This window comes from Limnohabitans sp. TS-CS-82 (assembly GCF_002943475.1).
The window spans coordinates 57,672-115,342 of record NZ_PTQX01000003.1 but is presented as its reverse complement, the minus strand read 5'-3'; the positions used below and the strand labels follow the sequence as shown (position 1 = coordinate 115,342).

Below are 57,671 nucleotides of genomic sequence, written 5' to 3'. Positions count from 1 at the left end.
GAACACCGTGGACGAGCTGCAAACCTTGGCCAACGCCGTGGCCGCCACCGTCACCTACACCGGTGCCGCAGGCCAAACCGGCCCCGACGCCACCCAACTCAACAGCCTCACCGGCGGCACGGGTGCTGCACACACCGTTACCCCCGACAACTTGGCTGCTGTGCAGGCCGCCATCGCGGCAGGCAACACCGACGGCACGCCCATCGCCAGCGAGACCGAACTTCAAGGTTTGATCGATGCGGCCATCACCGGCTACAACAACGCGTTGAGCACCTTGCGTGGTTTTGCCCAAGCCCAAACAGGCGGGCTGGCCAACGCCCTCGCTCAGTCGGCCACGGCCCCCGCGCACACCGACTACGCCGCTGCCGGTGTCACTGGTGTCGATGCCAACAACGTCAACGCCATCAACGACGCCTTGGCCAGCTTGGTGATCGACAGCGCCAAAGCCGACACCGCCGCTGAAGTGCAAGCCATCGTCAACGCCTACAAAGCCGTGTTGACCGAGGCCAACGGCAACTTGGCCGATGCCAACCCAGCCAGCAACCCCACACCGGCGCATTACGCGCAAATCGGGGCCAGCATTGGTGCCGCTGCCAGCGATGCAGAAAACCTCAGCTTGCTCAACGACATCGTGGGCGCCAAAACCACGGCCGGTGTGGACACCATCGCCGAGATCGACGAACTGGCGCGCATCGCCAACGCCATTCAAACCTTGGCCGCAGGTGGCACACCTGCGCCCGCTTTGACCCAAGTCGATTTGGCGTTGTTGGGCTTGTCCGGCACCACGCCTGACAACTTGCGTGCCGTGCTCAACGCCATCGCCGCGCAGCCCGACAGTGGCGCGGCCACCGACTCGCTCAGCGCGTTGCAAGGCGTGATCGACACGGCAGTCACCGCTTACCAAAGCGCGCTGACGGCCATCCAATCGGCCGCACAAAACAACAACGCCACCGCCGCCAACCCCACCGTGGCTCAGTACGAAGCCTTGGGCATCAGCGGCGTGACGGCGCAAAACTTGGGCGCCATGAACAGCGCCTTGAACGACGCAGACATCAGCGGCACGCAGGCCAGCACGGCCGCCAAAGTACAAACCATCGTTGATGCGTACAACGTCATCTTGGGCACCGCCGACGGCGTGCCGGGCAACGCAGCCGACCCTGCGGCCACCGACTACACCGCCATCGGTGTGAACGGTGTAGACACCCCGCAAGAACTCAGCCTCTTGGGTGAAGTGCTCGACAGCAAAACCACCCCCGATGTGGACACCCTCACCAAACTGCAAGCGCTGGCCGACGCCGTGCAAGCCGTGATGACGGGCAACCCCACACAAGCCCAACTCGAAGCCCTGGGCATCAGCGGCGTGACACCCGCCAACTTGAGCACCGTGCAAGCCGCGCTCGCGGCCTCCACCGAGGCCAACGACGCCACGCACCTCAACACGCAGGCCGGTGTGCAGACTGTGGTGAGCAACGCCATCAACGCCTTGGCCGCCATCGAAGCCGCCGCGCAAAGCAACACCGCCACCGCCACGACCCCGAGCGATGCGCAATACCTCGCCATGGGCGTGACCGGCGTCAGCTCTGCCAATTTGGCCGCCATCAACAGCGCCCTGAACGACGCAGACGTCACCGGCACCCAAGCCAACACCGCCGCCAAAGTGCAAGCCATCGTGGACGGCTTCAACGCCATCTTGAACAACGCCGACGATGCGACCAAGGCCAACCCTACGCAAGCCAACTACGCCGCCATCGGCGTGAACGGTGTGGACACCGCCCAAGAAGTCACCTTGCTCGGTGACGTGATCGACGCCAAAGGCAGCACCGATGTGGACAGCGTGTCCAAAGTGCAAACCTTGGCCGACGCCGTGCAAGCCGTGATGAACGGCAACCCTACCCAAGGGCAGCTCGTGGCATTGGGCATCATTGGCGTGACCCCCGCCAACCTCAGCAGCGTGCAAGCCGCACTGGCTGCTGCTGTTGACGCTGTCGAACTCAACACCCTGAGCGGTGTGCAAACCGTGGTGACCGAGGCCCTCAACGCCTTGTCTGCCATCGAAGCCGCGGCGCGAGACAACACCGCCAGCGTCACCAGCCCCACCGCCGCGCAATACGACGCGCTCGGCGTGACGGGCGTGACCGACCAAAACTTGGCCGCCATCAATAGCGCCTTGAACGACGCAGACGTCACCGGCACTCAGGCCAATACCGCTGTCAAAGTGCAAGCCATCGTGGACGGTTACAACGCCATCCTCGGCAACGCCGATGGCGTGGCCAACAACGCCACCGACCCGTCGCAAGCCAACTACGCTGCCATCGGCGTCAATGGCGTGGACAGCGCCCAAGAAGTCACCTTGCTCGGCGATGTGATCGACGCCAAAGCGTTGGCCGATGTGAACACCGTGACCCAAGTGCAAGCCTTGGCCGACGCCGTGCAAGCCGTGATGACCGGCAACCCCACACAAGCGCAACTCGAAGCGCTGGGCATCAGCGGCGTGACCACTGCCAACCTCAGCACCTTGCAAGCGGCCTTGACTGCCGCTCCCGACGCCACGCAACTCAACACCTTGAGCGGCGTGCAAACGGTGGTGAGCAACGCCATCAACGCTCTGGCCGCCATCGAAGCTGCGGCGCAAGCCAACACCGCCAGCGCCACCAGCCCCAGCACAACCCAATACGAAGCCTTGGGCGTGACCGGTGTGACCGCTCAAAACTTGGCCGCCATCAACAGCGCTTTGAACGACGCAGACGTCACCGGCACGCAAGCCGACACCGCTGCCAAAGTGCAAGCCATCGTGGACGGCTACAACGCCATTCTCAACAACGCCACCGGCGGTGCCAACAATGCCACCCATCCGTCGCAAGCCAACTACGCCGCCATCGGCGTGAGTGGTGTGGACACCGCGCCAGAAGAAAGCCTGCTCGGTGATGTCATCGACGGCAAAGGCACCACCGACGTCAGCACCGTCGACCAAGTGCAAGCCCTGGCCGACGCTGTGCAAGCCGTGATGAACGGCACCCCCACCGAGGCGCAATTGGCCGCGTTGGGCATCACCGGCGTGACCTCTGCCAACCTCGGCACGGTGCAAGCCGCACTGACGGCTGCGGTAGATGTCACCGAACTCAACAGTCTGAGCGGCGTGCAAACGGTGGTGAACAATGCCATCAACGCCACCTCCGCCATCGAAGCGGCAGCCCAAGACAACACGGCAACGGCCACCACCCCCAGCGTCGCGCAGTACCTTGCTGCGGGCGTCACAGGCGTCACGGCCAACAACTTGGCCGCCATCAACGACGCCCTGAACGACACAGACGTCACCGGCGCGCAAGCCAACACCGCCGCCAAAGTGCAAGCCATCGTGGACGGCTTCAACGCCATCCTGAACAACGCCAACACGGCAGCCACAGCCAACCCCACCCAAGCCAACTACGCCGCCATCGGCGTGAGCGGTGTTGACAGCACGGCCAAAGCCAATTTGCTGGGCGACCGCATCGATGCGCTGGCCGCCGCCGATGTGGACCAAGTGTCCGAAGTGCAAACCCTGGCCGATGCCGTGTCTACGGTCATGGCCGCCGCGGCCTTGGGCGCGGGTGCCACCAGCACCCTCACCAAAGCGCAACTCGAAGCGCTGGGCATCACTGGCGTGACCGACGACAACCTGAGCGCTGTGCGTGCCGCCATCGTGGCCACCACAGACGACGGCAGTGCCGTCGACAGCGTGAGCGAACTGCAAGCCGTGGTGACTGCTGCTGCCACCGCCGCTGCCAGCGCTTTGACCGCACTCAGCGGTTTTGCACAAACCAACACCACGGGCTTGGTCAACGCCAGCACGGGCACAGCGCCTGTGTTGAGCGCTTACGTCAACGCCGGTGTGACCGGTGTGAACGACAACAACCTGAGCGCCATCAACGACGCGCTGGCCAGTCTGCCTGTGGGTCTTTCTGAGGCGGACACCACCGCCAAAGTGCAGGCCATCGTCAACGCCTACAACGCTGTTCTTGACGAGGCCAACGACGCCACCAACGCCGCAGGCAACACCACGCCCGACGCCACGCCGGGCACCAACCCCACTGCCGATCAATACGCCTTGATCGGTGCCAACATCGGCGGTGCTGCCACCGATGCAGAAAACCTCAACCTCTTGAACGACATCGTCGGCGGCTTGCAAGCCACCGACGTCAGCACCATCGCGGTCATCAACGACTTGGCACGCATCGCCAACGCCATCCAATTGGTTGCAGCCAACGGCACAGCCACGCCTGCGCTGACCGCAGCAGACTTTGCCAAAGCTGGTCTGTCCGGCGTGACCATCGACAACCTGCCTGCTGTGTTGGCCGCCATCGCCGCGCAAAACAACGACGGCAGCGCCACCGATTCCTTGAGCGAGTTGCAAGCCATTTTGAGCAGCACCGCCCAAGCCGCCGCCAGCGCACTGACCACCCTCAGCGCCTACGCCGAAACCAACGCCACCGGTTTGGCCAGCGCCACAGGCACCGCGCCTGTGCTGGCTGACTTCACCGCCGCTGGCGTGACCGGCGTCGATGCGACCAACCTCAACGCCATCAAAGACGCCTTGGCCAGTGCCAGCGTAAACGGCCAAGCCGCCAACACCAGCGCGCAAGTGCAGGCCATCGTCAACGCCTACAACACCGTCTTGGCGCAAGCCAACGACGTGGCCAACAGCGCAGGCAACACCACCGCCGACACCGCAGACAAAGCCACCGCCGATCAATACGCACTCATCGGTGCCGATATTGGCGCCGCCGCCAACGACATTGAAAACCTCGGCCTCTTGAACGATGCCGTCGCAGGCAAGCAAGCCGCTGACGTGGACACCGTCGCCGAGATCAACACTTTGGCCCGCATCGCCAACGCCATCCAGTTGACGGCGACCAACGGCACAGCCACGCCCGCACTGAGCGTGGCCGACTTCGTCACGTTGGGCCTGACCGGTGTGACCACCGACAACCTGCCCGCCGTGCTCGCTGCCATCGCGGCCAAAGCCGACGACGGCACGCAGACCGACACGCTGGGTGAGCTGCAAACGATCATCACGGCCTCAGCCGCTGCGCAAACCACCGCGATCAACCTGATTGCCACCTATGCCGAAACGGGTGCCACCGCACCGGCCACGACCGATTACGCCGCTGCAGGTGTGAAGGGTGTGAGTACCGCCAACCTCAGCGCCATCAACGACGCCATCAACAGCCAAAAGGGCAGCGACCTCGTCTTGGGCAATGCCAACGACAAAGACGGTGCGGACACCACTGCCGAAGTGCAAGCCATCGTCGATGCCTACAACACCATCCTGGCCCAAGCCAACGATGCGGACGCCACTGCAGGCGACAACACGGCGGCTACTACGCCCAACGCCACCGCTGCGCAATACGCGGCCATCGGTGCCGACATTGGCGCTGCCGCTACTGACGGTGAAAACTTCAACTTGTTGAGCGACATCATCGGCGGCCAACAAAGCAGCGGTGTCAACACCGTCGCCAAGATCGACAACTTGGCCCGCATTGCCAACGCCATCGAATTGATCGCCGCGGGTGGCACGTCCAACCCGGCATTGACCGCGACCGACTTCACCTCGGTGGGGTTGACGGGCGTGAGCACCGACAACCTGCCTGCCGTGCTGGCCGCCATCGCTGCCAAAGCCGACGACGGCACGCAGACCGACAGCTTGAGCGAGCTGCAAACCATCGTCACCGCCGCCGCCGCCGCCGCCGTGGTCGCCTTGGGCGACTTGAGCACCTTTGCCAACGCCAACGCAAGCGGTTTGGTTGACGCTACGGGCACCGTGCCTGCGCTCGGCACTTACGTGGCCGCCGGTGTGGTGGGCGTCAATGCCAACAACATCGACGCCATCAACGACGCTTTGGCCAGTGCCCCCGTCAACGGCGCAGCCGCTACCACTGCGCCCCAAGTGCAAGCCATCGTCGATGCCTACAAAGTCATCTTGGCTGAAGCCAACGATGTCGATGGCAGCGCCGGCAACAACACCGCTGACGCCACACCCGGGGTGAACCCGAGCGCCGCGCAATACGCGCTGGTCGGTGCCGACATCGGCGCTGCGGCCAGCGATATTGAAAACCTGGCCTTGCTCAACGACATCGTGGGTGGCTTGCAAGCTGCCAACGTCGACACCGTGGCCGAGATCAACGAACTCGCCCGCATTGCCAACGCCATCCAAACTGTGGCGGCCACAGGCACAAGCACGCCTGCACTGACCGAAGCCGACTTTGCCAAAGTCGGTCTGGTTGGCGTGACCGTGGACAACCTGCCCGCCGTGCTCGCTGCCATCGCGGCCAAAGCCGACGGTGGTGCAGACACCGACAGCCTGAGCAAGGTGCAAGCTGTCATCACCTCAACTGCCACCGCGCAAACAGCGGCGATCCACAAGATCGCGGCCTATGCCGAAGATGGCGTGAACAATCCCGCGCCTACCGCACAAGACTATGCCGACGCTGGTGTGGCCGGTGTGACGGGTGGGGCTTCGGGCAATTTGAATGCCGTCAACGACGCCATCAACAGCCAAAAGGGCAGCGATGCCATCTTGGGCAACGCCAACGACAAAGACGCGGCCGACACCACCGCCGAAGTGCAAGCCATCGTCAACGCCTACCAAGTCATCCTCGCCCAAGCCAATGACGCCGCCGACAGTGCAGGCAACAACCCCGCAGCCACCACCCCCAACGCCACCGCAGCGCAATACGCCGCGGTGGGCGCAGACATCGGTGCCGCCGCGAACGACGCTGAAAACTTCAGCTTGCTCAGCGACATCGTCGCGGGCAAGCAAGCTGCCGATGTGGACACCGTGGCCGAGATCAACGAACTCGCCCGCATTGCCAACGCCATCCAAACTTTGGCTGCCGGTGGCACACCTGCGCCTGCATTGACCGAAACCGACTTCGCCAAAGTGGGTCTGTCTGGCGTCACGCCCGACAACTTGCCGGCCGTGCTGGCCGCCATCGCCGCCAAAACCGACAGCGGCACAGACACCGACAGCTTGAGCAAGGTGCAAGCCGTCATCACCACTGCAGCGGCTGCGCAGACTGCAGCGATCAACAAGATCGCGGCTTATGCCGAAGACGGTGTGAACAACTCCGCGCCCACCGCGCAAGACTACGCCGACGCCGGTGTGGCTGGTGTGACGGGTGGTGCTTCGGCCAACTTGAGCGCCATCAACGACGCCATCGACCACCAGACAGGCTCCGACGCCACGCTGGGCAACGCCAACGACAAAGACGGCGCCAACACCACGGCCGAAGTGCAAGCCATCGTCAACGCTTACAACGCCATCTTGGGCGAAGCCAACGACACCACCAACACCACGGGCGACACCACAGCTGACGCAACGCCCACTGTCGATCCGACCGCAGCGCAATACGCCCTCATCGGCGCGAGCATCGGCAACGCGGCCACCGACGCCGACAACCTGGCCTTGCTCAACGACATCGTGGGCGGCCTGCAAACCGCTCAGGTGGACACCATTGCCAAGCTCAACGAGCTGGCCACCATTGCCAACGCCATCCAAAGCGTGGCCGCTACAGGCACCAGCACGCCTGCGCTCAATGCAACGCACTTTGCGCAAGCAGGCCTGAGCGGCGTCACGCCCGACAACCTGCCGGCCGTGCTGGCCGCCATCGCCGCCAAAACCGACAGCGGCAGCGATACCGACAGCCTGGCCAAAGTGCAGGCCGTCATCACCGCAGCAGCCAATGCGGCCAGCGACGCGCTGAATGTGATCAGCGCCTTTGCCGAAACCAACACCACGGGTTTGGTTGCCGCCACGGGCACCAGCCCGGCACTCAACCATTTCACGGCCGCCGCCGTCACCGGCGTCGATGCCAACAACCTCGCCGCCATTCAAGACGCGCTGGCCAGCGCCGCCGTCAATGGTGAACTCGCCAATACCCGCGTTGAAGTGCAAACCATCGTCGATGCCTACAACGCTGTTCTGAGCGAAGCCAACGGAGCCACCCCAGACGCGGGTGCAGACCCCACGGCAGCGCAATACACCGCCATCGGCGTGACCGGTGTCACCACCGGCGTCAAAGAAACCCTCTTGGGCGATGTGATCGGCAGCAAAGTCAGCACCGACGTGGACACCGTGGCCGAGGTGCAAACCCTGGCCAACGCCGTCACCACCGTCATGGCCAACGCGGCAGGCACGGGCACCGTGTCGGTGGCGCAGTTGCAAGCGCTAGGCCTCAGCGGCGTGACCGCAGAAAACTTGGCGGCTATTCAAGCTGCCATCGCCGCGACCAATGCGAACGGCACCGGTGTCGACAGCCAGTCTGAGCTGCAGACCTTGGTGACCACCATCAACACCGCTGTCACGGCCATCAGCACGTTTGCACAGGCCAACACCGCCGGTTTGAGCTCATCGACAGGCACACCGCCCACAGCCACCGATTACGCCAATGCCGGCGTCACCGGCTTTGTGTCCGGCAACCTCAACGCCATCAACGACGCCTTGGCTTCGGCCACCGTCACCGGTTTGTCGGTGGACACACCGGCTGAAATTCAAACCCTCGTCAACGCCTACAACACCATCCTCGCCAGCGCCGATGGCAGCGACGATAACGCCGCCGCACCCACCGCCGAGCAATACGCCGCCATTGGTGTGACCGGTGTGGACAGCGCCGCAGAAGTTAGCTTGTTGGCCGATGTGATCGACCTCAAGTCCGCAGGCGACGTGAACACCGTGGCCGGGGTGCAAGCCTTGGCAGATGCTGTGCAAACTGTGATGAACATCGCAGCGGGCATCACGCCCACCGCCCCGGCTGCTGACATCGTTGCCCAGCTCACGCTCTTGGGTGTCACCGGCGTCACCACTGCCAACTTGTCGCGCGTCATCACCGCTTTGGCCAGCACGCCAGACAACGGCAGTGCGCTCAGCACCTTGGCCGGTTTGCATGCCGTGGCCGATGTGCCGCAAGCGCACGTCACGCTCACGAGCGTCACTGACGACTTTGGCGTGGTCACCGGAGCCCTTGCTAATCCTGATTTCAGCGACGATGCCACCCCCACACTGGCAGGCACCTTCACGGGCACGCTGGCTGCAGGCGAAGTCATTGCCGTGTACGACACCGTCAGCGGCACCCGCTTGGGTGTGGCCACCGTCGATGCTGTTGCAGGCACTTGGACTTTCACACCCACGGCCATCAGCACCGTCAAAGCCGATTTCAGCTTCCAAGCTGTGGCCGAAAATGCCTACGGTTTGCGCGACGACACGCCCAGCGCCACCAGCTTGATGCACTTCGACAACACCCCGTTGATCGTGGTCACCAAGGTGAGTGATGCGATTGCATCAGTGGCTGATTTGAAAATCGTTTTCAACCAGGACGTGGTGGCGGTTGCAGGCAAGAAAATCAAACTTTATGACACCGTTGGCAACACCTTGGTTGCCTCCATTGACGCAGACAACGCGACCATCATCGACGGTGTGGTGACGATCAGCCAAGCCAGCGTCACCATCAACCCTGCGAACGACTTTGTCGTCGGCAAAACTTACTACGCCACGATCGATGACGGGGCCTTCCGTACGCTGAGTGGTATCAACTTTGCAGGCTACAGCAGCGTGTCCGACTGGACCTTCTACCCAGCCGATCCGGTGACCACTGTCAGCATCGGTGGCACCAACGTGAACGCCACCAACGGCATCAACGCCGCTGAGTTGGCAGCGATGACCATCGGCGGCACGGTGTCCAGCACCGCCTGGGGCTCGGTCAGCAATTTAGAGATTGCCAAAATCAGCTTTGTGCCCACCAACGGCACCACGGTTGAGTTGACCACCGGCCTGCCCGCCATCAGTCAAGGCAGCCCCAACTGGACGCTCGCCAACCACGCCGACTGGACCAGCCTGCTCGAGAGCGGTAAGTCCTACCAAGTTGTGGTTCAACTTGACAGCACCATTGGCACTGCGCCCAACGCGACCAACACCACATCAATCGCAAGCACGTCTTACACGCTGATCGACACCGTCGCACCCACCATCACCCTGGACGCCGTCTTGGCCGGCGACAACATCGTCAACGCCGCCGAAGACAACGACTTCGCCGTCAGCGGCACCACCACCGGTGCCGAAGACGGCCAGACCGTCACGGTGACCTTCACCGACAGCAGCACACCCACGCCTGTCAGCTTCACCAAAACGGCCACGGTGTTGAACAACGCTTGGGCGTTGAGCGTCGCGCAAAAGGCCGACATCAGCGCCTTTGCCAACGGCAGCGTGTCCGTCAGCGCGAGCGTGAGCGACCGCGTGGGCAACGCGGCAACAGCGGCCAGCACCACCGTGCAGCTCGACAACGCGCTGCCCACCATCAGCGGCGCACCAGCCATCACGGCCAACACCGGTATCAGCGGCACCACGCTGAACGAGGGTGACACCGTCACCTTCACCGTCACCTTCACCGAAGCCGTCACGGTCAACACCGTGGGTGGATCGCCCAAGTTGGCTTTGAACATCGGTGGTACCACCGTGCAAGCCAACTACGCAGGGGGCACCGGCACCGCGGCGCTCACTTTCACGGCCACCATCGCAGCCGGTTTGAACGATGCCAACGGCATCAGCGTCGCAGCCAACGCTTTGACGCTCAACGGCAGCACCCTCAAAGATGCCGCTGGCAACCCGGCCGTGTTGACCCACATCACGATGGGCGACAACGCCAGCTACGTGGTTGACACCACGGCTCCCGTGGCCCCCGTGCTGACCTTGGGCACCGGCGTGGCTAACGGTGCCACCGTGGCCGAAGCTACCGTCAACACCGTCAGCGACGGCGTGGTGCTGGTCACCGCAGAGGCGGGTGCCACCGTGGTGGTCACGTTTACCAACGGCTCGCACAGCGTGCCCGTCACGGTGACGGGCAACGGCAGCACGCCTGTGCCAGTCCACCTCAGCAACGGCGATCTCACCACACTGACCGATGGCACCATCAGCGTCAGCGCCATCGCCACCGATGCAGGCGGCAACGCCAGCCCCGCAGGCACGGCCAATTTCACCCTCGACACATCTGCCCCCAACGCGCCTGTGTTTGCCTTGGGCACCGGCGTAGCAGGCGGCGCAACAGCCGCAGAAGCCACCGCCAGCAACGGCGTGGTCAGCGTCACGGCAGAGCAGGGCGCGACCGTGGTCGTGACCTTCACTGACGGCGCAGCCACACCGCACACCTTCACCAAAACCGTCATCGGCAACGGCAGCACGCCGGTGGCCGTGGTTTTGACCAGCGCAGAGCGCGACAGCCTGAGCGAAGGCAGCATCAGTGTTAGCGCTGTGGCCACCGACGCAGCGGGCAATACCAGCAACGCGGGCACCACCAGCTTCACGCTGGACACCCAAGCGCCGTCGGCCCCATCGGCTGCAACGTCGTACCAAGACAACGTGGGCAACACCACGGGCAACGCCAGCTCAGCGGCCACCACCGACGACACCACGCCTGGCATGCAAGTGGGCACCGGCCTTGTCGACGCGCCCAAGCTCTATGTCAACGGCGTGCTGACCGCTGCCACCTACAACATCAGCACCGGTTACTTGACGCCTGACAGCGCGCTCACCACCGGTGCCAAGGCCCTGACCTTCACGCTCACCGATGCTGCAGGCAACGAGAGCGCGCCAAGCGCCGCGTTGAACGTCAACATCTTGGCGGCCCCCGTGTTCACCAGTGCGGCCACAGCTACTTTCGCTGAAAACACAGCCACATCCACTGTGGTCTACACCGCGCAAGCCACCCAATCGGACAGCACCTTGAGCTACAGCTTGAGCGGCACCGATGCGAGCAAGTTCAGCATCAACGCCAGCACGGGCGCGCTGACCTTTGTGGCCTCGCCCAACTTTGAGGCCCCCACCGATGCGGGTGCCAACAACGTGTACGACGTCACCGTGCGCGCCATCAACAGCGCGGGCGGCTTCACCGATCAGTCGGTGGCCATCAGCGTGACCAACGTGAACGACCCTGCTGTGATGGGCGGCACCGCCACCCAATCGCTGACCGAGACCAACGCGGCACAAACTGCCACCGGCACGCTCAGCATCACCGACCAAGATGGCGTTGGCCAAGAGGTTTTCACCGCACAGACCAACACCGCAGGCTCCAGCGGCTGGGGCAAGTTCAGCCTCACCAGCGCAGGCGTGTGGACCTACGTCATGAACTCGGCCCAAGACCAGTTCGTCGTTGGCCAAACTTACGCTGACAGTTTCACGGCCGTATCGGCAGACGGTACGACACAGCTCGTCACTGTGACGATCACCGGCACCAACGATGCGGCAGTCATTGGCGGCGTCACCACCGCCACCTTGACCGAGACCAACGCAGCGCAAAGCGCCAGCGGCACATTGACCATCAGCGACGTCGACAGCACCGCCACCTTTGCGGCCCAAGCGGGCACGGCGGGCAACAATGCCTACGGCACCTTCACGTTGACTACCAGCGGCGCGTGGACCTACACCATGAACGCCGCGCACAACGCGCTGGTGGCTGGGCAAACCTACACCGACAGCTTCACCGCCGTCTCGGCCGACGGCACCACGCAGACCGTCACGGTCACCATCAACGGCACCAACGACGCCGCTGTCATCACCGGTGTGAGCACCGCTGCATTGAGCGAGACCAACGCTGCGCAGACCGCCACCGGCACGCTGAGCATCAGCGACGTGGACAGCGCGCAGACCTTCCAGGTAGAGAGCAATATCGCTGGCAACAACAACTTCGGTGTGTTCAGCATCGACAGCGCGGGCGTGTGGACTTACACCATGAACTCGGCGCACAACGAGTTTGTGGCGGGCCAAACCTACACAGACAGCTACACCGCCAAAGCCGCTGACGGCACGACCCAACTCATCACCGTCACGCTCACCGGCACCAACGACGCGGCCGTGATCGGTGGCACCAACACCGCCAGCTTGACCGAAACCAATGCGGCCCTGACCGCCAGCGGCACGCTGACGATCACCGACGCGGACAGCGCCGCCACTTTCAGTGCGCAAACGGACACCGCAGGCAGCAACGGCTATGGCAAATTCAGCCTGACCTCGGCGGGTGTGTGGAGCTACACCATGAACTCGGCGCAAAACCAGTTCGTGGCGGGCACCGACTACACCGACAGCTTCACCGCCGTCAGTGCCGACGGCACCTCCCAAACGATCACCGTCACCATCACGGGCTCCAACGACGCTGCCGTCATCGGCGGCGTGAGCACGGCCAGCCTGACCGAAAGCGACACCGCCCAGACGGCAGGGGGAACGCTGACCCTGACCGACGTGGACAGCGCTGCGACTTTCACTGCACAGACCAACACCGCAGGGACCAACGGCTGGGGCAAGTTCAGCATCGACACCGCTGGTGTCTGGAGCTACACCATGAACTCGGCGCAAAACCAGTTCGTGGCAGGTCAAACCTACACCGACAGCTTCACCGCCGTCAGTGCCGACGGCACCTCCAAGCCCGTCACCGTCACCATCACCGGCACCAACGATGCCCCCGTGTTGGCAGACACCACACTCACCCTGACTGGCCTGAGCGAAGACGCTGCCACGCCAGTTGGCTTGGTGGGCAACCTGGTCAGCACCCTGGTGGGCGGCATCACCGATGCCGACACCGGCGCGACGCAAGGCATCGCCATCACCGGCACCAACAGCGCCAACGGCACGCTTTACTACAGCACCGACTCGGGCACCACTTGGACGGCCGTGGGCACCGTCAGCAGCATCAGCGCCTTGCTGCTGGCGTCTGACGCGGCCACACGCCTGTACTACAAGCCCTTGGCTAACACCAACGGCACCACAGCAGACGCGCTCACCTTTGTCGCTTGGGACAAAACCAGCGGCACCACAGGCAACAAAGTCGACACCACCGTCAACGGCGGCACCAGCGCTTTCTCCAGCGCCTCCGACACCGTGGCCATCAGCATCAGCGCCGTCAACGACGCGCCGGTCAACACCGTGCCTGCCGCGCAAATCACGGCCGAAGACACGGCTTTGGTCATCACTGGCCTGAGCATTGCTGACCTGGACGCAGGCACCGGCAGCATGAGCGTCACCCTCAGCGTGGGGCAGGGCACCGTGACGGTGCTCGCCAGCGCTGCAACCACGGCGGGTGTGACGATCACCACCAACGGCACCAGCAGCGTGCAGCTGAGCGGCACCGTCAGCGCCATCAACACCTTGTTGGCCACCACCAACGTGGTGACTTACACCCCGGCGCTCAACTACAACGGCGCAGACACGCTGACCCTGCTCACCAACGACGGTGGCAACACCGGCAGCGGCGGTGCATTGGCCGACACCGACACCGTGGCCATCACCGTCACCGCCGTCAACGACGCACCGGTCAACACCGTGCCCACCGCGCAAACCACAACCGAAGACACGGCGTTGGTCATCACCGGCCTGAGCGTGGCCGATGCCGATGCCGCCACCGGCAGCATGACCGTCACCTTGAGCGTGACGCAAGGCACCTTGGCCGTGACCGGCGGCAGCGCCGCCATCGCAGGCAGCGGCACCGCCAGCGTGACCTTGACCGGCACCGCAGCGCAAATCAACGCCACACTGAGTGCCAACAACGCCGTCACCTACACCCCAACTGCCAATTACAACGGTGCCGACACGCTGAGCATGAGCACCAGCGACGCAGGCAACACGGGCAGCGGCGGCGCATTGACCGACACCGACACGGTCGCCATCACTGTCACCGCCGTCAACGACGCACCTGTCAACACCGTGCCTGCCGCGCAAACCACGGCCGAAGACACCGCAAAAGTCATCACCGGCCTGAGCATTGCGGACGTCGATGCAGCCACCGGCAGCATGACCGTCACCCTCAGCGTGGTGCAGGGCACCGTGACGGTGCTCGCCAGCGCTGCAACCACGGCGGGTGTGACGATCACCACCAACGGCACCAGCAGCGTGCAGCTGAGCGGCACCGTCAGCGCCATCAACACCTTGCTGGCCACCACCAACGCCGTCACCTACACCCCAACTGCCAATTACAACGGTGCCGACACGCTGAGCATGAGCACCAGCGACGCAGGCAACACCGGCAGCGGCGGCGCATTGACCGACACCGACACCGCGGCCATCACCGTCACCGCCGTCAACGACGCACCGACCGTGGTTGTGCCCGTGGCACAAAGCACCAACGAAGACACCAATTTGGCCATTGCAGGCCTGAGCATTGCCGACGTCGATGCAGGCACCGGCACCATGACCGTCACCTTGGCTGTGGCGCACGGCACCGTGACCGTGCTCGCAGGCACGGGCGTCACCCTTGCCACCAACGGCACCGCCAGCGTGCAGCTCAGCGGCACCGTCAGCGCCATCAACGCCTTGTTGGCCACGACCAACGCCGTCACCTACAGCCCCACGCTCAACTACAACGGCAGCGACAGCTTGAGCATGGTCGTCAGTGACGGTGGCAACACCGGCGCAGGCGGCACTAAATCGGCCACAGGCAACGTGGCCTTGACGGTCAATGCCGTCAACGACGCGCCGGTCAACACCGTGCCCGCCGCGCAAGCCACGGCCGAAGACACCGCCAAAGTGATCTCGGGTTTGAGCATTGCTGACGTTGACGGTGCCAGCGGCAGCTTCACCGTCACCCTGGCCGTGGGCCATGGCACCGTCTCCGTGCTGGCAGGCACGGGTGTCACGATCAGCAACAACGGCACGACTAGCGTGCAACTGAGCGGCACCGCCAGCGCCATCAACACCTTGCTGGCGACCGCCAGTGCGGTCACCTACACCCCAGCGCTCAATTACAACGGCGCAGACACCCTGAGCCTGACCACCAGCGACGGTGGCAACACCGGCTCGGGCGGCCCGCAAAGCGACATCGACACCGTGGCCATCAACGTCACGGCCGTCAACGACGCACCGGTCAACACCTTGCCCGCCACGCTGGTGACCAACGAAGACACCGTCACCGCCCTCAACGGCTTGAGCGTGACCGATGTCGATGCAGGCACCGCCAGCATCACCGTCACCTTGAGCGTGACCCACGGCGTGCTCAACGCCCAAGCGGCCACCGGCGTGACCATCGCCACCAACGGCACGGCCAGCGTGCAGCTGAGCGGCACCGCCAGCGCCATCAACGCCTTGTTGGCCACAGCCAGCGGCGTGAGCTACACCCCCGCCGCCAACTACAACGGCGCAGACACGCTCACCATGTTCACCAGCGACGGTGGCAACACCGGCAGTGGCGGCACCTTGACCGACACCGACACCATGGCCATCACGGTCAGCCCTGTCAACGACGCGCCGGTTAACACCGTGCCTTTGACCACGCTCACCACCAACGAAGACACGTCTAAAGTCATCACCGGTCTGGTCATTGCTGACACCGATGCAGGCACCGGCAACCTGACCGTCACCCTGTCGGTGGCGCACGGCACCGTGGCTGTTTCGGGTGGCACAGCCACCATCGCTAATAGCGGCACCGCCAGCGTCACCCTCACCGGTACCTTGGCGCAAATCAACGCCACCTTGAGCGCGTTGAATGCCGTCACCTACACCCCAGCGGCCAACTACAACGGCGCCGACGTGTTGACCATGGCCACCAACGACGGTGGCAACACCGGCGGCGCAGCGCAAATCACCACCAGCACCGTGGTGCTCAGCGTCACCGCCGTCAACGACGCGCCTGTGTTGGCCGACACCATCCTCAGCCTGCCCGCTGTGGCGCAGAACTCGGCTGCACCTTCGGGTGCGGTGGGCAATGCCGTCAGCACTTGGCTGGCCGGTATGAGCGATGTGGACGCCAGCGCTGTGCAAGGCATGGCCATCACGGGCGTCAACGCCAACGGCACGCTCTACTACTCGACCGACAGCGGCACCACTTGGACCGCGCTCGATGCCACCACCAGCAACACCCATGCCCTGCTGCTCAAAGCCGATGCCAGCAACCGCGTGTACTTCATGCCCAACGCCAACTACGAGGGCATTGCGGCAGACGCTTTCAGCTTCCGTGCCTGGGACCAAACCAGCGGCGCGCAGGGCAGCTACGTCAGCACCGCCACCAACGGCGGCACCAGCGCTTTCTCCACCTTCACCGAGGCGGTCAGCCAATCGGTCGGCAAAACACTCACCATCGACACCGTGTCGCTGGACAACTTGTTGGCCATCAACGAAGCCGTGCACCTCAGCGGTACCGCCGCCAACGGGGCTAGCGTGTCGCTCAACATCAACATCAACGGCACCACACGCACACTCACGGCCGACGTAAACACAGGCTTGTGGTCTTACGACCTGAAGTTGGAGCCCATGGTCCGTTACGTCATGGTGCGCAAAACTTTGACGAATGGCAGCGCGTCTTACACGGCAGGCGGCAATGGCGTTTTCACCATCAGCGAAGTGCAGGCCATGCAAGGCAGCAACAACGTGGCCTTGGGTAAAACCGTCACCACCTCGTTGCAGGCAGCGGCCCCCGCATCGCTGGTGACCGATGGCAGCACAGGCACGTTTGAAATCAACGGCACCGGCACGGGCATCACGTTTGAGGCCTGGGTGCAGGTCGACTTGGGCGGTTATTACCGCCTCGACAGCATCAAGGCCACGGGCCGTGGCGATTACGTGGACCGCACCAACGGCGCCACCATCTACACCTCGATTCAAGACATGTCGGGCATGACCACGGCCCAACTGACCGCCGCAGTCAGCGCGGCCACTGTGTCGAGCACAGACATCGCTGGCTTGACCAGTGGCTCAACCACCTTCACCGCCACGCAACCCAACGCGGCGGACAAAGAAGTCATCAACGCGGGTGCCAACACCATCACCGCCACGGCGACCGATGGCAACAGCGTGGTCACCACGGCCAGCAAAACCGTCACGCTCGATGCGGTATTGCCCGCCATCACAAGCTTGTCTGTCACCAGCGCCACCGGCGCGATGGGCACTTGGCTCAACACCGGCGATGTGGTCACGGCCACCGTCAACTTGGGTGAAGACGTCATCGTCACCGGCACGCCCCAGTTGGGCTTGACCGTGGGCAGCACCTTGGTGCAAGCCACTTACGATGCGGCCAGCTCGACCGCCCGCGTGCTCAAGTTCAACTACACCGTAGCGGCCACGCTCAACGACACCAACGGCATCAGCTTGCCCGCCAATGCGCTCACGCTCAACGGCGGCAGCATCAAAGACGCCGCTGGCAACAACGCCAACCTCGCCAGCGTGGCTGTGGTTGACAACGCCAACTTCAACGTCGACACCACTGCACCCCAAGCCGTAGCCGACAGCGCCAACGGCACAGAAAACACCACCAGCCTGAGCGGTGATGTGTCCACCAACGACACCGTCACTCCCAAAGACGGCTCAGAAAGCTACACCGTCAGCGGCGCTGCCGTGGGAACCTACGGCACACTGGCCTTGGCCAGCAGCGGCACTTGGACCTACACCCGCAACAGCACCAGCCTCAAGACCATCGCGGCCAACGCGGTCGATGTTTTCAACTACGCCGTCACCGACCGTGCAGGCAACACCACCAGCAGCACCCTGACTGTCACCTTGGTGCCCGTCAACGATGCGCCCGTCAACACCGTGTCTGCCGCGCAAACCACGGACGAAGACTCCGCCAAAGTGATCACCGGTTTGAGCATTGCCGACGTCGATGCGCTCTCGGGCAGCATGACCGTCACCCTGTCGGTGGCAAACGGCACCTTGGCTGTGGTCGGTGGCACTGCCACCATCGCAGGCAGTGGCACCGCCAGCGTCACGCTGACCGGCACTCTGACGCAAATCAACGCCACCTTGAGCGCCACCAACGGGGTGACTTACACCCCGACGGCCAACTACAACGGCACCGACACGCTGACCATGCTGACCAACGACGGTGGCAACACCGGCGGTGCAGCGCAAACCGACAGCGATGCCGTGAGCATCACCATCACAGCGGTCAACGACGCGCCTATGGTCACCATGCCCGCCGCCCAAACCACGCTCGAAGACACTGCGCTGGTCGTCTCTGGCTTGAGCTTCACCGACGTGGACGCAGGCACCGGCACCATGACGGCCACCCTGGCCGTCACGCAAGGCACGGTCGAGGTGTTGGCCAGTGCCGCCACCACCGCAGGCGTGACTGTTGCCACCAACAACAGTGCCAGCGTGCAATTGACTGGCACCTTGAGCGCCATCAACGCCCTGTTGGCCACGGCCAATGCGGTCACCTACCGCCCCAGCGCCAACTACAACGGCAGCGACACCTTGAGCCTGACCGTCAACGACGGCGGCAACACCGGCGGCGTGGCACAAATCGGCACGGGCACCGTGGGCATCACCGTCACGGCCGTCAACGACGCGCCTGTGCTGGCCGACACCGCCTTGAGCTTCACCACACTGGCCGAAGACGCCGCTGCACCGTCGGGTGCTGTGGGCTCGTTGGTCAGCAGCCTGGTGGGCGGCATCAGCGATGCCGACACGGGCGCACTCAAAGGCATCGCCATCACCGGCACCAACACCGCCAACGGCACGCTCTACTACAGCACCAATGCAGGCACCACCTGGACGGCCGTGGGCGCTGTCAGCAGCACCAGCGCTTTGCTCTTGGCGTCTGACGCCAACACCCGCCTGTACTACCAACCCGCTGCCAATTACAACGGCACCACCACCGACGCCGTCAGCTTGGTGGCGTGGGACCATACCAGCGGCACCGCAGGCACCAAAGTCACCACCGCCACCAACGGCGGCAGCAGCGCTTTCTCCATCGCCTCAGACACCGTGAGTTTGACGGTCACCGCCGTCAACGACGCGCCAGTGCTCGACGCCACCCAGTCGCCCGCTTTGGGTGCGGTCATTCAAAATGCCGCAGCACCTGTCAACGGCACGGCGGCAGGCACCTTGGTCAGCGCTTTGGTGGCCGGCGTCAGCGATGTCGACACCAGCGCTCTCAAGGGCATCGCCATCACCGGCACCAACACCGCCAACGGCACGCTGTACTACAGCACCGATGCAGGCACCACCTGGACGGCTGTGGGCGCTGTCAGCAGCACCAACGCTTTGCTGTTGGCCTCAGACACCAACACCCGCCTGTACTACAAGCCAACCGCCAACACCAGCGGCGCCACGTCAGACGCGATCACCTTCATGGCTTGGGACCAGAGCACGGGCACGGCTGGCAGCAAAGTCAGCACCGCCGGCAATGGCGGCAGCAGTGCGTTCTCCAGCGTCACCGACACCGTCAGCCAATACGTGGTGGCGCCGGTCGCCATCAACGCTGTGTCCACCGACAACTTGGTGAGCGCGAGCGAAACTCTGGTGGTCAGCGGCACAGCCGATGCGGGGGCCACTGTGGCCGTCACCATCGGTGGCAACAGTTACAACGTCACGGCCAATGGCAGTGGCGTCTGGACCTACACCGGCAACGCCAGCTCCACCATGCTCAGCGTGGGCGCCAACACCATCACCGCCACTGAAGCGGTGTCGGGCGTGAGCAGCAATGCCAACGTGTCGGTCACGCTGGACAGTGCTGCGCCCACCGTGACGGGCTTGTCCATCACCGATGCGTCTGGCGCACAAAACAACACGCTCAACGCCTTGGATACCCTCACCTTCAGTGTGGCCATGAGCGAAGCGGTGGTGGTCACAGGCACGCCGCGATTGGCTCTGAACTTCAACGGTTCGGTCAACACCTACGCCACCTACGACAGCGCCAACTCCACGGCCACCTTGCTCAAGTTCAAGTACATCGTGATGCCCGGTGTCAACGACACCAACGGCGTCAGTGTGGATGCCAATGCCTTGAGCCTCAACGGCGGCACCATCAAAGACACTGCTGGCAATGACGCCGTGCTGAGCACTTCCGCGCTCACCGACAACGCCAACTACTTGGTGGACACCAGCGCCCCCGCAGCCCCAGTGCTGACCTTGGGCACCGGCGTGACCGGTGGCGCAACGTCTGCCGAAGCCATCGCCAGCACGGGCGTGATTTCGCTCACAGCCGAGCCAAGTGCGAGTGTGGTCGTGACCTTTACCAACGGCTCGCACAGTGTGCAAAAAACCGTCACAGGCAACGGCGCCACCGCCGTGCCTGTGGTGCTGAATGCCACCGACCTGAGCACGCTCACCGACGGCACCATCAGCGTGACGGCCACCGCCACCGACCTCGCAGGCAACGCCAGCCTCACCAACGGCACCACCAGCTTTGTGCTCGACACCGCAGCCCCATCCACCCCCACCGGCGCGCCGACCGCGTATGTGGACGATGTGGGCAGCATCACCAACACCGCCAGCACAGCGGCCAACACCGACGACACCACGCCGGGCATCAAACTGCCCACGGGCCTGACCACGTCGGGCAACACCGTCAAGTTGTATGTGGACGGTGTGCTCACCGCTGCCACCTACGACAACACCACCGGTGTGTTGACGCCCAGCAGCGCGCTGGCCACCAGCGCCACCGCCAAGAGCTTCACCTACACCCTGACCGATGCCGCAGGCAACGAAAGCGGCCAAAGCCCGGCGCTCAGCATCACCATCTTGGCCGCGCCGGTGTTCACCAGCGGCACCACCGCCAGCGTGGCAGAAAACACGGCCACCAGCACAGCCGCTTACACCGCCGCAGCGGGCACCGGCATCACTTACAGCATTGACACCGCTGTAGGTGCCGATGGCAGCAAGTTCGCCATCAACAGCAGCACCGGTGCGCTGACCTTCATCGCCTCGCCCAACTACGAGGCCCCCACCGACGCGGGCACCAACAACGTGTACGACGTGACCGTGCGCGCCACCAACGTGGCCGGTGGTTACACCAACCAAACCGTGGCCGTGACGGTGACCAACGTCAACGAAGCGCCGGTCAACACCGTGCCTTTGACCACACTCACCGTCAACGAAGACACTGCGCTGGCCATCACCGGCATCAGCGTGGCCGACGTGGACGGCAACTTGACCACCACGCAACTGAGCGCCCCCAACGGCGCGCTGACCGTCACCTTGTCTGGCGGCGTGACCGTCTCTGCGGGTGTGAACGGTTCGGCCTCCATGACCTTGAGCGGCACAGCGGCCAACATCAACACGGTGTTGGCCACGCTCAGCTACAAAGGCAAAGCCAACTACAACGGCGCTGATGTGCTGACCGTGCTGACCACCGATGCCGGTGGCTTGACCGACAGCGACGCGGTCAACATCACGGTGACGTCTGTCAACGATGCGCCTGTGTTGGCCACAGGCTCGACCTTGGCCTATACCGAAAACCAAATCGCCACCGCCATCAACACCGCCATCGGTTTGAGCGACGTGGACAACACCACCTTTGCCTCAGCCACCGTGACCGTCAAAGACGCCAGCAACAACGTGCTGGCCGAAGACGTGCTCAGCTTCACCAACGTGAGCATGGGCAACATCACCGGCAGCTTTGCCAGCGGTGTGTTGACCCTGACATCGGCAGGCAACACCGCCACGCAAGCGCAATGGCAAGCCGCCTTGCGCGCCGTGACCTACAGCAACACGTCAGACGCCCCCAGCACCAGCGCGCGGACCGTGAGCTACAAAATCAACGATGGTTCGGCTGACTCGAACGTGGTCACCTCGACCGTCAACCTCACGCTCGTCAACGACGCGCCTGTGTTGGCCGACACCCCAGTGAGTCTGCCTGCGCTCCTCAAGGGCAACACCGCAGTCCCCGTCAACGGCTCGGCCGTGGGCGCTTTGGTCAGCGACTTGGTCGGCGGCATCACCGATCCAGACGCCAGCGCGCAAACTGGCATCGCCATCACCGGCGTCAGTGCAGGTGGCACGCTTTACTACAGCACCGACAACGGTGGCACTTGGACCGCGTTCACTGACTTCACGGCCAACCGTGCTCTGGCCTTGCTGAGCAACAGCACCAACCGCATTTACTACGTGCCCGCCAGTACCGACACTGGCACTGTGGCCAGCGCCTTGACCTTCCGCGCTTGGGACCGTTCCGGCGGTGCCGCCGAGGGTGCGGTGACTTGGTTCACGGGGCCTTCGGCTTCGTACTCCACAGCCACCGACGTGATCAGCCAATACATCGTGACCCCTGTCACGGTCAACGCCGTGTCTACCGACAACTTGGTGGGCGCATCTGAAGCGCTGGTCGTCAGCGGCACGTCCGATGCGGGTGCCACAGTGACCGTCAGCATTGGCGGCAACAACTACAACGTCACGGCCAATGGCAGCGGCGTTTGGACCTACACCGGTGCTGCCAGCTCGACCCTGCTCAGCGCAGGGGCCAACACCATCACCGCCACCGAAGTGGTGTCGGGTGTGAGCAGCAGTGCCAACGTGTCGGTGACCCTAGATGCCATAGCGCCCACCGTGACCAATGTGGCCATCACGGGCAACACGGGCATTCAGAACAACACGCTCAATGTAGGCGACACCATCACATGGACGGTCACCACCAGCGAAGCGGTGACGGTGACCGGCACGCCTCAGCTGACCCTGACCATGGGCAGCACCCCTGTGCTGGCCAACTACGTCAGCGGCTCGGGCAGCACGGCGTTGACCTTCAGCTACACCATCAAGGCGGGCGACACCGATGCCAACGGCATCAGCGTGCCGGCCAATGCCTTGGTGCTCAATGGCGGCACCATCAAAGACACGGCCACCAACAACGCCACGTTGACCACCTCGGCCATCACCGACAACGCCAGCTACAAGGTCGATACAACAGCCCCCACGGTATCGAGCATGTCTCTCAGCGCCACTGGTGCGAGCATGGGCTACCTGAACGCCAATGACGTGGTCACCGCCACCGTCAACTTCAGCGAAGCCGTGACGGTGACCAACACCCCGCAACTCACCCTCAACATTGGCGGCACTCTGGTGCAGGCCAACTATGCGGGTGGTTCGGGCACCACGGCGTTGACCTTCACCTACACCATCCTCGCCAACCAAACCGACACCAATGGCATCAGCTTTGACCCCAATGCCTTGTCGCTCAACACCACGGGCACCATCAAAGACGCCGCAGGTAACAACGCCACCCTGACGACCGCGCTTGTGGCGGACAACGCGGGCTACAAGGTAGACAACACCGCACCGGCAGCGTTGACGCTGAGTTTGTCGCAAGACACCGGTACCAGCACCACCGATTTGTTGACCAACAACGCCCGCATCAAAGATGGTGCGTTTGAGGTCTATGGTGGTTTGAATCTCTACAGTGGCAACACCACGGGTGCCGTGCTGCAAGGTTGGACCAGTGTGACGGGCCTGAGCGCTGCCCGTATTTCGGCCACCATCAATGGTGCAGGTATTGGTGTGTCCTTTGTGAGCAAGGTGCTGACTGAAAGCTCGTCTGCGGGTCAATACACCGCATGGATCGGTTTTTACGATGGCAGTTACACCAAAGCGGTGAAGGTGCAATTTAAAGAAGAAATCGACTCGGTCACGGGGCAGCCCGTGGTCAAGGTGTATGGCTTGGCCTCGCAGTACGGCAGCGGCGACCAGACCAGCACCTTCACGGGAGGTTCTAACAACAACTACAACATCTATGAGTTGCGCATCAAACCGCTGGCCAGTACCGATGCGTTTGACCCATCCATGGGCACCCAGCTTTACTACAACATCGATGGCGCAGGTTTCACTGCGTCCTCTTACACCGCACCCACCACAACGGGCACGCACACCGTGCAAATGCGCCAGACCGATGCCGCAGGCAACGTCACCGACAGCAATGTGCTCAGCTTCACGCTGGATGCCACCGCGCCCACAGGCGGAACGTTGACCTTGGCGGCCGATACGGGCGCTGTCAACAACGATGGCATCACCAACAACAACCAGATCAACGTGACGAGCCTCGAAGGCGGCACGACCACTTGGCAATACAGCATTGATTCGGGTGTGAATTGGGCGACGGGCACAGGCACCAGCTTCACGCTCGCCGATGGCACGTATGCCGCCAACGCCGTGCAAGTGCGCCAGACCGACGCGGCAGGCAATGTGCAGGCCACGCCTGCCAAATATGCCTCGACCATCAAGATCGACACAGGCGTACCTGCTGCACCTTCGGCGGTGTACATGAGCGACGACCACGGCACCAGCGGCAGCGACTGGACAAGCACCAGCGACGGTGGGTACACCACCTTCTACGTGGTGTCTACCGCAGGCACACGTCCTTATGGCGAAACCGCGCAGTACAGCACCGATGGGGGCACCACATGGGTGAGTACCAGCGCCACGGTGATGACCGACACAGGCTATGGCATCGTGATGCAGGGCACTTTGCCCACGGTGACCACCACTTACACCTTCCGTATCCTCGATACGGCGGGTAACGTGTCATCGACCATTAGCAAAACCTACACGCCCAGTGCCTTGCCCACAGGGGCGGCAACGGCCACCACCTTTACGGTGCCAACCACGGCAGACAGCAGCACACAGATCGGCTCTGCCAGTGACGACACGTTTGTGCTGAGCCAAGCAGGCATCACCAACTACCTGAGCCAGTCCACGGCCTATCTTGAAGGCCGTGGCGGCAACGACACCTTGCAATTGGCGGGCGCAGGCACCAGCTTGAACCTGATCAACTACATGAACGACTACACCTTGAACAAGATTCAGGGCATGGAGTTCATCGACATGAGCACCGATGCAGGCGCACAGACCTTGATCGGTAACGCGCAAGCCTTTTTAGCCTTGACCAAAGGGGCGTGGTTGAACAATTCGAACTTGGCCACCGGCAATTACCAAATGGTGATCAAGGGCACCAGTGCCGACACCTTGGTGTTGGGCAAGGGCGATGGTTTTGATGTGTCGGGTTTTGTCAAAGGGGCCACCATCAGCAGCGCTGCCAATGCGGGCGCGGTCTATGACGACGGCATCAGCTACGACATCTGGACCGACGCTTATTTGAGAGTGCAGTTGTTGGTGCAAACCGGCATCAACGTCAACGTTGAAACCGCGGCCACCAATGCGGCCCCTGTGTTGGCCGATACGGTGCTGAGCTTGACGACGACGACCAAAAATGCCGCTGTACCTACAGGTGCCGTGGGCGATTTGGTCAGCAGCTTGGTGGGCGGCGTTACCGACAGCTTTGCGGCCTCACAGAAAGGCATTGCCATCACAGGTGTCAACGCCAACGGCACGCTTTACTACAGCACCGACGGTGGCAGCAACTGGACAGCCGCCACGGGCACGTCAGATAACAACGCTTTGTTGCTGGCCGCTGACGGCGACAACCGTGTGTTCTTCAAACCCAACGCCAACTACCTCGGCACCTTGGCTGATGCCATCACCCTTCGTGGTTGGGACCGCACCAGCGGTACCGATGGCGCTTACTTCAGTGCCGCGATCAACGGCACCGCCACGGCGTTCTCGACCGCGACCGATACGGTGTCTCAGCAGGTGATCGTGCCTGTCACCATCAATGCCGTATCCACCGACAACGTCTTGGCCAGCAGCGAAGCGCTGGTGGTCACAGGTACGGCTGCGGCCAATGCCACGGTGGCCTTGAGTTTTGGTGGACAGACCGTCAACGTGACAGCCGACGCCACGGGCAACTGGACTTATGACGGCACCAAGGTGCGTTACATCATGGTGCGCAAGACGCTGGCCACTTCATTGGCAGCGGCAGATGGCTACTTGACAGTGGGTGATGTTTCTGCCATTCAAACAGGCACAGGCACCAACGTGGCTTTGACTGCCACGCAAACGGTGTCGAGTGCGAGTGCGTTCTATTGGAGCTCGGGCGGGTACACCACCAATGGCAGTGTTCATGACGCGAATTTCACAACATTTGCCGAAGCCTATGGCAACTCGGGCTCTCTGACGGCAGACGGCGATGCCTGGGTGCAGCTGGACTTGGGTGCTGCGTATGCGCTATCCAAGATTCAGGTGAATTCGCGCAGTGGCGACGTAGCCTTCAGTGACCGCTTGAATGGTGCAAACATCTACGCGTCGGTCAATGACATGAGTGGCATGACTCGTGCGCAACTCAATGCATCTGCGGCAGTCAATGCTGTGACGCTCAGTGGCTTGGCCGCTAGCACCACTTCACAGGCATTCACCAACAATGCGCCATCGATCTTAGGCAGTGAATTGCCAGCCACCGCAACCATCACCGCGCAGCAAACGGTGTCGGGCTTCACCACCACCGCATCGACCAATGTGAGCGTGTTCTCGTTGGTAAGCAGCAGCCCTGCGGACAACGGCTTTGTGGCTTACTCTGCTTTGGGTAACGACATCACGCTGACCTTTAACCAAAACACGGTCAAGGGCACGGGCAACATAGTTTTGTACTACTCGACAGGTGCCTTGATAGATGTGTTTGATGTGGCTACCAGCAGCTCCATCACAGGCTGGGGCTCCAAGACCTTGATCTTCAATCCAACTTCCAGCTTGGCAGCCAATACCAGCTACTTCCTGCAGATCGACCCTACGGCCGTGAAAGACAGTGCGGGTGATGCTTATGCGGGCATTGGCAATACGACGAGCTTGAACTTCACCACAGCCGCCGCAGATGGCAGTATTTCTGCCAATCCGCTTTACACCGATTCCAGCACCACCAGCTACTTGGGCCAGACCGTGTCGAGCGCCGGAGATGTCAACGGTGACGGCTTCGATGACTACATCGTGGCGGCACCGGGCATCAGCGCAGCGTTTGTCATTTACGGCAACGCCAGTGGTGTGGGCACGAATTTGCCCAGCGACACGATTGCCGCTTCCAAGGGCTTCAAAATTTCGGGGGGCAACTCGCTGGGCTATTCTGTGTCTGGCTTGGGCGACGTGAACGGTGACGGCTATGCCGACGTGGCAGTCAGCACCAAGGAAACAACCGGTTCGGTGTACGTGGTGTACGGCGGTGCCAACCTGGGCAATGCGGTGACCTTCACAGGCGCGAGCTTTGACATTGCCAGCAGCAGTGGTTTCAAAATCACCGGTGCTGCCAACGACAAATTGGGCGTTTCGATTGCAGGTGCGGGCGACGTCAACGGCGATGGCTTGGCCGACATGATTGTGGGTGGCGAGGGGACCAACTCGGCCACTTATGTGGTGTACGGCCGTGCAGGCAGCACGGGCCTGAGCCTGGCCGGTGGCAGCATTGTGGCTGCCGATGGTTTTGAAATTGTTGGCCCAATCACCAATTACTTTGGCTCTGCCGTCTCAGGCGCAGGCGATGTCAACGGCGACGGCTTGGCCGACGTGATTGTGGGCGCCTACGGTGCGCACGCTGCCTTTGTGGTGTTTGGCAACAGCACCGGTACCACGGCCACGATCAGCGGTTCAGGCGATACAGCATCCATCGCAGCAGGCAGTGGCTTCAAGATTTTTTCTGCAGCTGCAGGCAACCAATTGGGCGCCACTGTATCGAGCGCAGGCGACGTCAACGGTGACGGTTTGGCCGACGTGATTGTGGGTGATACGGGCAACTACAACGCTTATGTGATCTACGGCAAAACCAGCAACACCACGGTAGACATCAACACCGCGAACAATTTGACAGTGGCCAGCACCGGCTTCAGGATCATGGGTTCAGGAACAGCGTCGCAGGGGCAGACTGGGCGGATGGTGTCAAGCGCGGGCGATGTGAACGGTGATGGTTTTGCCGATCTGTTGGTCGGACCTCAGACGCCAAGCTCGGGTTTCGCCATGGTGGTGTACGGCAGTGCCAGCGGCACCACGGTGGATGTGGGCGGTGGCACCATCGCCTCGGCTGCCGGATTCAAGATCACGGGTTCAACCAACGGCTATTTTGCCTTTTCGGCTGCAACTGCGGGCGACATCAACGGCGATGGTTTGAGTGACTTGGTTTTGGGCACCTACAGCGGTGCCGCGCCAGGCTACAGCCTGCTTTTGGGCGGCACACAGTGGATCACCACCGCTGTCAGCGGCAGCGGCACCGTGACGGGCACCACAGCCGCAGAAGCCGTCATCGGTTCGGCCAATGCCGACGTGCTGACGGGCGGCGGTGGTGTGGACCGTTTCTATGCAGGCTTGGGCAACGACGTCATCGTGCTCACCGCCAGCGACATCACCAACTTAGGCGACAACGCAACGGGTCAAACGGCCAAGGCTGTGGTGAACGGTGGCGGTGGTTTTGACACCCTGCGCTTGAGCGGTGGTTCGGCACTGAATTTGACAACGATCAGCAATGCGGGTGCGATGGGCTTGGAAGAAAACAGCCGCATTGAGAGCATTGAGCGCATTGACATGGCGACCGATACTGCAGCCAACACGCTGACGCTGACGGCGGCTGATGTGAAAGACATGGCGGGCCTGAACCAGATTCGTCTCGGCACCAGTGCCGACGGCAAGACCTGGACTAACGTGAGCGGCACCGCCCTGAGCGCTGCCACGCTGTTCCACCAATTGGTGGTGGACGGCACAGCCGCCGACACGCTGAACTTGAAAAACTCGCAGGGCGTGTGGGTGAATGCAGGCACCGTGAGCGATGGCACCAGCAACTATGTGGTGTACCAAAACGCATCTTCTGACGCGCAGGTGTTAGTGCGCTCGGGTGTGACGGTCACCACGCCGATTGTGTTGGTCAGCAGCAGCCCTGCCGACAACAGCTACGTGACGGCGTTGAGCGACAACCTGACGCTGACCTTCAGCGAAGCCACGGCCAAAGGCACGGGTAACATCGTGCTCTACAACGCCTCAGGCACGGCGGTTGAAACGTTTGACGTGGTGAGCAGCGGTTTGGTGACAGGCTGGGGTAGCAACACCCTGACCATCAACCCCACAGCCAGCCTGACGGCAGGCACAGGCTATTACCTCCAGATTGCGGCCACCGCCATCAAGGACAGCACCGGCTATCCGGCCTTGGGCATTGCTGATACGTCCACGTTGAGTTTCATCACGGTCGCGACCGATGGCAGCTATCCAGTGAGCATCCTCTCTGGCCCCTCAGGAAGCCACATGGGCGTAAGCGTGTCCAGTGCGGGCGACGTCAACGGAGACGGTATTGATGATTTCATCGTGGGTTCGCCGCAGGAGCTTACGTCGACCGGTAGTTCTAATGGCGGTGCGGCGTACGTGGTGTATGGCAATACGACAGGCAATTTCCCTGTCCTGAGTGGCGGCACCATTGCGGCCTCTGCGGGCTTCAAAATCTCGGGCAATGACTCTAGCAACTATTTGGGCCTTGACGTGACCGGTATTGGTGACATCAATGGCGATGGCATGGCGGACGTGTTGGTGGGTGCACAAGGCATAGGCGCTGCCTATGTCGTGTATGGCAATGCCACAGGCACAGGGGCCAGCATTGCGTACAACGCATCCGGCCCGGGTGCACTCACAGCGCCTGCGGGTGGCTTCGCCATCTTGGGCTCAGTGGCGGCCAATGGTTACTTTGGCTATTCCGTCTCGGGTGTGGGTGATGTCAATGGCGATGGGTTCAGCGATTTCATCGTCAACTCAGCGGGCACCTCATCAGCCTTTGTGATTTACGGCGGCGCGCAAAACGGCCAAACTTTGGACATCAGCGGTGGCACCATCGGCGCCACACGTGGTTACAAAATCACCACCTTGGGCAGCAGTTCTTCGAATACCGTTTCGGGCGCGGGCGACGTTAACGGTGACGGTTTGGCCGACATCATCGTGGCGGATTATTCCGATGGAAACGCAACATCTGCCAGCGACCGACAAGGTCGCGCTGTTGTGATTTTCAGCAACGCGGCGGGAACCGTGCCAAGTGATCTGAACAACATCACAGCGACTCAGGGTTTCAAAATCACGGGCTATGCGTCCAACACGGCGTATAACTTCAGCCAAGTGTCTTCGGTGGGCGACGTGAACGGTGATGGTTTGGGTGACGTGGCCGTGGTCACAGCTGGCCGTTTGTATGTGGTGTTTGGCATGGCAACCGGTGCAGCGGTTGATTTGAGTAACTTCACGTCAACACAGGGCTTCACTTTTGCGACCAACCCATTCAGTGCGTTCAAATCGGTGTCTTCGGCCGGCGATGTCAACGGCGATGGTTTGAACGACATCATCGTGGGCGATGGCAACAACAACCAAGCCTTTGTGGTGTACGGCAAGACCTCCGGTACAGGCATCACCACAACCCTGAATACGGACGCCATTGCGACCAGCGACGGCTTCAGGATTGCAGGGGCAGCCAGCACCCAGCTGGGCTGGGGTGTCTCCAACGCCGGTGACATCAACGGCGACGGCTTGGCCGACTTGATTGTGGGTTCACCACAAACCAGCAGCTATGCAGGCGGCTACAGCGTTATTTTGGGTGGCACGCAGTGGGTGACTTCTGCCATCAGCGGCACCGGCACGGTGACTGGCACCAGCGTGGATGAAGCCATCATCGGCTCGGCCAGTGCCGACACCCTGACGGGCGGCGGCGGTGTGGACCGTTTCTATGCCGGCTTGGGCAACGACACCATCGTGCTCATAGCCAGTGACGTGGCCAACTTGGCCAACAACACCGCCAGTGGCCCCAAAGCCTTGGTGAATGGCGGCGGTGGCTTTGACACCTTGCGCATGAGCGGCGGTGCCAACCTGAACCTGACCACCATCAGCAACGCGGGTGCGATGGGCTTGGAAGAAAACAGCCGCATCGAAAGCATCGAGCGCATTGACCTGAGCACCGACACAGCGGCCAACACGCTGACGCTGACCGCCAGAGACGTGGCCGACATGGCGGGCTTTAACCAGATTCATCTGGGCTTGAGCGCAGATGGCAAGACCTGGGCAAGCGGCACCTACACGCTGGGCAGCACCGTGGCTTATCACCAACTGGTGGTGGATGCGGGCAGCAACGATGTGATCAGCTTGAAGAACACCTTTGGCACTTGGGCATCCAGCGGCACGGTGAGCGATGGCACCAGCACATTCAGCGTGTACACCAACGCGGCGCTGAACAGCCAAGTGCTGGTCAAGAGCGGCGCGACGGTGAACATGAACGTGGCCCCGTTGGTGCTGGACTTGAACCGCGACGGCATCATCAGCTACAGCACCGTGACGATGGACGTGAACGGTGATGGCCACCTCGACACCACGGCTTGGGCGGCAGCGCAAGACGGCGTGTTGGTGTGGGACAAGTTCGCTGATGGCTTGGTGTACGACAACAGCCAGTACGCGTTTGCGCAGTACGCCACCACGTACACCGCAGGCCAACCCGTGACCGACTTGCAAGGCTTGGCCGAGGCGTTTGACAGCAACCACGATGGCAAGTTCGACGCGCAAGACGCGAAGTTTGCCGAGTTCAAGGTGTGGCAAGACGTGAACCAAAACGGCGTGAGCGACGCAGGCGAAGTGCGCAGCTTGGCCGATTGGGGCATCACCTCGATCAACCTGAGCAGCGACGGCGTGGTGCGCACACCGGCAACCGGCGTGACCGAAGCGGGCCAGACCACGGCGACCTCTGCTGATGGTTCGACCGTGCTGGTGGCGGATGCTGCGTTTGCCTACAGCAGCGTGAACTACAGCCTGAGCACGGTGTCTGGCGATGCCACCTCGGTGAAGCTGAACCTGTTGGGCGCCCACATGAACCTCGACCTGTCGAGCTTCGTGGCCCAGCACGGCGCGGTGGATGCGGTGGACCTGAGCGGCACCGGCGCCAACACGTTGAAGATCAACCTGACCGATGTGTTGCACGGCACCTTGCAAGTCAACGGCGACGCCGACGACACCGTGGTGCTCAACACCGCTGACTGGACCGACGCAGGCCAAACCTTGCTGCAAAACGGCCACCAGTACGAGGTGTACAACGCCAACGCGCATGTGAACGCGCAGCTGCTGATCGAGCAGCACATGGGGGTGCAAAACGTCTAAGTTGCACCGTTGGCTTTAGGCGCTGAATGCGCCAACGCAACCCCAAGCCTCACAAGGGCTTGGGGTTTTTTACGTCCCAACCCGCCTTTTGACCCGTTTTAAGCCTTGTTTTTCGTAAACGTAGTTGCAAAAAGTTGCGAAAAACGCTATTAAATTAAATTTAAGTATTAATTATTTATCGATTTTGATGTTTACGATGTACTATTTGCATCTTGAGAAATTGGCGGTATTTAGTACTCAATCTATGCAAGGTTATACATCATAGTTACCGCTTGACGGGTTTGGTATGAGATCTAAGTACGCTGTTAGATATGTGAGCTAAGTGCATGTAAATGCAGTAGTTTTAACAATATTTAATACCTCTTAGGTAGTCATTTCATAAGAATACGGGCCAGTTCTCAAAGACATTCAATCCCCAATGAAAGGCTCGTCCTACATGAGTAAAACTATCAAAGCGCTTGTACAAAATAATACAGGCGAAGTGACCGAAACCCTTGACGTGGTGCAAGGCGCGGGTGACAAGGGAAATCCCGCACGTTTGAAGGCGGTGCGCGGCGCACGCTACCAATTAGAAGATCCCGCAGCCAACAACACCGGCCCCGACAGTGTGCGCACCAAGCGCGTGGGCAAACACCTGAACGTGATGTTGGAAGGTAGCACCGAGCCTGATTTGATCGTCGAAAACTACTACGACGACGCGGTGATGGTGGACGCATCGGGTGGCCTGTATGGCCGCGCCGAAGACGGCAATTTGTACGAATACATTCCTGAAGACCCCATCGTTGCCAACTTGCCCGTGGCCTTGGCCGATGGCGGCGTGCCTGTGAGCCAAGTGTTGGGTGGCGGGGCCGTGGCCTCGACGTTCCAGTTGGCCGCTTTGCCGTTGTTGGCAGTCGGTGGCGGCGCTTTGTCGGGCGGTGGCTTGTTGGCCGCGGCTGGCGTGCTGGGTGCTGCAAGTTTGGCGGGCGGTGGTGGTGGCACTACCCCAACCGGTAGCTTGGCGAATGCGCCCGATTTGTTGGCATCTGCTGACACGGGCGTGAGCAATACCGACAACATCACGGCCAACACCAAGCCTGGTTTTAACGTGGGCGTGGTGCCTGCGGGTTCTACGGCGCAATTGGTGGTCGACGGTGCGGTGGTGCCCAGCCAAGCCACGTTGGATGCCGATGGCAACACCATCTTGACGCCCGCAGCCGCATTGACCGAAGGCCCACACGCGCTGGCTTTCAATTACAAAGATGCCCAAAACGTGGTGAGCGGCAACAGCCCCGCGATGACCGTGACGATTGACTCGCAGTCCCCCGCCGCACCGGCTGTGGCCACCGCGCCAGAAATGGCCGACGGCGTGATCAATGGCAGTGACGCCGTGGACGGCACCGTCATCGCTGTGCCTTTGACCGGCACCAACGCGGTCGAAGGCGACACCGTGACCGTGACGGTCGATGGCGTGGATACCAGCTATGTGCTGAAAGCGGCCGACATTGCTGCCCAAACCATCAATGTGGCTGTGCCCAACGCTGTGTTGGTGGCCGCAGGCCAAGGCGCAGCGGCGGTGACCAGTTTTGTGACCGACGTGGCGGGCAACAAGAGCCCCTTGAGCGCAGCCCTGAGCTTGAACATCGACACCAAAGCGCCCACCGCGCCCGGCGTGGCAGTGATTCCCGAAAACAGTGCAGGTGGCGTGAACGCTGCCGAAGCCGCAGACGGTGTTCTGGTGAGCATTTCGATTGCGGCAACAGGTGCTGTGGCGGGCGATGTGTTGACGGTCATGGTTGATGGCGTGCCCACACCTTACACCTTGACGGCGCAAGATTTGATTGATGGCGTGGCTCGCGTGCTCGTGCCTAAATCGGTGATTGATGCGGCTGGCCAAGGCTCGGCCACGGTCATTTCTACCTTGACCGATGCCTCGAACAACGTGAGTGCGAACAGCCCCACAGCACTCATCAGAATCGACACCTTGGCGCCCAACAAACCAGGCGCACCCGTGGTGCCTGAAAACGCGGACGGCGGCATCAACATCGCTGAATCGGCGGATGGCACACCCGTTGAGGTGAGCTTGGTGGGCACCAACGCTTTGGCGGGCGACAAGTTGACCGTCATCATCGATGGCGTGTCCACGGTCTACACCTTGTTGGCCACAGACATCACGGCTGGCAAAGCCATCGTCACCGTGCCTGCTGCCGTGTTGGCTGCCGCAGGCCCAGGCCCTGCTTCCGTCACCGCCACGCTCACCGATCCGGCTGGCAACGTCAGCGTGCCGAGCGATGCCACACCCATCAACATTCAATCGGCATTGCCATCCGCACCTGCTGCGCCTGTGGTGCCAGAAGCTGCTGGGGGTCTTAATGCGGCAGAAGTCGTAGACGGCACACCTGTTGAGGTGAGTTTGACCGGCACGGGCGCCACCCCTGGCGACACCGTGACCGTCACGGTCGATGGCGTGCCCACGGTTCACACCGTGACGCAAGCCGAAGTGGACGCAGGCAAAGCCGTTGTGACCGTGCCACCCGCCGTGTTGGCCGCAGCAGGTCAAGGCCCTGCCAGCGTCACGGCCACCGTGACCGTTGCGGGCAACACCAGCCCAGCCAGCCCTGCGACCACGATCACCATCGACACAGTAGCCCCTACAGAACCAGTAGCCCCTGTGGTGCTTGAGGCCGCAAACGGCGGCATCAATGCAGTCGAAGCCGTGGACGGCACACCCGTTGAGGTGAGCTTGGCTGGCACAGGTGCTGTGGCTGGCGACGTGGTCAAAGTCATCGTCGATGGCGTGAGCACACCGCACACCTTGACGCAAGCCGAAGTGGATGCAGGCAAAGCCATCGTCACCGTGCCTGCTGCCGTGTTGGCTAGCGCAGGCCAAGGCCCCGCCGAAGTGACGGCGACCATCACCGACGCAGCAGGCAACACCAGCCCACCCAGCCCCGCAACCACGATCACTATCGATACCGTGGCCCCTGTTGCACCAGTTGCCCCAGTCGTCGCAGAGAACGCAGGTGGCGGCATCAACGTGGTTGAAGCTGCAGACGGCACCGTGGTGGAAGTCAGCTTGGCTGGAACCAACGCAGTAGCTGGCGACAAAGTGACCGTCACGATTGACGGCACACCGACCGACTACATCTTGTTGCCCGCCGACATCACGGCTGGCAAAGCCATGGTGCCCGTTAGCGCTGCGGTGCTGGCTGCTGCAGGTCAAGGCCCCGCGACTGTGACAGCAACGATCACCGACGTGGCAGGCAACACCAGCGCACCCAGCCCCGCGACCACGATCACCATCGACACCGTGGTTCCTGTTGCACCAGCTGCCCCCGTGGTGGCAGAGAACGCAAACGGCGGCATCAATGCAGTCGAAGCCGTGGACGGCACACCCGTTGAGGTGAGCTTGGCTGGCACAGGTGCTGTGGCTGGCGACGTGGTCAAAGTCATCGTCGATGGCGTGAGCACACCGCACACCTTGACGCAAGCCGAAGTGGATGCAGGCAAAGCCATCGTCACCGTGCCTGCTGCCGTGTTGGCTAGCGCAGGCCAAGGCCCCGCCGAAGTGACGGCGACCATCACCGACGCAGCAGGCAACACCAGCCCACCCAGCCCCGCAACCACGATCACTATCGATACCGTGGCCCCTGTTGCACCAGTTGCCCCAGTCGTCGCAGAGAACGCAGGTGGCGGCATCAACGTGGTTGAAGCTGCAGACGGCACCGTGGTGGAAGTCAGCTTGGCTGGAACCAACGCAGTAGCTGGCGACAAAGTGACCGTCACGATTGACGGCACACCGACCGACTACATCTTGTTGCCCGCCGACATCACGGCTGGCAAAGCCATGGTGCCCGTTAGCGCTGCGGTGCTGGCTGCTGCAGGTCAAGGCCCCGCGACTGTGACAGCAACGATCACGGACGTGGCAGGCAACACCAGTTCACCGAGCCCCGCAACGGCCATCAACATCGACACCCAAGGTGGTGGCGTTAACACCGCCGTGACCTTCACAGGTTTGACCGTCGACGTGCCAACTTTGACCGTGGGTGACTCCAAAGACACGGGCAGCAGCGCGACCGACTTCATCACCAGCGACCGCACCTTGACCATTCAAGGCACGGCCTCTGGTTTCAGCAACTTTGGCGCAGCAGCTAACGACAAAGTGTGGGTGCAAATTTTGGCCCCCGATGGCGTGACTGTGGTGGCCGAAGGCGCCGTGGTGCCCGATGCATCAGGCGTGTTCACGTTCAGCAACCAAGCCATCAGCTTGCCCGATGGCAAGTACACCATCAAGACGTCGATCGTCGACGGCTTGGGTAACTTGGTCAAAGCAGGCGACAACCAAGCTTTGGTGATCGACGGCAGTGGTGTCAGTAATCCCGGCAACACACCGAGCACGGTGGACACCAACACGGGTGTGAGCTTCAACAGTTTGTCGATTCACGACGTGGCAATGGGCTCGACCGACTCGGGCAGCAGCAACACCGACTTCATCACCAACGACAACACCTTGGTGATTGAGGGCAACGTGACGGGCTTCACCAGCACCGGCGGCACAGCGGGTGACCAAGTGCGCGTGCAAATTTTTGCAGCCGACGGCACCACCGTGGTGGCGGAAAAGTTTGTCACCCCAGACGGCAGCAACCACTACGTGTTTGACAACAAGGCCATGACCTTGGCCGATGGCAAATACACCCTCAAAACATCGATCGTCGATGCGGCTGGTAACTTGGTGAAGGCCGGTGACGCGCAAGCGTTGGTGATCGACACCAACGACAGCGGTACCAACCCCGCCAGCAACCCCGGCAACCCCAACCCCGTCGATCCGAACGCGGCCAGCATCGTGTCGTTCTCGGGCCTGACCATCAACGGTCTGGGCAGCGACGACACAGGCTCCAGCAGCACCGACTTTGTGACCAGCGACACCACCTTGCTGATCACGGGCACAGTGAGCAATTACAGCGCAGCAGGCGGTGGCATTGGCGACAAAGTGTTGGTGCAAATCATGGCCGCCGATGGCGTGACCGTGGTGGCGCAAGGCTTTGTGACACCTGATGTGTTCACCGGTCAGTACACCTTTGACAACAAGGCCAATGCTTTGGCCGATGGCAAATACACCATCAAAACGTCCATCGTCGATGCGGCGGGTAACACCGTCAAACCCGGCGACAGTCAGCTTTTGGTGATTGACACCAACAACGGCGGCACCACCCCAGGTAGCAACCCCGGCAACGAGAATGGCCAGCCCAACTCAGCCGTGGACAGCAACACGGGTGTGACGTTCTCGGCGTTCTCCATCACCGACGCTGCCAAGCAATCGGCAGACACCGGCGCGAGCGCCACTGACTTCATCACCAACGACGCCACTTTGGTGTTCAAAGGCACGGCGGCAGGCTTCACCATCGCAGGCGGCGCAGCGGGTGACCGGGTGCGTGTGCAAGTGTTGGCGGCGGACGGCGTGACCGTGGTGGCGCAGCAATACGTGACGCCAGCAGGCAATGGCGACTTTGTGTTCGACAACACGGGCAACACTTTGTTTGATGGCAACTACACCGTCAAAGTGGCGGTGGTCGATGCGGCAGGCAACGTGGTCAAAGCGGGCACAGCTCAGCCTTTGGTCATCGACACCAGCGCGACCATCAACCCTGCCAATGCGAACGGCGTGGACACCAACACCGGTGTGTCTTTTGATCAGCTGAGCATCAACAACCCTTTCAGCGGTTCAAACGATGACGGCACCAGCACCACCGACTTCATCACCACCGATGGCACGTTGGCCATCACCGGTCATGTCAACAATTTCAGCGCCACGGGCGCCACGGCGGGCGACCGCGTGTTGGTGCAGATTTTGAACAACGTGGGCGTGGTGGTGGCGGAGAAATTTGTCATTCCAGACGGTAACGGCAACTACGCGTTTGACAACACTGCCAGCGGCTTGGCGGATGGCAACTACAAAATCATGACCTCGGTGGTTGACGCTGCGGGCAACACCGTGAAGACGGGGGACATGCAACCGTTGGTGATCAATGCGAGCGCGAGCAACGCGGTCAACATCACGGGCATCACCACAGACACCGGCGCAAGTAGCTCCGATCTCGTGACCAGCGATACCACCTTGGTGGTGTCGGGCAACGTGACGGCCTACATCGCTGCTTCGGGCAACCAAGTGCATGTCACGGTGTTGGCCTCTGATGGTGTGACCTTGGTGGTTGACCAATTTGTCACGCCCAACGCACAAGGCATTTGGTCGCTGGACAACACGGCCAATGCATTGATGAGCGGCCAGTACACCGTGCACGCTGAGTTGGTCAATGCCGCGCATGTGTCGCTCGGCGTGTCTAACACGCGTACCTTGGTGGTGGAAACCGCTGGCACGCCAGATGCTGCCTTGACGTTCTCGGGTTTGACCATTCACGACGTGGCCAACGGCTCGACCGACACAGGCGCGAGCAGCACCGACTTCATCACCAGCGACAACACGTTGATGATCGAAGGCAAAGTGACCAACTTCACCCCTGCTCATGCAGCCGCGGGTGACAAAGTGTTGGTGCAAATTTTGGCGGCAGATGGCACAACGGTGGTGGCACAGCAATACGTGACCCCAGATGCCCTTGGCAACTACGTGTTTGACAACAAGGCCAACAACTTGGCCGATGGCGACTACACCATCAAGACCTCCATCGTGTCGTTGGCGGGTAATTTGATCAAGGTTGGCGAGTCGCATGCTTTGGTCATTGACACCGCTGCGCCCGCTGCCCCATTGACGGCGCCTTTGAGCTACGTGGATAACGTGGGCCCCATCACCAACCCCGCCAGCACAGCACCCACCACCGACGACACCATGCCGGGTCTGAACATCGGCGCTGTGCCTGTTGGCACCCAGCCGCTGTTGTATGTCGACGGCACGGCTGTGCCCGCCACGTATGACCCCGTGACCGGTGTGCTCACGCCCACCACGCCTTTGACCGAAGGTCCACACGCCTTGACTTACGCGCTGACCGACCCTGCTGGGTTGATCAGCAATCCAAGTCCTGCGCTGAACCTGACCATCGACACCATGGCACCCACCAAGCCCAATGTGGTGACGGCCACCGATGACGCCGGTCAAGTGACTGGCCCAATTGCAGAGGGCAGCACGACAGACGACACCAAGCCCACTTTCAGCGGCACAGGCACCGCAGGTGACACCGTGGATGTGTACAACGGCCCCACCTTGTTGGGCACAGCCACTGTGGCGCCTAACGGGTCTTGGAGCCTCACGCCCACCACAGCGTTGCCCAATGGCGCGTACACCATCACGACGGTGGAAAAAGACCCAGCGGGCAACCCCAGCTTGCCGTCGGACCCGCTGCACTTCACGGTCAACAACACAGCGCCGATGGTGAGCATCACTTCGGTGAGCGACAACTTCGGCAGCATCACGGGCAATTTGACGAGTGGTGATGTGACCGATGACGCCACACCCACGTTCACAGGCACAGCCACAGCGAATGCGGTGGTGACGATCAAAGACGGTACAACCGTGTTGGGCACAGCCCAAGCCGATGGAACTGGGAACTGGACGTACACGCCGGCGTCAGCGCAGGCAGAAGGCCCGCACGCCTACACCGCCAGCGTGACCGTGGCAGGCAACACGGCCACCAGCACTAACTTTGCATTGACCGTGGACACGGCAGCCCCCGTCTTGGGCACCTTGAGCATCACCGACACGGGCAGCAGCCCAACCGATGGCATCACCAAGAATGGGACCGTCACAGTGGGTGCGTTGGAAGCCGGTGCGACGTGGCAATACAGCACCGACAGCGGTGTCACTTGGAACGCGGGGACAGGCACCAGCTTCACACTCGCCCAAGGCACTTACTCGGCAGGCGCTGTGCAGATGCGTGAAACCGATGCCGCAGGCAACGTGCAAACCGGTGCATTGATTGCGAAGAACGCAGCAGCGATCACCGTGGACACCACGGCTCCCGTCATCGGCACCTTGAGCATCGTTGACACGGGCAGCAGCCCAACGGATGGCATCACCAACAACGGCACCGTCACGGTGGGCGCCTTAGAGGCGGGCACCACTTGGGAGTACAGCACTGACAGCGGTGCCACTTGGAATGCAGGTTCGGGTACGAGCTTCGCATTGGCCCAAGGTGCCTATGCCGCAGGCGTTGTGCAGATGCGTGAAACCGATGTGGCAGGTAACGTGCAAACTGGCGCGTTGATTGCTAAAAACACAGCCGCCATCACCATCGACACCATGGCACCCACCAAGCCCAATGTGGTGACGGCCACCGATGACGCCGGTCAAGTGACTGGCCCAATTGCAGAGGGCAGCACGACAGACGACACCAAGCCCACCTTCAGCGGCACAGGCACCGCAGGTGACACCGTGGATGTGTACAACGGCCCCACCTTGTTGGGCACAGCCACTGTGGCGCCTAACGGGTCTTGGAGCCTCACGCCCACCACAGCGTTGCCCAACGGCGCGTACACCATCACGACGGTAGAAAAAGACCCAGCGGGCAACCCCAGCTTGCCGTCGGACCCGCTGCACTTCACGGTCAACAACACAGCGCCGATGGTGAGCATCACCACGGTGAGCGACAACGTGGGCAGCATCACCGCCAATTTGACGAGTGGTGATGTGACCGATGACGCCACGCCCACCTTCACAGGCACGGCCACAGCGAATGCGGTGGTGACGATCAAAGACGGCGTCACAGTTTTGGGCACAGCCCAAGCCGATGGAACTGGCAATTGGACTTACACGCCGGCAGCACAGTTGGGCGGTCTGCATAACTACAACGCCAGCGTGACGGTTGCAGGTAACACGGCCACCACCACAGACTTTGTGTTGAACGTGGACTTGATCGCTCCCGTCATCTCCGCCACAGGCAACTTAAGCTATGTGGACAACGTGGGTCCGATCACCAGCACCAACAGCACGGCAGCAACCACCGACGACACAACACCCGGCTTGAACGTAGGCACTGTGCCTGCGGACACTTCGCCTAAGTTGTATGTGGACGGTGTGGCTGTGGCGGCGACTTATGACCCCGTGACGGGCGCCATCACGCCCATCACGCCGTTGACCCAAGGCCCACACGCGTTGACCTACACCTTGGTCGACACGGCAGGTTGGGAGAGCAACCAGAGCCCCGCTTTGAATCTGACCATCGTGGGCAACCCCGTGTTCACCAGCGGTGCAACTGCAAGCGCAGCCGAAAACCTCGCCATCACAGCCACCGTGTACGACGCACAAGCCGATGGCGACACAGGCATCACCTACACCTTGACCGGTGCCGATGCCAGCAAGTTCAGCATCGACGCCAGCACCGGTGCGGTGAAGTTTTTGGCATCGCCTGACTTTGAAGCGCCGACAGACGCGGGCGCTAACAACGTTTACGACATCACCGTGCGCGCCACCAACGCAGCCGGCGCTTTCAGCGACAAAGCCGTGGCCGTGACCGTGACCAACGTGAACGACGCACCCGTGTTGTCGTTTGGTTCCAGCGTGAACTACAACGAAAACAGTGCGGCCACTGCCATCAACACCCTCATCACCGTGGCCGACCAAGACAACACGACGCTGACCAGCGCCACCGTGTCGATCTCGGGCGGTTACGTGGCCAACCAAGACGTGCTGAGCTTCACCAACGTGGCGGGCACGATGGGCAACATCGCGGCTTCCGTGGTGGGTGGCGTGATGACCTTGACTTCTGCTGGCAGCACCGCCACGCTCGCCGAATGGCAAGCCGCTTTGCGCGCGGTGTCGTACAGCAACACCTCGGACATTCCGAACACGGCTGCACGCACCATCAGCTACGTCATCAATGACGGCGCGTTGAACGCCACCGCGATCACCTCGATCCTGAGCGTGTTTGCGGTGAACGACGCACCTGTGTTGGCTTACTCTTATGTGGACAGCCATGCCTTGACCACCAGCACGGTGCCGACCGTGACGGTGACCGACAGCAGCCTGACGGCCACGACCAACAACACCAACGCCACTTTCACGCTGACCTTCAGCGAAGCCATTGATGCCAGCAGCTTGACGGCCGCTGACATCACGGTGAGCAACGGCACGCTGGTGTCGATGACACAGGTGGACGCCACGCATTGGACGGTGGTGGCTAAAGCGCCTATGTCAGGCACGGGGGTGATGGCGGTCAGTTTGGCTGACGGCGCGTACAAGAGCCTCGCGGGTGTGGACGGTTTGGGCGGTTCGGATACGCAAGCGTATGGCGTGGGCAGCCCTTCCACGGTCATCACAGGCACCTCTGCTGTTGACACGTTGATCGGCAGCGATGAGGCCGACACGATCACCCTCAACGGCGGTGCAGACCAAGTGTTTGCCGGCGCGGGTGACGACCAAATCATCATCAACGCCAGCAGCCTCAGCAGCATGGCGGTGGCTGGCAACGGCATGAAGATCGATGGCGGTGCAGGCATTAACACCCTGACGCTGGACATCCCGAGCGGTCAAAACCTGCTTGATTTGACCGATGCGACCACGGCTGCGAAATTGAGCCACATCAGCACCATTGATCTCGGTCGAAGCGACACAGCAAGCTTGGTCAGTAACTTCTTGCATTTGAGCGTGGACAACATACTTGCACTCGCCAGCGACTCGAAGATCTTCGTGGTCAATGGTGGTCAAGGTGACGGCGTTTACTTGGTCAACGCCAGCTTGTGGACCCATGCGCCTGAGGTGGTTTCGGGCATGGATCTTGATGCGCTCTATGGCTCAAGCTATGGCTTTGACATCGATGGCGCGTATTACGAGTACACGCTGAATGGCGCCACGCTCTATATGCACTACTACATGGGCGAGCCGAGCGAGCCCGACTTGAGTTTGGTCAACGCCTACAACGGCGGCGTGACCCAAGCGGTCACCATCGACAGCTTGTTTGCGGGCGGATTCACCGACGTTGAAACAGCCTTGGCCACGCCCCAAACCTTCCAAGGTGTGGCCGTCACGTTTGCAGGCACTGCCATGGACGCGTTGACCTTGGGCAAGTACCAATACCTCAACGCCAGCAACGCTTGGATCGACTTGCCCACGGGCTTGACCGACACCAACGCGGTGTACTTGGACCACGGCACGAAAATCCGCTTCTTGGCTGCGACCGGTAACTCGGCCATGGCCAAGCCCGACATGCAAGTGCGCTTGATCGACAGCACCTTGCCCGCCACGGTCAACGGCGCCACCATCGATGCGCACGTCAACGGCGGTATCACCCCATTCAGTGGCCAAGCCATGACCTTGACCGACCATGTGGTGGCCCACATCAGCGACAACGCCGCGTCTGTGGCGGCCAACGGTGGCACGGTGACTTACACCTTGACCTTCAGCGGCGCGGTGGACCCAGCCACCGTCACTTCGGCGGACATTGAGATCATGCACATGTCTAACTTGGGTGCTGTTTCGGGCGGCGCTGTGAGCAACTTTGTGTACGACCCGGTCTTGCAGCATTGGACCTTCAATGTGAATGCGCCTTCCAGCGGCAGTGGCACCACATTGATCAGCTTGCAAGATGGCACTTACACCAGCGCAACAGGCGTATTGGGCGCGGGTGCAACGGTGGCACAAACCTATGGCACGGCTGGCGCCACAGACTTGACCGCACACAGCCTCACCTTAGATGCCACGGCGTCTGGTGTGGTGGTCGATGCCACCCAAGTGGCCACGTTTGAAGCCATGCAAGGCGTCAGCACCGTGGACATCTCGGGGGGCGGTATCAACGCACTCAAGATCGATCTGCACGCCGTCATGGAAATGCCAACGATGGCCGACAACGCCACCACCACCGCGATCAACGAAAGTCACACCGTGGTGGTCAACGGTAACGGTACGGGGGCGCCAGATGCGTCTGATGTGTTGGGCTTGGTGGACAGCGCAAGCTGGACCACCTCGGCCACACACCTGACAGCCGCTAACTTGACCAGTGCGTATGGCAGTAACTTTGCCTTCACCTCGGGTCACCAGTACGCGCAATACACAAACGGCATGGCCACGCTGTTTGTGGATGAGCAAGTGTTCGTCTCTCCCATGTAATTGGGTCCGTGGGCTTGGTGCAATGCCAAGCCCACTCAGGATGTACACATCCTGTCGGTTGTCACTGAATCGCGCGCATCAGTGAGGCCAGCGTTACAAAAAAACCTCCAAAACCAATCTCTAAGTAACTTAATGGTTTCATTTTGTAATGCGCGATTAAATTTTTTTTGATATTTTGTAACTACTTTTGTTAAGACTCGTTAATACGAGACATAAAGTTAACACTTTACGAGTATGACCGGTTAAAGTACACCATCATGATAAGAAGAAGTAACTACTTATCAAGAATATCTTAACAAGACTTAACTCATAAAAGCATGAATTGTGTCAAAAATCGATGCGTTTAGTTACGTGTTGATACACAAACTGGAGGCACGCCATGAAAGAAGAGAAATCTACCAATTCGTTGTATTCGCAAGGGTACTGGTCAGGCTTGGCACGTACGCGCGCCACGCTCAAGGGCGCTACCAAAGCGTTTACCAAGATTTTCAAAAACGGCAATTCACAGGCTGTGCGCATCCCTGCTGAGCTGGGCTATAGCGCCTGGGACATCGACTTGGTCATCGAGCGTCATGGCGACGAACTTCACATCAAACCCGCACAGCGCCGCATGGGCAATGTGCTTGAAAAACTCACCAAGTTTTCTCCCAATTTCATGTCGAACGTATGAAACCAAAGTACATGCTCGATACACACATGTGTGTCTATCTGATGAAAGAACAGCCCATAGCCGTGGTCGAGCGTTTGGCCCCGTGCTACGTGGGCGATGTCGTGATTTCTGCCCTCACTTTGGCTGAGCTAGAGCTGGGTGTCGCGAGTTCGGGCCGTGAGTGTGCGCAAAACCGCATCGCACTCGACGGCTTTTTAGAAGACGTGTGGGTGGCTCCCTTTGGCGGCGAGGCAGCCCGAACGTATGGCGAGGTCAAAGGCCAAGCCAATGACAGCAAGTTAGACCCAGTCGATCAACGTGTGGCTGCCCACGCGTTGTCGCTGGATGTGACGTTGGTCACCAACCACGATGCGGATTTCGCAATGTATCCGGGCCTGCGGGTCGAAAACTGGGTGAAATGAACATGAAAAAAATCTTGGGTCTCGCATGTTTAGTTTGGGCCGTGAGCGCCACCGCGCAAAACGCCCAACCAGCACAGGCGTACCAGCAAACCTACGCTGACAACAACACCCCCGGGGTGACCAACCCGCTGGGCGGGACCTTCAAAGTACCACGCATGGTGGTGCCGCAGCAGGGCAGGGTGGTGTTCTACAGAAACGCCAACAGCACCAGCAAAAAAGTGGCCAGCGTTTACATCAACGGTAGCTACCACGCTTCACTCCAGCGTGGTGGCTACAGTGCTTTGTGCCTACCCCCCGTTAAGTTAGACGTGGCAGCCCGCATGCAGCAAAACGGACAAGACTTCCGTGACGACTACGACATCGTCAACGCGCTGGTGCTGCAAGGCAGCCAAGACGTGTTTGTGCGCATCAACGAGCAAGGCAATGGCCGCGCTGTGATGGAAGCCGTCAAAGCCGACATGGCCTTGCCTGAACTCGTCAAAACCCGCGAGCAGCAACACACCATTTCGCGTGTGGCCGAGGCTGTGCCTTGTATCGAAGACAGCACGCCCGCACCCAAGCCACAACCCCAAGAGCCCGTGTTCTACACACAGAACATCACCTTGGGCGCCGACGCTTTGTTTGCCTTTGGCCGCTCAGGCATCAACGACATCTCCGACAAAGGCCGCCGCACCTTGGACCACTTGATCGACCGCATCAAGACCGAGTTTGGCAGTGCTGATCGCGTGCACATGCATGTCGTGGGTCACGCCGATCCGTTTGGCAACCCCGAGAGCAACTTGGCGCTGTCTAAAGCCCGCTCCGCCACCATCAAAGAGTACTTCGTGCGCGGCGGCCTGCGCTCAGACCGCATCACCACCGACGGCAAAGGCTCGGCAGACCCCATCGTCAGCTGCTCTCGCGTGCAAAACGCCGCCAGCATTGAGTGCAACAAGCCCAACCGCCGCGTTGTCATTGGCGTGAAAGTGGAGCAAAAACTCGACGAAATGACCGAGCACAAAGCCGAAGTCGAAGAAGTCAAGCCTGCGCCCAAGCCCGAAGCCAAGTTGGAGCCCAAGCCCCAACCCAAGCGCAGCGATGACAACGCGACCGAAGGTGAAAAGTGGACGCCCCGTGGCAAGCCAGGCAAACCCGTTCGCGTCGTCCGTGCCGCGAAAACCAGCAAAACACCAGCCCCCCTCAACTGATTGAAAGAACACCATGCTCAAACAGTACAAAATTTTGGTCAATGAAGGCAAGGGCTCGGAAAACGTGCTCGTCACCGTGCCCGCAGGTGCTGGCGCCAGTGGCAACCCCACGCGCATTAAAGCTAAGCCAGACACGCGCTACGAACTGCAAGACGACCTCAAAGGCAAAGGCTTGGCGCCAGACCAAGTGCGCGGCAAACGCGTCGGCAAAAACCTGTACCTCATGTTTGAAGACAACGGCAAGCCCGACGTCATCATTGAGGGCTACTACGACCCCATCAACCTGCAGCAAGTGCCCACCATCGTGGGTAAAGCCGAAAACGGTTCGGTCTACGAATACATCCCGCACGACCCCGAGCTGTCCAGCATGAGCACCACGCTCAAAGACGGCTACACGCCAGCCATGCTCTCGCTGGGCGGCGGCCCCATTGCAGGCGGCGCGTTTGAGTTGGCTGGATTGCCCTTGGTGGCTGCGGCTGCTGGCGGCGGCTTGGGTGGATTGGGGTTGTTGGCTGCTGGCGTGGGTGCGGCGGCTTTGGGTGGTGGGGGTGGAGGCGGGGGTGGAACTGCTGGGCCAGTTGCGCCTAATGGTGGTGCTGCCCCTACTGTTCTCATTACAACTGATACAAATAACAATGGTGTAGTCAATAAGGCGGAATTAAATGGTGCCACAACATTTGCTGTTAGTGCCTCATTTGACAAAACCAAAGTAGCAGTGGGTGACAAGGTTGTTTTCACAGACGGTGGACCACCAGTAGTTATTAAAACAGTGGTACTTACGCAGGCCATGATTGATGCAGGTGTTGCGACTACAGAATTTGCTAAACCAGCCGAGGGTGGTACGTTAACCGTTAGTGCACTTTTACAACGAGATACTTTACCTTCGGCAAGCGATAAAGACAGTGCTATGTTGGATACAGTGTCAAATGCAGACCCAACAGATCCCACTGGAAGTAAAAGTCTTGCACCTGGAGTACTTATTACGACAGATGCAAATAACGATGGATATGTGAATATCACCGAGCTTGGCGGTGCCACCCAATTTAATGTAGATGTGACGTTCAAAGGCAAGGTGGTCGCTGGTGATACGGTCGTAATAACGGGCTCTAACAACGAATCTAAATCTATTATCCTGACTGCTGACGATATCAAAGCTGGAAAAGTAAGCGCTTTATTTACCAAGCCAGCAGATGGCGGTACACCGTTAACCGTAACAGCAATTATTAAAGATCAGAACGGCAACGATAGTCTGGCTGACTCAGATTCAGCCGCGCTTGATATTACGGCTCCTGATAAAAATACTCTTGTAGAGTTGGACCCAGCTAGCGATTTAGGTGAAAAGGGCGATTTAATTACGAGTGATGATACGCCAGATTTGTTGATTACTGCTGAGCTTGGTGCTACAGTTAAAGTGACACTTTTGGGAAATGATTATTCCGCTAATGCAAAACTTAATGCTGATGGTAAATATGTAGTGCCTGTAACAGATTCGTTAAAACCAGGCTTATACATACCTCAAGTGACTGTGACAGATAAAGCCGGAAACGTTTCATCATTTCCTGGAGCCCAGTTTGTAGTGACAAATGTGATTGTCAACGATGATAATAACCTTAGGGTCCAAGTTGATGGGGGGAAAATCAATGGCCCTCTTTCATCTTTGACAACTAAAATTCTCGGCAATGATTCTGATGTGTACTACGATCAGATCGTATCTCCTCAGAGTAACCAGTACTTATCGCCTGAGAAAAATTTGACCGTTCAATCAATGTCGTATTTGGGAAATGCAATAACCATTGGCGCTGATTTCCGTACAAATTATGGTATTGCCAATATTAAATCAGATGGCACTTTTACATATAGGGTCGATGCAAATCTTGCCGCAACACTAAGTGCAACTAAACCAGAATATGAGAGCTTTGTTTATTCAGCAGTAGATAAGTATGGATTGGTCTCGAAAAATACGGCAACAATAAAGGTTGCCGTATATGGCGATGCAAATCCGTCAGCATTAAGTTTGGTAACACTTCAAGGCGGGATACTTGGTTCAAATCAAATTTCAATTCTTAGTGGTCCCGGCGGGTATGGCCCAGGACAGTCAAATATTGTTGTTAACGATACTGATGTTTCGCAGAGTTTTTTAGATCCGGCCTTTATAAGCCCATCCGCTTTGAAAACCCATTCTGGAGATTTTGCGATAACTCTCCTAGGTAGTTCTAATAATGGTGCTCAACACTCTTACAAGTGGGACTACACACAATCTCTCGAAAACACTACAGGCACAACAGTGCACGATCTACTAACAGTTAATTCATTAGACGGTAATGCTTATCAAACCCTAGAGGTTGTGGTCGCTAAGTCTGGTGAGTTAGCCACTAATAAAATTCAGGATTTTTATTCGGCGACAGCTAGGGGCCTAACAGCATCCGGCTCTTCGTCTACGGATATTAAAGATACTTTGTTTTTAACGGCGGATGGTTTGATGCTTGACTTGACTGCAGCCACCTCAGTGGTTACAGGTATGGAAGTCTTGAATATTTCGGGTCAATCTAATAACAGCACCAATACCCTCAGAATTACGCTTGCGAATTTAACGTCGATGCATAGTAATCAACACAAGCTCTACATCATTGGAGACTCAGGCGATGCGGTCAATTTGGTTGGCGCAACTAATGAGTGGAAAGATTTAGGCACCGTCACTGAAAGCAACATCACTTATCACAAATATGGTAGTGGTATCAGTGGCGCAGATGAGTTGTTGATCCAAACCACAAACCAGATCTCCTTCAGCGCCACCTAACGATTTTGCAAAAAATGAGTGCCAAAACCACTCAAATCTAACAAAATCAATAAAAATGCCTTTTCTGTTCACAGAAAAGGCATTTTGCTTTTTTGAGTTACAATTTTTAGTAAATAAGTAACAAAAACAACTCCATTCGACAAATCATGAACACCAAACGTATCTTTCGGGCCCGCACCGCGGTGGCGTTGGCATTGTGTGTGTTGGGCGCGGGCGCCCAGGCGCAGTCGTTTACCGACGTTGTGCAAAACGCGCTCACTATTTACCCCAGTCTCATCTCGGCCAAGGCCAAGACCGATGCGGCGCGTTCCGACATTGAGCGTGCCCGTGCTGCGCATTACCCGCAGGTGAGCATGGGGCTGGCACATAACAGTTACGGCTCTGGCAAGTTGCCTGCCACAAGCAGTGTCAAAAGCAATGCGTCTACGCCGTCGGCACGTTTGAATTTGTGGTCAGGTGGCCGTATTGAGGCCGATGCCCGCCGCGCCGAGGCGTTGACCGAAGGCAGCGAGTTTCAAGAAGCGGTCACCCGCGACGACGTGGCGCAGCTAGCTGCCGAGGCCTACATCAACTGGGCGCGCTCTTTAGAGATGGCCGATTTGGCCAAGAAGAACTTAGAGTCCCACCAAGTCACGCTCAACGACATTCGCAAAATTGTGGATGTCGACTCAGGTCGCCGCATCGACTTAGAGCAAGCGCAGGTGCGCATGGACAACGCCAAGCTCATCAAGTTGCAGCGCGACACCGAGCTGTCTCAAGCCCGCCAACGCTTGAGCCGCTTTTGGACCGATCGTTTGCCTGCGTCGCCCTCGGGTTTGATCGAGTCGGTGCGCAATGGGGGGCGTTTGTACCAAGTGCCTGGCAGCTTTGACGAGTTACAAAACAACGGGTTTGACGACTTGCCAGCGATCGCGCAGCAACGCGCCCAAGTGCAAGCCGCAGAAGCGGCGGTCGAAATGGCGAAAGGCCAATACTGGCCCACGGTGGATGTGAGCGTGACGCGCCAAGCCAACCCCTACAACCTCAACAGTCGTCTTGAGCCGCAGATGGACACTTTCACCCAAGTGCAGCTGAACATGCCGTTGTACAACGGTGGCGGTACATCGGCACAAATTCAAACAGCGGTGAGTCAGCTGCAAGCCGCGCAGTTTGGCTTAGAAGAGACCCGTTTGTTGGCCCGTGAAAAAGCCAGCTTGGCTTGGCACGAGTGGGCCTCTGCCCGCGACCGCGCCACGCAAGGTGCCGAGCAAGCCCGCGTGGGCGACAAGGTGGTGGACGGTTACCGCCAACAGTTCCGTTTGGCGCGTCGCCAGTTGCTGGACTTGCTGAACATTCAGGCCGAAGCGTTTGGCTACCAAAGCGCAGCCACCTCGGCCTATTACGACGAGCACATTGCGCGCACTCGTTTGTTGGCGTCTATGGGTGATTTGGCCCGACGTTTCGCCCCTTAATTTCTACTTGGTCAGTTATGCGTACTCCAGAAAAAAAAGACGGTTCATCCGACACCTTGTTGGTGTGTTTGGCCATGGTGGCCAAGCATTTGGGCCACCCCGTGCATGTGCCGGCCATGCGCCAAGGCTTTGCCTTGGACGACCAAGGGCGCATCCCGCCTGAGGCGTATCCCGATTTGGCGCAACAACACGGCTTGATCGCCGGTTGGAGCCGCAAGCCTTTGGCCGACATTCCGAGCTATGTGCTGCCCGTGGTGGTGTCTTTGGTGGACGGCCGCTCCTGCGTGCTGCGCTCGCACGACGGCAACATGGCCACGGTGTGGTGGGCCGAAGGCGGCATGCAAGACGAGCAGGTGAACTTGCAGCAGCTGCAAGGCTTGGCCCGTGAAGAGGTGTTGGTGGTCAAGCTGCAGCCTAAGCGCAGCGACCAAACGCTGGCGCCCATGCAAGGCGCCGCGTTCAGCTGGTTCTGGGGCACGTTGTGGCGCTTCCGCCATTTCTATGTGGAGTCGATGGTGGCCACGGTGGTGGCCAACGTGTTGACCTTGGCCAGCGTGTTTTTCACGATGAACGTGTATGACCGCGTGGTGCCCACGCAAGCCTACGCCTCCCTGTGGACGCTGGCGATTGGCACGGCCATTGCCATCGTGCTGGAGTTCATCATGCGGTGGCTCAAAGCGCGCTTGGTCGACTTGGGCGGCAAGAAGGCCGACCTCGCCATCAACGCCACCTTGTTGCGTGAGGTGATGGGCATCCGCTTAGAGAACCGTCCACAGTCGGTGGGTATTTTTGCCAGCTCCATGCGCGACTTTGAATCGCTGCGCGACTTCTTCTCGTCGGCCTCCTTGGTCGTGTTGGCCGACATGCCGTTTGTGCTGTTGTTCTTGGGCATGATCGCCATGGTGGGTGGCCACTTGGTGTGGATTCCTGCGCTGTCGATGCCCGTGTTGATCGCCCAAGGTTTGTGGGCGCAAAAGCCACTCATGAAAGCCATGCGCGCCAACATGAAAGAGGCGGGCGACAAGCAAAGCGTGTTGGTCGAGTCGGTGCTGAATTTGGAGTTGCTCAAGGCGCACAACGCCGAGAGCTACTTGCAACGCCGCTGGGAAACGTCCAACAAAGCGGGCTCTGATTCGTACAAAGAAATCCGCTCACTCACCAACTGGATCATGGGCTTCACCACCGCTGTTTCGCAACTGGTGACCGTGGCCATGGTGGTGGTGGGTGTGTACATGATTCACGCCAACATGTTGACGCTGGGCGGTTTGATTGCCTCGGTCATCTTGGCCGGTCGTGCCATTTCGCCGCTAAGCAGCGTCATGTCGCTGGCCGCGCGTTACCAACAAGCGGTGTCGTCGCTGGAAACGTTGGATGGTTTGATGAAGCGTCCTCGCGACCGCGACATCAAGCGCACCTACGTCACGCCTGAGCACATCGCCGGTGGCTTGGAAGCGCAGGCCTTGGAGTTTGGTTACCCCGGTGAGCACGCCATTCCGGTCATCAAGCGTTTGTCGCTCAAGGTCGAGCCGGGACAACGCTTGGCACTGTTGGGTCGCGTGGGCAGCGGCAAGAGCACCTTGCTGCGCTTGATGGCAGGCCTGTACACGCCACTCGCGGGCAGCGTGCGTTTGGACGGTGTGGAGATGCAACAGATCGAGCCCGCCGAAGTGCGCAGCTGCATGGGCTATGTGGGCCAAGACCCACAACTGTTCATGGGCACCTTGCGTGAAAACATGGTGCTGTCTGAGGCTTGGATTTCAGACGCCAAGATCATTGAGGTCTTGAAGTCTTTGAACATGTACGACTTGGTGGCCTCGCACCCGCGTGGTTTGGACATGCCCATCACCGAAGCCGGTGGCGGCTTGTCGGGCGGTCAACGCCAGTTGCTGTCCATCGCCCGCATGATGCTGCGCGATCCGCAGTTGGTGTTCATGGACGAACCCACGGCCAACATGGACCAGAACACAGAAGCTCACGTCATCGCCGTGTTGGGCGAGTGGCTCAAGGGCCGCACCTTGTTGATGTCAACCCACCGCCCACAGTTGCTGGAATGGGCCGATTTGATTGGTGTGATCGAGGCGGGCCAATGCGTGGCTATCGGACCGAAACAAGAAATGATTGACAAGTTGTCGCGAGGCATCGACGTGAAAACGGCAGCCGCGCAACGCTAAGGAGTTTTGAGATGAGAAGCAAACAATTTGGAATCAGCACCGTCGAAGACGACGAGCGCGAAGCCAGTCGCACCTTGGTGTGGGCCACGGGCGCCACCTTGGTGGTTGCGTTGGTCTGGGCAGGGTTTTTTAGCTTGGATGAGATCACGCGCGGTCAAGGTAAAGTGATTCCTTCCAGCCGTGAGCAGGTGATTCAAAGCTTGGACTCCGGTGTGATGCGGGAAATGTTGGTCCGCGAAGGTGACGTGGTTGAAAAAGGCCAAGTGCTGTTGCAAATGGACGATGCCCGTTCTGGCGCAGGCTACCGTGAGGCGAACGAAAAGTACCTGTCCTTGTTAGCCATCGCCGCACGTTTGCGCGCGGAAGCCAACAACACAGCCCTGACTTTCCCACCTGAGCTCAAGCGCGAGAGTCAGCTGACGCTGCAAGAAACGCAGGCCTACCAAGCCCGCAAGTTGGCGCTTGCGGAGTCACTGTCCGCACTCGATGCTTCTTTGTCGGCGATCACCCGCGAAATCACCATGACGGCGCCTTTGGTGCAGAGCGGTGTGATGTCGGAGGTGGAGTTGTTGCGCCTGAAACGTCAACAAGCCGATTTGATGGGCCAGCGCGCAGAGCGTAAAAATCGCTACCTGACCGACGCCAACAACGAGCTGACACGCGTCTCGTCGGAGTTGTCGCAGACTAAAGAAAATGCATCGGCGCGCCAAGATGCTTTCATGCACACCACCGTCAAATCGCCGATGAAGGGCGTGGTCAAGAACGTGCAAGTTACTACCGTGGGGGGCGTGATTCAAGCGGGTCAGCCTATCTTGGAAATCGTGCCCACTGAAGACGAAATGTTGGTTGAAGCCTACGTCAAACCGTCGGAAGTGGCGTTCTTGAAAGTGGGTCAAAAGGCCGTCGTGAAATTGAGTTCGTATGACTTCAACAAATACGGTGGCTTAGACGGCGAGTTGGAACACCTGAGTCCCGACACCCTGAAAGACGAACGCCAGCAACGCAGACCTGGCGCCAACCCCGCCGACATGGAAGAAGGTTTCTACCGCATCTTGGTGCGCATCAAAGACCCCAACCGCGTGCGCAAGGGCCTCAAGCTTGAGCCCACCCCGGGCATGACCGCCACGGTAGAAATCCGCACCGGCCAAAAAACCGTGTTGGAGTACCTGTTCCGGCCGCTGCAAAACGTGTCGCAAGCGTTGCGCGAGCGTTGATGCTGGCGCATTAACATTCGGGCATGACCCTACCCGCCCCCACACTCGAACACCTGTGTGACCTCGCCGTCACGATTGATGCACCCGTTGAAGTGGGCCAAACCGCGATGGGCATGCGCCGCATGATTCCCATCACCGGTGGCACGGTGACGGGGCCGCAGATGCAGGGCCGAATCGTGGCGGGTGGGGCCGACTTTCAGTTGATCGTGGGCGACGGCACGCAAGCACATTTAGATGCACGCTACGTCTTGGAGTTGCAAGACGGTAGCCGCGTGTTTGTGCAAAACACCGCGTTGCGCGTGGCCTCTGCCGAAGACTCAGCCAAGATTCGAAGCGGCGAACCCGTGGACCCCGCGCGGGTTTACTTTCGCTGCCAACCTAAGTTTGAAGCCACCACCCCGCAATGGGCTTGGTTGGCTGAACACCAGTTCATCGGCGTGGGTTTGCGCTTACCCGATGCGGTGCATTTGAGTTTTTACAAAGTTTGCTGAACCCACTGCGGCTCAAAGTACCCCATACAACGCACTGAAAAAAGAGGCCTTGGTAAACCAAGGCCTCTTTCACATGCGTCACTGTTTCATCACAAGCGGTTAGGCAACCACAGCGCGATGATGGGGAAGGCGATCAAGATGATGAGTCGCAAGATGTCGGTGATGACGAACGGAATCACGCCCTTGAAGATGGTCATGAAGCTCACGTCTTTCACCACGCTCTTGATGACGAAGACGTTCATCCCCACGGGCGGATGAATCAGCCCCAGCTCCACCGTCATCACGATGATGATGCCAAACCAAATCGGGTCGAAGCCGAGTTGCAAGATGACGGGGTAGATGATGGGCACGGTCAAGATGATCATGGCCATCGCGTCCATCAAGCAGCCCAGCACCAAGTACATCACCATGATCATGGCCAGCACGCCGTAGCGGCCTACGCCCAAACTTGTCAAAAACTCGGTCAGCTTTTGCGGCGTTTGGGTGATGGTTAAAAAGTAGCCAAACAGCAGCGCACCAATTAGCACGGTGAACACCGCCGCCGAAGTGCGCGTGGCCGAAAGCAGCGCTTCGCGAATGCCGGCACGGTCCAGCTTGCCGCGCAACACGCCCAACAAGAATGCACCGCTGGCACCCACACCGCCCGCCTCGGTGGGCGTGAAGAAGCCGCCGTACAAGCCGCCGATGACAAACAAGAACAACACCAAAGGCGCCCACACGTCTTGCAAGCCACTCACGCGTTCGCGGAATGACTTGCGCTCACCCGCTGGCAGCCAGTCGGGACGGAAGTACACGATCAGCATGATGGTGATGACGTACATGCTCATCGCCAACAAACCCGGCACGATGCCCGCCATGAACAGTTTGCCAATGTCTTGCTGCGTCAAGATGGCATAGACCGCCAGCACGGTGGACGGTGGCAGCATGGCGCCCAAGGTGCCGCCCGCCGCAATCACGCCGGTAGCGAACGATTGGGGATAGCCAAAACGGCGCATCTCAGGATAGGCCACGGCCGAGAAGGTGGCCGCTGTCGCGACAGACGAGCCGCAAATGGCCGCAAAGCCACCGCAGGCCAGCACGGTCGCCACGCCCAAGCCGCCGCGCAAGTGGCCGATGAAGGCATTGGCCGCGCGGAACAGCTCGCGGCTCACGCCCGAGACCGACACAAACGCGCCCATCAGCATGAACATCGGGATCACCCCAAAGGTGTAGTCCGTCACGGTGCGCATGGAGGTTTGGCCGATCAGTTTAAGCGCGGGGCCGGTGCCCGCGATGTAGCTGTAGCCCACCACGCCCACCAAGCCCATCGCCATGCCCACGGGCACGCGCAAGAGCATCAGCACGAACAACACGACAAAGCCGATCACGGCGACGGCATCGGTACTTAGTTCCATTTTTTATTCACTTGTTTTCATTTCAGGATGGTCTTCCAAAGCCTCGGGCTGGAAGATCAGTCGCCAAGTCCGGATGCCAATCAACAACACCGCGCACACATCACCCATCCACGCCACAGCGAAGAAGGGCCACGTGGGCAAGTTCAGGTCGTAGGTCAACACGTTGTCGATGTAGGTCATGCTCACCTTGTCGAACAGCATGATGGTTTGCACCGTCACCACAAAGAGCAACACCAACGTGGCAAACACGTCGATGAAGCGGCGCATGCGGGGGCTGGCACCCGTCCACAGCAAATCGACCGTGATGTGGCTACCCCGATAACTGGTGGCGGCGATGCCCCAGAAAATCAGAATGCCCAGCAGCAAACGACCGAAGTCGTAGCTGTCGGGAATCGAGGTGTCAAAGAACTTGCGCAGCAACACCGAGATGAAGATGTTGGCTGCGACGATGCCGACAAAGAGCGCAGCCATCCATTCGATGCCATCGATGATGCGATCGAACGGATTTTTGCGAGGCGCAGATTCAGTGCTCATGCCGCCCTCACATGCCCGACTTGTACTTGGCCAGCGATTGCTTGAACGCGTTCATGACGGCCACAGGGTCTTCGCCTTTTTTCTTCACGTCTGCGGCCCATTGCGCTTCGGCAGGTGCCACAGCCTTTTTCCATTCAGCAAGTTGCTCAGGTGTGAGTTTGTAGACCTCGCGGTTGGGGTCTGCAGCCAGTTTGACGTGGCCAGCAATTTCAAAGTCAGCCCAAGCGCTGCCCACTTTTTCGGCCCACTCGCTGGTGCAATGGCTGTCCACCGCCTTCTTTTGGTTGGCCGACAAGGCGGCGTATTTGTCTTTGTTCATCACCCACACAAACGGGGTGGCGTAGAAGGGCACGTCCATGTGGTACTTCACCACTTTGTCGATGCCAAACAAAGTCATCGAACCCCATGGGAACGTGATGGCCTCGGCCACGCCACGCTCCAGCATGTCGCGCGATTCAGGGGCCGACGCTTGCACGTTGGTGCCGCCCAGCATGGTGATGACTTGACCCACGGTGGAAGTGGCTGGACGCACTTTCATGCCCTTGATGTCGGAGGGCAACACAATTTTCTTGCGCGAGTGGAAGGCGCCTGGGTCGTGCGCGAAGGCGAAGCAAAAATGCACGTCCTTCATTTCTTTGGCCGCGTAGTTGCGG

13 protein-coding genes (2 of these 13 cut by a window edge) are annotated in these 57,671 nt (G+C 60.3%); 10 read left to right on the top strand and 3 right to left on the bottom strand.

What is annotated here, in order from left to right; genetic code table 11:
- The 10 genes from C5F52_RS08470 to C5F52_RS08415 form a co-directional block, all read left to right on the top strand.
- On the top strand, positions 1-32,680 hold the 3' portion of the coding sequence (locus tag C5F52_RS08470; protein ID WP_104797922.1) for a VCBS domain-containing protein. Its footprint begins 7,214 nt before the window's first position; 32,680 of the gene's 39,894 nt are visible here — the last part of the coding sequence; the start codon falls outside the window, past its left edge; it ends in the stop codon at positions 32,678-32,680.
- 436 nt (positions 32,681-33,116) lie between these two features.
- Positions 33,117-44,708 carry an S-layer family protein gene (locus tag C5F52_RS08465; RefSeq protein ID WP_161499671.1) on the top strand — a complete coding sequence of 3,864 codons (11,592 nt, stop codon included), beginning with the start codon at positions 33,117-33,119 and terminating at the stop codon, positions 44,706-44,708.
- A gap of 433 nt (positions 44,709-45,141) precedes the next feature.
- The gene (locus C5F52_RS08460) at positions 45,142-45,378 is read left to right on the top strand and encodes an antitoxin (protein ID WP_104798164.1); all 237 of its coding nucleotides are present in this window, start codon (positions 45,142-45,144) and stop codon (positions 45,376-45,378) included.
- An 11-nt stretch (positions 45,379-45,389) separates the two neighbouring features.
- Positions 45,390-45,779: a type II toxin-antitoxin system VapC family toxin gene (locus C5F52_RS08455; protein WP_236657785.1), complete on the top strand. Its 390-nt coding sequence runs from the start codon at positions 45,390-45,392 to the stop codon at positions 45,777-45,779.
- Positions 45,776-46,966 (top strand): OmpA family protein, encoded by a 1,191-nt coding sequence (locus C5F52_RS08450; RefSeq protein ID WP_104797919.1) that lies wholly within the window; start codon positions 45,776-45,778, stop codon positions 46,964-46,966. Before C5F52_RS08455 ends, C5F52_RS08450 begins: the two co-directional genes overlap by 4 nt.
- A 13-nt stretch (positions 46,967-46,979) precedes the next feature.
- Positions 46,980-49,763, top strand: coding sequence for an Ig-like domain-containing protein (locus C5F52_RS08435; protein WP_161499670.1), 2,784 nt, complete (start codon positions 46,980-46,982; stop codon positions 49,761-49,763).
- Positions 49,764-49,909: 146 nt separating this feature from the next.
- Positions 49,910-51,214 (top strand): TolC family protein, encoded by a 1,305-nt coding sequence (locus tag C5F52_RS08430; protein ID WP_104797915.1) that lies wholly within the window; start codon positions 49,910-49,912, stop codon positions 51,212-51,214.
- A 17-nt stretch (positions 51,215-51,231) separates the two neighbouring features.
- Positions 51,232-53,385, top strand: a complete 2,154-nt coding sequence (locus C5F52_RS08425; RefSeq protein ID WP_104797914.1) for a type I secretion system permease/ATPase — start codon at positions 51,232-51,234, stop codon at positions 53,383-53,385.
- Positions 53,386-53,396: 11 nt separating this feature from the next.
- Positions 53,397-54,599 carry an HlyD family type I secretion periplasmic adaptor subunit gene (locus C5F52_RS08420; RefSeq protein ID WP_104797913.1) on the top strand — a complete coding sequence of 401 codons (1,203 nt, stop codon included), beginning with the start codon at positions 53,397-53,399 and terminating at the stop codon, positions 54,597-54,599.
- Positions 54,600-54,622: 23 nt separating this feature from the next.
- Positions 54,623-55,090 (top strand): DUF3237 domain-containing protein, encoded by a 468-nt coding sequence (locus tag C5F52_RS08415; protein ID WP_104797912.1) that lies wholly within the window; start codon positions 54,623-54,625, stop codon positions 55,088-55,090.
- An 89-nt stretch (positions 55,091-55,179) separates the two neighbouring features.
- On the opposite strand, the gene C5F52_RS08410 is transcribed toward C5F52_RS08415, so the two are convergent.
- The 3 genes in view from C5F52_RS08410 to C5F52_RS08400 are tightly spaced (at most 7 nt apart) and all read right to left on the bottom strand, a layout consistent with a single transcriptional unit that may run on beyond the window.
- Positions 55,180-56,484, bottom strand: a complete 1,305-nt coding sequence (locus C5F52_RS08410) for a TRAP transporter large permease (RefSeq protein ID WP_104797911.1) — start codon at positions 56,482-56,484, stop codon at positions 55,180-55,182.
- A 3-nt stretch (positions 56,485-56,487) separates the two neighbouring features.
- Positions 56,488-57,018 (bottom strand): TRAP transporter small permease, encoded by a 531-nt coding sequence (locus C5F52_RS08405; protein ID WP_104797910.1) that lies wholly within the window; start codon positions 57,016-57,018, stop codon positions 56,488-56,490.
- Positions 57,019-57,025: 7 nt separating this feature from the next.
- Positions 57,026-57,671: the 3' portion of a TRAP transporter substrate-binding protein gene (locus C5F52_RS08400; RefSeq protein WP_104797909.1), read on the bottom strand. The gene runs 380 nt beyond the window's last position; 646 of the gene's 1,026 nt are visible here — the last part of the coding sequence; its start codon lies beyond the right edge, outside the window — the gene reads right to left on this strand; the stop codon is at positions 57,026-57,028.

What these genes read in the sequence shown, in the direction of transcription:
- C5F52_RS08465 (WP_161499671.1), top strand. Translation starts at nt 33,117, where the DNA reads ATGAGTAAAACTATCAAAGCGCTTGTACAAAATAATACAGGCGAAGTG.
- C5F52_RS08455 (WP_236657785.1), top strand. Translation starts at nt 45,390, where the DNA reads ATGCTCGATACACACATGTGTGTCTATCTGATGAAAGAACAGCCCATA.
- C5F52_RS08450 (WP_104797919.1), top strand. Translation starts at nt 45,776, where the DNA reads ATGAACATGAAAAAAATCTTGGGTCTCGCATGTTTAGTTTGGGCCGTG.
- C5F52_RS08435 (WP_161499670.1), top strand. Translation starts at nt 46,980, where the DNA reads ATGCTCAAACAGTACAAAATTTTGGTCAATGAAGGCAAGGGCTCGGAA.
- C5F52_RS08430 (WP_104797915.1), top strand. Translation starts at nt 49,910, where the DNA reads ATGAACACCAAACGTATCTTTCGGGCCCGCACCGCGGTGGCGTTGGCA.
- C5F52_RS08425 (WP_104797914.1), top strand. Translation starts at nt 51,232, where the DNA reads ATGCGTACTCCAGAAAAAAAAGACGGTTCATCCGACACCTTGTTGGTG.
- C5F52_RS08420 (WP_104797913.1), top strand. Translation starts at nt 53,397, where the DNA reads ATGAGAAGCAAACAATTTGGAATCAGCACCGTCGAAGACGACGAGCGC.
- C5F52_RS08415 (WP_104797912.1), top strand. Translation starts at nt 54,623, where the DNA reads ATGACCCTACCCGCCCCCACACTCGAACACCTGTGTGACCTCGCCGTC.
- C5F52_RS08410 (WP_104797911.1), bottom strand. Translation starts at nt 56,484, where the DNA reads ATGGAACTAAGTACCGATGCCGTCGCCGTGATCGGCTTTGTCGTGTTG.
- C5F52_RS08405 (WP_104797910.1), bottom strand. Translation starts at nt 57,018, where the DNA reads ATGAGCACTGAATCTGCGCCTCGCAAAAATCCGTTCGATCGCATCATC.